Genomic DNA, 41,934 nt, shown 5'->3' on the forward strand with positions numbered 1-41,934 from the left:
CGGCCTGCTGCGGGGGGCGCGCCCCGGGGCCGGTCGCGCGGGGCCGGTGCCGCGCGGCTGGGTCAGGGACGCTCCTCCGGGCGGGCCGGGCGCACGATGTCCTGGTAGCGGGGGTGGCTCGCGCCGTAGATGGCGAAGTTGAGCCGGGCGAGGGTCAGGCTGAGGTCGCCGTTGGGGCCGCCGCGCACCGCGTCGGCGTCGGCATCGTTCTGACCGTCGTCGGTCCAGAAGCAGACCGGGCACGTGCCGCCTCCGGTCAGCGAGGCGCAACAGGGACATGCCGAAGGAACCCACTGAACACCCACCGGGAGAGCATTCCACAACCGACGTTCTGGCATCACTCCGACGGTGGGCCGATTTCACGTTCCGGCCAGCCGTCGGCGCTCACTTTCCGGCCGGCCCCGTCTTCACGCTCCGGCTGCCATCGTCGGCGGTGACGGCCACCAACTCGCCCGGGGCGACCCCCAGCACGTCGGCGGCCCGCCCCCCGTTCACGGCGGCGGCGACCTGGCCGGCCGAGTCGACGTACACCACCAGTGCGCCGGGTGGGGCGTCGCCGAACGTACGCCCGTGCGCCGCCGCCCGCCCGGCCACCCGCAGCCGGGCCGGCAGCGGGGCGAGCCGCTCGCCCGGCGCGGCGAGTTGCACGTTGCCGAAGTGGTCCACGGTCAGCACCTCGGCGGCGAACCCGCCGCCCGGCTCGGCCCGGACCACCGGCTCGGGCAGCCGGGCGAGGCCCGCCGGGTCGACCGCCGGCCCGGCGTCGGCCAGCGGCGCGCCCGACGCCAGCCGGGCGGCCACGGGGGCGAAGACGTCCCGGCCGTGGAAGGTGCGCGACACCTGCGGGGCCAGCCACGCGGGGTTGGTCAGCTCGACGGCCGCCGTGACCCCGCCGAGCGCGGCGGCGGCGTCGGGCAGCAGGCCGTTGTCCGGCCCGACCAGCGCCCCGCCCGGCGTGGCCAGGGCGACCCCGCGCCGGGCGGTGCCGACCCCCGGGTCGACCACCGCGACGTGCACCCCCACCGGCAGGTACGGCACCGTCTGGGCGAGCACGGCCGCGCCCCGCCGCACGTCGGCCGGCGGGACGAGGTGGGTCACGTCGATCACCCGGGCGGCCGGGGCGATCCTGGCGATCACCCCGTGGCAGGCGGCCACGAACCCGTCGGCCAGGCCGTAGTCGGTGGTCAACGAGATCCACGCCATCGGCGTCCTCCTTCTGCTCGCTCTGCTGTTCCGGTAGCCGGACGGCACGGCTGCGGGTTCGACGCTAACCTCCCGGGCATGACGCGCGTGCTGCTGGTGCCCGGTCGCAACGACCCCCTGCCCGAGCACTGGCAGGAGTGGCTGGCCGGCCGCGATCCCGCCCGTAGCATGGTCCGGCACGCCACCGCCGGGCACATGACGACCGCCGACGGCTACGGGCCGTGGCCCCTCGCGGAGGACCTGATCGCCCGCCTGAGCACCCCCTGATTGCCGAAGCATCGGGACCAGGGGGGGTCGAGCGGGAAGCCTCTATCATGCCGCGGGTGAGCAATCCAATGATGCCGAACGATCCACGGCGGCTTGGCAACTATGAGCTGCTCGGTCGTCTTGGCGAGGGCGGCATGGGCACCGTCTTCCTCGGACGCTCGCCGGACGGCCGGCTGGTGGCGGTCAAGATGTTGCGGGCCGAGCACGCCTGGGACACCGAGTTCCGGGGGCGCTTCCGCAGCGAGGTCAACCGGGCCCGCGAGGTGCCCGGCTTCTGTACGGCGGCGGTGCTCGACGCCGACCCGGATCACGAGACGCCGTACCTGGTGGTCGAGTACGTCGACGGGCCGAGTCTCTCCGAGGTGATCCGGGAACGGGGGCCGTTGGACGGCGGCACGCTGCACAGCGTGGCGGTCGGGGTGGCCACGGCGCTGGCGGCGATCCACGGCGTGGGGGTCATCCACCGGGACCTGAAGCCGCAGAACGTGCTGTTCTCGCTGGGTACGCCCAAGGTGATCGACTTCGGGATCGCGCGGGCGCTCGAGGCGACCAGCCGGCACACCAAGACCGACCAGATGGTCGGCACGGTGGCGTACATGGCGCCGGAGCGGTTCGACAACGACTCGGATCGTACGGTGGGGCCGCCGGCTGACGTGTTCGCGTGGGGTGTGGTGGTGGCTTACGCGGCGACCGGACTTACCCCGTTCTGGGCGGATTCCCCGGCCGCCACGGCGGCTCGCATTCTGACCCAGCCGCCCGACCTGACCGGGCTCAGCGGGCCGTTGCGTGACCTGGTGGGCCGCACGCTGGCCAAGGATCCGACCGAGCGGCCGACCGCGCACCAACTGCTCGATCTGCTGCTGGAGGCGGAAACGGGGGGAGCGCTCGCCCAGCGGCCGGAGCTGCTCAAGGCCGCCGAGGCGGCCCAGCACACGGGCCGGGTTCGGCCTTCCGCCGTACCCGGGCCGGCCGCACCCGTCCGTCGGCGGGTGAGCCGCCTGGTGGCCATGGCCGTGGCCGCTGCCGTCGTCGTGGGTGCCGGTGTCGGATTCGCTTTGTGGCGCAACGAGCCGGGTGAGACGCTGGCCTCGTTCGTGCCCAGCACGTCGCCGTCGGCGTTGCCGCGCGGGGCGTCGGCCGCGCCCAGGTCGACGGTGGCCGACTCGGACACGCCACGGATCCAGGGGCCGGGGGTGTCCGACCAGCTCGACCGGCGGGGCCTGTGGAAGGCCGACCGGGTTGCCGACAGCGCCGCCGGGTGGTGCACCTTCGACCAGCGGATGCTGGCGACGACACACCTGTCCACCCTCTATCAGTGCAAGGGGCCGCAGGACTCGTTCGCCGGCGACCAGACGATCGCGGTCGACGTCGGCATCGTCACCAAGGGCGCCTGCGCGGTGATCTGGTTCCGGTTGGTCGACCAGCACGGTTACGTGGCCTCGTTCTGCGAGAAGGAGATCCGGCTGGGGATCGACGAGAGCTCGGGGAACGGGTTCAACTCGGAGCAGCGGGTCGCCTCGAGCGCGTTCCAGGTCGGGCGGACGCACCGGATCGGCATCACCGTGCGCAACGGCACGGCCCAGGTGACGGTCGACGGCACGCCCGCCCTGAGTATGCCGGTCACCGATCCGCAGCTGGTCGCGGGCCGGGTCGTGCTCGGGGCGCTCAACGAAGCGACCGAAGGGGACGCCACGGTGGCCTTCGCGAACGTCGATCTCCGATCGCCGGTGGTGGGTCAGCCGGCGCGCTTCACCGATCCGACGACCGGCTCCAGCCAGTCGATGGTGGAGCTTTACTCGTACGATCCGGTCGCGCGCTCCGCGGTGGCTCAGCCGGTGCTCGTGATGGCCAGTGCGGACTACTGCAAGCAGTTCAAGATCGACCCGCACGACATCAGGTGCAGCGACCCGTTCCAGATCGTCGAGAGCCACACGAAGGTGACGATCCCGGTCCGGTCCGCGCCGAAGCTGACGTCGTGGGAGAACGTCGGCGGCGGGGACGGCATCGTCTCGGTGCAACCCGGCGCCGGTCACTCCGTCTCTGCGTCCAGGTTCACCAAGTGGCTGGCCGGGAAGCAGGGCGGCCTGGTCGCGGTCACCACCACCGACGGCGAGGTCACCACGCTGACCATGATCGACAACCCCTGACCCGGTTGCGTCGCGGCCCCGGTCGCCAGCGTGTCCGGGGCCGCCCGAACTGGCCCAGCGAAGCGTGGTGTCCAGTGTGCAGGGCCGCGATCGTGGTCGCTGCCGCCCGAGCAAGGGTTACGAGCCGCCACGCTCATGAGTACCGTGGGAAGGCGACCCCGGGTGGGTGCTTCTCCCAGCATCGCGCGGCGAGACCGACCATCCCACCCGGAATGCGCAACCCTTCCGCGAAGCGCGCGGCCGGTGCGGTGATCGGACGCCCCATGCGTCGTCTGCGATGTGACGTGGCCTGGGAGGGACGCCCTGCCTGCCTGGCTCATCATCCGGTCGAATGCTCACTGTTACTGCCCGGCAACTGGTTCGGTGTACCGTCCGAAGATGGCGGCCCACCCTGGTTGCGGCCGGCCGCCACCCGGCCCTTCACCTGGGAAGGATCCCCACCCATGGAAACTCTTGGTCGTCGGATCGCCGAGATCCGTGGTCGGCGCGGGATGTCGCAGCGGGAGTTGGCGCAGGCAGCCAGCGTGAGCGTCGATCTGGTGTCCAAGCTGGAGCAGGGGCAGCGTCGGTCGGCGCGTCTGGACACTGTTGCGGCGCTCGCCCATGCTCTCGACGTGACCCTGGCCGAACTGCTTGGCAAGCCTCGTGGCCTGGGTGCCAAGGCCGAGGACGGGGAGGTCGGGGCGATCCGACGATCAGTCCTGGGCCTACGCCCCGACCGGCAGGACCCGCCTGCGCGAGCTGACCTGGCCGTGGTGATCGACGATCTCTGGGCAGCTTACTGGTCCGGCCGCTACGCGCACCTGGCCCGGCAGCTTCCCGACCGCATCGACCAGGCCCGCGCGCTCACCCGCGACGGCCGCCCCGCTGACCATGCACTGCTTGCCAGCGTCTTGCAACTCGCCGGGAGCCTGCTTGCTCACTTGGCGCAGGAGGATCTCGCGCACCTGGCGTTGGCAGATGCGTGCCGGGCGGCCGAGGCCAGCGGCGATCACCTGCTCTTCGCAGCCCAGCAGGCCACCCGGTCCTGGGTGCTGTCTCGTCAGGGACTGTGGTCGGAGGCGGAGCACGTCGCGGTCACGGCAGCGGCCACCGTCGAGCCGACGCTCTCCCGGTCCTCCGTCGATCAGGTGGCGCTCTGGGGCGAGTTGCTGCGATACGGAACTACGGCCGTGGCCCGGTCGGGTCGGCAGACCGAGGCGGCCGAACTACTCGGCCTCGTCGGCGCTGCCGCGTCCCGCATGGGGCACGATCAGTCCACTCGTTACGTCGGCCGCGCCTTCGGGCCGACCGTGGCGAAGATGAAGGCTGTGGACGTGGCAATTGCGGGCGGCCAAGCCCGGCGAGCTATCCGTCTCGCCGAGCAGGTCGAGCACCCGGCGGCGGCTCCTACTGCGATGCACAGCCGGTACCTGCTCAACGTGGCCTGGGCGCAGATGGCCGACTGGCGCAGCCAGGACGCGGTGGACACGCTGCGGCAGGTCGAGGCGCTCACGCCCGAGATGCTGCTCCACCAGACGATCGCCCACACGATCGTCGCCGAACTGCTTCCGCGCCGATCCCGTCAGCGACTCCCCGGCCTGGTGGGACTGGCCGACCGGATGGGCGTCTCCAGGTAGGCCATCCTGTGCCGATCCGCCTGGCCCGGTTACTGCCCGACTAGGACGTCCTGTCCTGCTCGACCGTCACTCATTGCGAATAGCGTCCGTTACATGGCGTGATCGAGTGATCTTCTTATTGTGATCCTTGTTGTGATGGTCGCGCCCGTAGTCGGGTGCGACGGCGGTTGATTCTTCCCAGAAGCGCCGCCGTCGCGTCCCCTTCGGAAGGATGCCGGGTGGGCGACAGTACGCAGGGTGGGTCGGTGCAGAGCCGGGGCGAGCGGATCGAGGAGGCGGAGCGGGAGGCGGCCCGACAGCGCATCCTCGCGCAGGCTGAGGCGGAGCGGATACCGGTGGAGGAGACGACGCGGGCGGTGCCGGATCGGCGGTGGCGTCGTGGGCGGTGAGGGGCTGCCGCCGGGTCGTCGGGTGGCGCAGTGGCGGGTCCGGCGCGGGATGACGCAGCAGATGCTGGCCGACCGGTTGGGCAGGTCGAAGAGCTGGGTGGACAAGGTTGAGCGGGGCGTCCGCGCCCTGGACAAGGTGTCCACCTTCCGGGACATCGCGGTCGTCCTGCGTGTCGACGCTTCGGTGCTGCTGGGCCGTGACGTGCAGCCGGCCGAGGTGACCGAGCGCGCCGAGGGCGTCGAGCGGATCCGGGCGGCCCTGTCGACGTACGACATTGCTCTTGGCACGCCGGCGGCCCGGAGCGTCGTGTTGCCGGCGGACCGGTTGGCCCGGGACGTAGCGCACGCGTGGATCACGTTCCAGCATGCCCGGTATCCGCAGGTGGTCGCGTTGGTGCCGGGTCTGCTGGCGGCGGCGCAACGCGCGCACGCCGACGCCCCGGACTCGGGGCGGGCGGCGTTGGTGGAGGCGTACCGGGTGACCGCGTCGCTGCTGGTGAAGCTCGGGGAGGACGAGTTGGGCTGGCTGGCCGCCGACCGGGCCGTGGCCGCCGCAGCCGGTGATCCGGTGCTGGTGGCCGCCGCCTGCGTGCAGCTCGGCCAGGCGCTGCGAGCGTCGGGGCGGGCGCGGGCGGCGAAGTCGGTGACCCTGGCCGCCGCGTACCGGATCGCCCCGCCCGATCCCGGCGACGGCGTCCCGGCGGAGCTGTCGTTGTGCGGGACGCTGCTCGTGCAGGCCGCCCTCGCGGCGGCCCGCGAGGGAGATCACCGGGCGGCGGCCGACCTGTTCGACGAGGCCGGCGACCTGGCGGCGCGGGTGGGCGACGGCCACGATCACCAGTGGACGGCGTTCGGCCCGACGGCGGTCGACGTGGCCCGCGCCGCCGCAGCCGTCGAGCTGGGCGCGGCCCGCGACGCGGTCGCCTGGCACGAGAAGGCGGTCCGGCGGAACGCCTGGCGGTGGCTGCCGCCCGAGCACCGCGCCGCGCACCTGCTCGACGCCGCGCGGGCGTACCTGCGCACCGCCGACCCGCGCGGAGCCGGCCGGGCGCTGCTCGACGCCGAACGCACCGCCCCGGCCGAACTACGCCACCGCCCCGCCGCCCGGCAGGTGATCGCCCAGGTGACCCGTGCTCCGCACGCCCCGGCCACTCTCGTCCAGCTCGCGCTCAGCCTCGGGGTTTCTTGACCGGGGAGTCCCCTGCGCGCGACGTCGACCTAGCCGGCTCCAAGCCCGACGGGCGGCGTCCACGTGAACAACGGCCCCGTGGCCAGGCTCGCCACCATCGCGACAACCAGGTAGATCAGCACCATGCCCGCGGGTGTCCAGGCGAAGTGGCGCGTCCAGTACGGGTCACGGGCGAGCCGCGCGAGCAGCGCCCCGACCATCGGAAGCGCCAGGTTGAGCACCAGCGCCGTGGTCAGGAGGGTCTCCGTGGTCGCGCCGAACGCCCGCGCCGCCGCATGGGTCGGCACATAGGGCGAGGACACCCGTCGCACCAACCCGACGACGAACAGGAACGGCACGCCGTAGAGCCAGGCGAAGAAGAGCACGCCGAGCCCGACGCGCCTCACCGGGCACCCTGCCAGATTCCAGCAGCCACCACGGCAACCGCGATGGTGATCGACACCGACAGGGTGCCGGCGAGGATGGGGGAGGGGACCCGGCGCGCGAGCGGAAAAGTGATCACCGCCGTGGTGAGCAGCATCGCCGCGAGAACCGGCGCGCCGAGGATCGCCGCCACGGCGAACCCCTCCTGCGGTGTCAGGCAGGCGAAAATGACCGAGCAGTCCCGGTTCGGGTTCGCCGGCACGCCTACGAGTCCGACGAAGACCGCGGCGGCCACGGTGGCGTACCAGCCGAGCGCCACGAGGAGGCTCGACCCGAACGAGCCCCGGCGCGGCGCTTCCGCATCATCCATGCTCGTGACGTTGCCAGGACCCTGGCACCTGGCCCATCCGCATCCGTACTCATTCCCGACCGCCCGATCCGGCGACGGCCGCCCCTCCGTGTCAGCGGTCGGCGGGATCGGCGGTGGACGGCTGCGTCGGCCAGAACGGCCATTCCTCGAACGAGTCGCAGCGCCCGTCCTCGGCGAAGCGCATGATCCACAGGTCGCGAAACTCCTGGTCGGCCGGGTCGCCGTACCGGACCTCCACCCGCGCCACCGCAGTGTCGCCCTCGACCGCGACGACCTCGCTGGTCATGTGGAATACCTCATCGGGGCCCTCCCGCTCGGCTTCCCACATCCGGGATATGGCCGGCAGACCGACGATCGCCTCGTGGTACGGCCCTTGCCGATAGCTGGCCTGTTCGGTGAAGACCGTGTTGAGCGCCTCCGTCCCCGGCGTCCGCCATGCACGCTCGTATGCCGCGAGCCAGCCAGCCACATGTTTCCGGTCCATGCGCCCAGCCTGCCATCCGGTCGCACTCGGCGTGCCGTTGGCGCTGCGCCCGCTTCCGCCGGGAGGCATCTCCCGCACTCCGACACCGGTCCAAAATAGGTCGATCGGGCCGTGCCGAACGGCGATCATTGCGGGTGTCTCGCGGCCGGCGGGGCGCGACCGACTTCACGTGGGGGGACCGGTGCTCGCTCCGCTGCGCCATCGCGCGTTCCGCTGGCTGGCCGCCGGCCGCATGGTCAACATGCTCGGCAACGGCGTCGCGCCCATCGCCCTGGCCTTCGCGGTGCTCGACCTGACCGGCTCGGTGCGTGACCTGGGCCTGGTGGTCGGCGCGAGATCGCTGATGACCGTGCTGTTCGTGCTCTTCGGCGGGGTGGTGGCCGACCGGATTCCGCGCCGGCTGGTGCTGGTCGGCTCCAACGCGCTGGGCGCGGCGACGCAGGCGGCGGTGGCCGCCGTCGTGCTCACCGGCACGGCGACGATCCCGCTGCTGCTGGCGCTCGGCGCGGCCAACGGCGTCGTGAGCGCACTGTCGCAGCCGGCATCGGCCGCCGCGACGCCGCAGACCGTGCCGCCGGAGCTGCTCCAGCAGGCCAACGCGCTCATCCGGCTCGGCATCAACGCGGGCATGATCGGCGGCGCGGCGGCGGGTGGCCTCCTCGTGGCCGCCGTCGGGCCCGGCTGGGGGCTCGCCGTCGACGCGGCCACCTTCGCCGTCGCGGCCGTGGCCTTCGCCGGGGTCCGGGTCGCCGCCCCGAAGACGAGAAGTAGTCGTACGGGTGTCGTCGCCGACCTGCGGGTGGGCTGGACGGAGTTCACCGCGCGCACCTGGGTGTGGGCGGTGGTGCTCGGCTTCATGGTCCTCAACGCGTGCCTCGCCGGCGGCGTGAACGTGCTCGGCCCGGCCGTCGCCGACTCGACGATCGGCCGCAGCGGCTGGGGCGTGGTGTTGGCCGCGGAGACCGCCGGGATGGTGCTCGGCGGGCTGATCGCTCTGCGGATCCGGGTACGCCGGCTGCTGCTGCTCGGGGTGGCCTGCATGTTCGCCGAGTCGTTCCTGTTGCTGGGGCTGGCTCTGGCGCCCACCATCGTCGTGCTGGTGGCCGCCGCGTTGGCGGTCGGCGTCGCCGTCGAGCAGTTCGCGGTGGCCTGGGAGACGTCGATCGCCCAGCACATCCCGGCCGACCGGCTGGCCCGCGTCTACTCGTACGACATGTTGGGGTCCTGGATCGCCATGCCGCTCGGCCAGGTGGCGGTCGGGCCGCTCGCCGCGACGATCGGCACCCGCGACACGCTGCTGGCCCTAGCCGCTCTGGTGGTGCTCGCCGTCGGGGGCATGCTGGCCAGCCGGGACGTGCGCCGGCTGCGGGCGGTGGCACCCGGCCGCGCCGCCGACGGAACGCGGGCCGATCCGGCCAGGGGTGAAGCGGGCGACAGCCCCGCCGATGCGGCGACGGTCGGGTGACCGCTTCGTTGCGCCCCACCCACCTCGGTGATCAAGAAGTTTGCGTCATCGACGAGATCAACGCTGACGTTTTCTTCTTGATCACCGGGGCGAGTTGGTCATCGGGGCGCTCAGGCGGTGGCGGGGCCGAACCAGGTGGGTAGCGCGGCGCGCAGGGCCTGCTGGTCGTCGCCGACCCATGCCACGTGGCCGTCGGGCCGCAGCAGCACGGCGGGCACGTCCAACTCCTCGCTGCCGTCGACGACGTGGTCGACCCGGTCGGCCCAGCCCGCCACCGAGAGCCGGCCGGTCCGGTCGAGCAGCAGCCCCCGGCCGCCGCGCGTCAGCTCGTAGAGGCGTCCGCGCCCCAGCCGGACGTCGCGCAGCGGGACGTCGCGCAGCCGTCGGCCGAGCAGTTCGTGTCCCGTGCCGAAGTCGTAGCGGACCCCGACTGCGATGATCTTCTCGGTCAGGTACCGGCTCACGTCCTCGAAGTCCATCAGGTCCGACAACAGCCGGCGCACCGCCTGGGCCCCCGGCTCGGTGGACATCAGCTCCATCTGCGCACGGGTGTTGTCCAGCACGTCGGCGGCGACGGGACGCCGTTCGGTCTCGTAGCTGTCCAGCAGCCCCGGCGGTGCCCAGCCGTCGATCTGGGCGGCCAGCTTCCAGCCGAGGTTGAACGCGTCCTGGATGCCGAGGTTGAGCCCCTGCCCGCCGGTCGGCGGGTGGACGTGCGCCGCGTCGCCGGCCAGCAGCACCCGGCCGACCCGGTAGCGCTCGGCCAGCCGGGTGGCGTCGCCGAAGCGGGACAGCCAGCGCGGCGAGTGCACCCCGAAGTCGGTGCCGGCGTACGCCCGCAGTTGCTGTTTCACCTCGTCGAGGGTCGGCGGGACCCGGCGGTCCTCGGCCACCCCGTCGGCGGGCACGACGACGCGGTACATGCCGTCGGCGAGGGGCATCGCGCCGAAGCGGAGCTGGGTCTTGCGGACCTCGGCGCCCACGGCGGCGAGGGTCTCGGGTGACGCGGTCAACCGCATCTCGCCCAGCAGCGTGTCGACCCTGCTGGGCTCACCGGGGAAGCCGACGCCGAGCAGCTTACGCACGGTGCTGCGGCCACCGTCGCAGCCGACGAGGTAGCGCGCGCGCAGTCGGTTTCCGTCGGCCAGCTCGGCGGTCACCCCGTGGTCGTCCTGGCTCAGCCCGACCAGCTCGCAGCCGCGCCGGATCTCGACGCCGAGTTCGACGGCGCGCTCGGCCAGCAGGCGGTCGGTGATGGTCTGCGGGATGCCGAGCACGTACGCGTGCGCGGTGTCCAGCCCGGTCGGCGGCGGCTTGGGGATGGCGGCGAAGAAGCCGCCGAGCGGATACCGCGTGCCGAGCGCGAGGAACCGCTCCAGCAGTCCGCGCTGGTCCATGATCTCGATGCTGCGCGCGTGCAGCCCGAGCGCGCGGACGACCTCGGTCGGTTCCGTCTCCTTCTCCAACAGCAGCGTGTGCACGCCGTGCAGCCTCAGCTCGGCGGCCAGCATCAGGCCGGTCGGTCCACTACCGACCACGATGACGTCGATCATGAAGCTCCCCCATGCGTTGACAAACACGCCCGTACTCCGCGAATTCCTGATTTCCGCAGCTTCTGGGCCCGGCGGACGATTCTGCGGTACGACCCGGGTCTTGCCGCAAGGCCCCCCATGCGCTATATGTTGAGAGTGGCAGGGAGTCGGTGACTTCTTGCCTTTGTCTTTGCCGGGCGCCTAATCGGCTGGCGGCACACCATCCTGCCGTCCTGCGGTGCCAACGGTGCCCGTTCATGACGATCCGGATCGGCGAGGAACTCGCCGCCCGGATGCCCAAGATTTTCTGGGCGGTCGGTCGGGCCGACTCCTACGCGCGGTGGCTGCCCCTGCTGGTGCCGCATCTGCCCGCGCGGATTCCGGTCCCGCTGCACGTGGGCGAGCCGGGCGCGGGGTTCCCGTGGCGGTGGACCGTGGTGCCGTGGTTCGCGGGGCATACGCCGCCCAGGCCGGGCTGCGACGACGTTTCCCTGGCCCGCGACGTGGCGGCGTTCGTGCGCGCCCTGCACGCGGTGGATCCGGCCGGCGGCCCGGCCAGGCCACCGGGCGTCACCGCCGAAGCTCACCGTCCTGTTTCCTCCCTGGATCTTGGACAGTCTCCGTTCCGCGCGGACACCAACTGTCCAAGTTCGGAGGCTGGGGGGTGCGCGGGGGTGCTGGCCCGGCTCGCGAGGAAGGGACGGGCCGGGCTTTGTTGACGGCATACGTCATACGTATTACTTTAATGTAAATCGATGGCTAGGTGTCGCCGCCCGGTGCAGCGGGGGCCAACCAGCAGCGGAAACGGGGAGCCGATCCGCTGGCCGGTAGCCCCGCTGGTCCGGATGAAACCGGGGAGCGGGCCTGGCAGGCGCCGAATCGGTCCGGTGGCGGGCAGCCGGCCGCTCGGCAACCTGCCTGTCGGCAAGGGCGCTCGGTGACTGCGTGTCGCCGACGTTGCCCGCGCCGCCGTGGTCGTCGGTGCCGTTCTCACCCGTACCGCGGGGGTCGGCCGCATCCCCAGGGTCTGCCCGCCGCATGCCTGACCCAATGAAGGAGTTGCTCAATGTCGAAACATCGGCTCATTGCCGGCGCTGTCGCGGGAGCCGCGGCGCTCGTCCTCGCGATAGGCGGCGCGGCGGTCGCCGCCGGAGCCGGCCCGCTCGCGTACGCTCAGGACGTCGCTCCGCTCGCGGCGACCGCCGGCTGCGGCCAGGCGCCGGCGCTGACCAGCGGCACGCGCACGATCTCCAGCAGCGGCGAGAACCGTTCGTTCATCCTCCGGATCCCCGACAACTACGACCGCAACCGCCCCTACCGGTTGATCTTCGCGTTCCACTGGAACGGCGGCACCGCCAACGACGTCGACTCGGGCGGGACCAGCGGATATCCCTGGTCCTACTACGGCATCCGGGCGCTGTCGAACAACTCGGCTATCTTCGTCGCGCCCCAGGGCATCGGAAACGGCTGGGCCAACAGTGGCGGCCGGGACCTCACCTTCGTCGACGACATGATGCGGCAGATCGAAGCGGGCCTGTGCGTCGACACCACGCAACGCTTCGCCATGGGCTTCAGCTACGGCGGCGGCATGAGCTACGCCATCGCCTGCGCCCGCGCCACGGTCTTCCGCGCGGTAGCCGTCTATGCCGGCGCGGAACTCAGCGGGTGCAGCGGCGGCACCCAGCCCATCGCGTACATCGGCATCCACGGGCTCCGGGACAGCGTCATCCCCATCTCGACCGGGCGGTCGCTGCGCGACCGGTTCGTCAGGAACAACGGCTGCACCCCGCAGAACCCGCCCGAGCCGGCGCAGGGCAGCCTGACCCACACCCTCACCTACTACTCGGGATGCCAGGCCGGCTACCCGGTCGCCTGGGCCCCGTTCGACGGCCCGCACGCCCCCAACGCCGTGGACGGCTCCGCCGACCCGTTCGCACCCGGTGAGAACTCGTGGACCAGGCCGGTGGTGTGGAGCTTCTTCACCCAGTTCGACGGCACCACCCCGCCGACGCCGACGCCGACCCCCACCAGCAGCCCGGCGCAGGGCGTGCAGGTCGTCGGTGGCCAGTCCGGTCGCTGCGTCGACGTGCCGAACGCCAGCACCACCAACGGCACCCAGACCCAGCTGTGGGACTGCACCGGCGGCACCGCACAACGCTGGACCCACACCGCTGCCAGGCAACTCCAGGCGTACGGCACCAAGTGCCTCGACGCCAGCGGTGCGGGCACCAGCAACGGCACCCAGGTGATCATCTGGGACTGCCACGGCGGCGCCAACCAGCAGTGGAACGTCAACGCCAACGGCACCATCACCAACGCCCAGTCCGGGCTCTGCCTGGACGCCACCAACGCCGCGACGGCCAACGGCACCAAGCTCATCCTCTGGTCCTGCAACGGCGGGCAGAACCAGCAGTGGAGCCTGCGCTGATCCGCGGCTGAATCCGTAGCCGTCGATGAAGGGCCTCCCTTGGGCGCATCGCGGTTGACGGCGGCCGGCCCGGCGTCTCGATCCGCCGGGCCGGCCGTGCCGGGTTCACGGTCAGCCGCGCAGGCGTCGCCGGGTTCACGGTCAGCCGCGCAGGCGCAGGCCGCGCGGGGTGGCCCGGAACCCGGCGGCGGTCAGCGCGTCGCGCAGCGGGGACGCCGAGACGGCCTCCCCGTCGGCCCGCTCCACCGAGATCGCGCCGAGCGCGCCGGTGTGCACCGTGGCGGCGAGCGCCCTGCCGGCCGCCGCGAGGGCGTCGGGATCGTCGGCGAAGGAGAGGATCGTCCGACCGCCCCGCTCGACGTAGAGCACCAGGTCGCCGCCGACGAGCACCACCAGCGCGCCCGCCTTGCGGCCGGCCCGGTGCCCGCTCGCCGGGGCGGCGCCCTCGCCGGAGTCGACCGCCCGCTCGGGCCAGGGCAGCGCTGCGCCGTACGGGTTGGCCGGGTCGGTGGCGGCGAGGACGAGCGCCGCGCGACCGCCACGGCTGCCGGCCGCCCCGCCGCCACCCTCCTGGTTGCTCCCGCCCCCACGGCTGCCGGCCGGGTCGGCGAGGGCTCGGAGCCGGTCGACCGCACCGGGCACCGCGAACTGGGCCGCGCCCAGCCCCTCCACGAAGTAGCCCCGCCGGGCCGCCCCGCGCTCCTCCAGTGCCGACAGCACCGGGTAGACGGCCGCGAAGCCGCCGGTCACCTGCTCGGCGACGACCGCGCCCCGGGTGACCACACCGTGCCGCTCCAGCAGCACGTCGGCGAGGGCGGCGGCCCGCCGGGTCGGGTCGAGGTCGCGTTCCGGCAGCCGGGACCAGCGGCCCGCCACCGTGGGCGGGCCGCTGCGGCTGGGCAGCGCCACCCGGCCGGGGCGGCGCAGCCGGGTGCGCGGCGCGGCCGGCCGGGACCGGTGCGCCCCGCCGCCGCCGAGCGCCGCCCGCAGCGGGGCGAGGGTGTCGTTGGTGAGGTGCCCGGCCCACACCAGGTCCCAGATCGCGGCGGTCAGCGCTACGTCGTCGGCGCAGCCGACCCGGTCGGACAGCGACCGGAAGAACAGCGCCTGCCCGTCGCCGAGCGCGTCGAGCACGGCGTCGTGCAACGGGGTACGGGTCGACGCGTCATCGGGCGGCGGGAGCAGCAGCGGCGCGGCGTCGGCGTACGCGAGGGTGACCCAGCCGTCGCCGCCGGAGATCGCCCCGGACCCCGCCCACAGCACCTCCCCGGAGGCACACAGCTCGTCGAGCTGGGCGGGGGAGTAGTCGGCGACCCGGCCGGGCAGCACGAGGCGTTCCAGCGCGGACGCCGGCACGGCCGCCCCCTGCAACTGCTCGACGGCGGCGACGACGGCCTGCACGCCCCGGGCCGACGAGCCGACCTGCTGCCAGCGGGGCAGGAACGCGGCCAGGGCCCTCGGCGGCACCGGCTCGATCTCCCGGCGAAGCGCCGCGAGGGAGCGGCGGCGCAGCAGCCGCAGCACCTCGGCGTCGCACCACTGGGTGCCCACGGTGTCGGGGGTGAACTCGCCGGAGACGACCCGCCCGGCGGCGGCGAGCCGGCGTAGCTCCTGCTCGACGACGGCCACGCCGAGCCCGAAGCGGGCGGCGCAGGTGGCGGCGGCGAACGGGCCGTGGGTGCGGGCGTACCGGGCGACCAGGTCGCCGAGCGGGTCGGCCACGGGGACGAGGTGTGCCTCGGCGACCCCGACCGGCAGGGCCACGCCGAGGGCGTCGCGCAGCCGGGCGGCGTCCTCGACGACGACCCAGCGCTCCTCGCCGGCGACCCGCACGCGCAGCACCCGGCGGGCCGCCGCCAGGGCGGTGAGCCAGTCGACGGGCACGCCCCGCTCGGCCAGCTCCGCCTCCGACAGGTCGCCGACGGTGCGGAGCAGCTCGACAACGTCTTCCGCGTCGCGGGGCCGGCGCTGCCCGGTCAGCCAGCGCAGCTGCCGATCGGTCTCGGCGAGCACCGCCGGGTCGAGCAGCTCCCGCAGGTCGACCCGGCCGAGCAGCTCGCCGAGCAGCGCCGAGTCCAGCGCCAGGGCGGCGGCCCGCCGCTCGGCGAGGGGGGCGTCGCCCTCGTAGAGGAACGCCCCCACGTAGCCGAACAGCAGCGCGCGGGCGAACGGCGACGGCCGGTCGGTCTCGACCTCCACCAGGCGCACCTTGCGGGCGGTCAGGTCGCGCATCAGCTCGGCCAGGGCCGGCTGGTCGAAGACGTCCTGGAGGCACTCCCGGGCGGCCTCCAGGGTGACCGGGAAGTCGGCGTACTCGCGGGCCACATCGAGCAGCTGGGCGGCCCGCTGGCGCTGCTGCCACAGCGGCTGGCGGCGGCGCGGGTCGCGGCGGGGCAGCAGCAGCGACCGGGCCGCGCACTCCCGGAACCGGGACGCGAACAGCGCGGACGTGCCGACGGACTCCTCGACGAGTTGGGCGATCTCGTCGGGGTCGAAGACCACCACGTCGGCGCCGGGCGGCTCGTCGGCGGTGTCGGGCAGCCGCACCACGATCCCGTCGTCGGACGGCATGACCTGCGCGTCCACGCCGTACCGCTCGGCGAGCCGGCGGCCGATGGCCAGCGCCCACGGGCCGTTGACGCGGGCGCCGAGCACGCTGTGCACGGCGAGCCGCCAGTCGCCCAGCTCGTCGCGGAACCGTTCGACCAGCACCGTGCGGTCGTCGGGCAGGGACCGGGTCGCGGCCTGCTGCTCCCGCAGGTGTGCCATCAGGTTGCCGGCGGCCCAGTCGTCCAGCCCGCCGGCGCGCAGCGCGGCCACCGCAGCCTCGTCGCCGTGGCGCAGCAGGGCCCGCACCCGCGCGCCGATGGCCCGGCCCAGCTCGACCGGGCGGCCGAGCTGGTCGCCCTTCCAGAACGGCATCCGGGCGGCCTGGCCGGGGGCGGGGGAGACCAGCACCCGGTCGGGGGTGATGTCCTCGATCCGCCAGGACGACGAGCCGAGCAGGAAGACGTCGCCGACCCGCGACTCGTAGACCATCTCCTCGTCCAGCTCGCCGACCCGGGCGGCCCGCTCAGCCCCGGCGAGGAAGACGCCGAACAGGCCCCGGTCGGGGATGGTGCCGCCGCTGGTGACGGCGAGCCGCTGCGCGCCGGGCCGGCCGGTGAGCACGTCGGCGGTGCGGTCCCAGACCAGCCGGGGCCGCAGCTCCGCGAACGCGGTCGACGGGTAGCGGCCGGAGAGCATGTCCAGCACGGCGTGCAGCGCGGAGTCGGGCAGCTCGGCGAAGGGCGCGGCCCGGCGGACCACGACGGCCAGGTCGCCGACCCGCCACGGTTCGAGGGCCACCATCGCGACGATCTGCTGGGCCAGCACGTCGAGGGGGTTGCGCGGGTGGTGCAGCTCCTCGATGGCCCCGGCGGCCATCCGCTCGGCGACGACGGTGCAGGCGAGCAGGTCGCCCCGGTGCGTGGGGAAGACCACGCCCCGGGACACCGCGCCGACCTGGTGCCCGGCCCGGCCGACGCGTTGCAGGCCGGCGGCGACGCTGGGCGGGGCGGCGATCTGCACCACCAGGTCGACCGCGCCCATGTCGATGCCCAGCTCCAGGCTGGAGGTGGCCACCACGGCCGGGAGCTGGCCGGACTTGAGGGCCTCCTCGATGTGCTTGCGCTCGGAGCGCGAGACGCTGCCGTGGTGGGCGCGGGCGACCACCGGGGCGGCACCGGCCGCCGCCCCCGCCTGGGCCATCACCTCGGCCGGCAGCCGGGCGGGCGAGCCGCCCGGGGGCACGAGACCCGGCCCCGCGTCGGCCCACCCCGCGTCGGCCCACCCCGCGCCGGCCTGCCCCACGTCGGTCGGCCCCGTGCCGGCCAGCTCCGCTGTGGCCAGCTCGTTGAGCCGGGCGCAGAGCCGCTCGGCGCTGCGCCGGGAGTTGGTGAAGACGATGGTCGACCGGTGTGCCCGGACCAGTGCGAACACCCGCTCCTCGACGGCGGGCCAGATCGAGGCCCGGCGCGGGCCGGGGCGGCCCAGGTCGTCGGGCGGCGGCTCCTGTTCGTCGAGCCGGGTCATGTCCTCCACCGGCACCTCGACGCTGACCTCGATGCTCTTGCCGCTGGGCGGCTGCACCACGTCGACCGGGCGGGCCCCGCCGAGGAACCGGGCGCACGCGTCGATCGGCCGGACGGTGGCGGACAGGCCGATGCGCTGGGCGGGGGCGGGCAGCAGCTCGTCGAGGCGTTCCAGGGAGAGCGCCAGGTGCGCGCCCCGCTTCGTCCCGGCGACCGCGTGCACCTCGTCGACGATGACCGTCTCGACCCCGCGCAGCGAGTCCCGCGCGGCGGAGGTGAGCAGCAGGAACAGCGACTCGGGGGTGGTGATGAGGATGTCCGGCGGGGTGCGGGCGAAGGCCCGCCGCTCGTCGGCGGGGGTGTCGCCGGTGCGCATCCCGACGGTGATCTCCGGCGGGGCGACGCCGAGCCGGGCGGCGGCCTGCCGGATGCCGGCCAGGGGCGCGCGCAGGTTGCGTTCGACGTCGACGGCGAGGGCCTTGAGCGGGCTGACGTAGAGCACCCGGCAGCGCTGCCGGGGCTCGGCCGGCGGCGGCGAGCCGGCCAGCCGGTCCAGCGACCAGAGGAACGCCGCAAGGGTCTTGCCGGAGCCGGTGGGCGCGACGACCAGGGCGTTGCGCCGGGCCGCCACCGACCGCCAGGCGCCGATCTGGGCGGGGGTGGGCGTCGCGAAGGCCGCCGAGAACCACTCCCGGGTCGCCGGGCCGAACCCCGCCAGCACCCAGGCCGCCTCCGCCGCGCCGAAACCGGCCGTCACCTCCGCCACGCCGTCCATCCTGCCTCGGGGGTGGGACATCCGCGCGGGCCGGACCGGTGGCCCCGCGCCCCGGCGCACCCGGAGCGCCTGTCGGCCGGTTTGGGGGTGCAATGGGGCTTTATTCCGTTAAGTCTTACTTAACTGCTTGCTCTTGTGCTGCAACCTAAAGTAACTTCACGGAAGTGAACTGTGGAGGAGGGCGGATGGCCGTCGAGGAGCGGGGTGCCGGTTCGGGCACCGACGTGCTCATCCGTAAGGTCGACAGCCATCTTGCCGCACTCCGTGCCGGCCTGCACGGCCCCGAGCTGGAGCTCGCCGAGCGGCTCGCGGTCTGCCTGCGCGAGCTGGTCCGGCAGACCGCCCAGTCCAGCGCGGCCGACCGGGGACAGGTCCGCGCCGCCGTCCACTTCTTCGTCCTGCGCCGGGAAAGCCGGGGGCGGCTGCTCTCCGTGCGCTCCCTCGCCGCCGCCCAGCGCGTGGTCAACAAGGTCGTCCTCCAGCTCGACCGCCCCGACCTGCTCGTGGAGACCCGCCGCGACCTGCTGGTGTGATCCCGGCCCGGCTGGCGCACCGGGCCGGGCGCATGGGTCACTCCCGCCAGCCGGCCAGCTCCACCCCCTTGGCGAGCTCGACCCGGAAGCCCATGGTGATCTCGCCGCTCCCGCCCGGTTCGAGCCGCAGCCGCCAGGTCAGCTCGCCCAGCTCGGTGCGCTCGGCCGGCGGCGGGGCGATCGTGGCCTCCCGCACGACCACCGCCTCGTCGCGGGACACCGGCAACTGGTCGCGCACCTCCACCGTCGCCGCCCGGGGCGTGTGGTTGGCCACGGCGATCCGATACTCCACGTCCCGTCGCCGGGTCGAGCCGAGCGTGGCGCGGGTGTCGGCCCGCCGGCCCAGCTTCCGCTCCACCCGCACCCGGTCGTCCACGCCGAGCGCCAGCTCCGTCTCCTCGCCGGGCGCCCACGTCGGCAGCCGGGTGGCCGCCACGAAGTCGGCGCCGTGGAAGACCGCCGCCGGGCCGGGGAGCAGCGTGTGCGCCGAGGTGTTGCGCACCGTCGCCCGCAGGTGCGCCTCGGCCGCGCGTACCGGCACGGTCACGTGGTCCAGCCGCGCCGGCAGCTCCAGCACGGCGATCGTGGCCCGGTACGCGGTGCCGTCCGCCGGCACCGCCACCGGGCGGGCCGGCCGGTAGGTGGCCGCGCTGACCCCCTGCTCGACCGTGGCCACGCTCTCCCGCACCCTGGGCTGCGGCGGGCCGCCCCGGGCCGCCCCGCCCACCGCGGCGGCCTCGAACGCCGGCCCGCTGGGCGGCGCGGGCGCCGGCGCCGCGCCGAAGCTCGCCGCCGGCATGGCCGCCCGCGGCATCGGCCGGACCCGGTCCAGATACCAGGGCGACAGCTCCGGCACGCCGGTCGCCGCCGCCGGACGGGCCGTCGAGAGCTGGAGTACGCACTCCGGCCAGTCCTCGCCGGTGTCCTGACTGACCAGGCCGAACCAGGTCACGGTCACCGTGTCGTCGACCAGCCGCAGGTCGTAGGAGGGCTGCCAACGGGCCCCGTCGACCAGGTAGGTCAGCTCCAGGTCCAGCTCGGCGTCGTCGACGTCCACCGACACGGTAACCTCGGCGGCCAGCCGGTCCGGCTCCCGCTTGCCGTGCGCGGCCTCCAGCTGCCGCTGCACCGCCGCCAGGTCCTCGGTCAGCTCCGTACGTCGCCGGGTCAACTCCCGCCGCCGGCCGTGGGAGTCGGCGAGCTGCCCGGCCACCGAGTCGGCGAAGGTGACCACGTCGGCCGGATCGGCGTCACCGGCGGCGAGCGCGCGGGCGTACGTGCCGCCGGCCCGCTCGGCCAGCCCGGCGAGGAACTGCCCCCGCTGCGCCTCGACCGCGTACGCGTCGTCGACCGCGGCCAGCTCGCCGGCCAGCTCCCGGCTGCGTTCCTCCAGCTCGCGCACCTGACCGTCGGCGCTGCGGGCCTGCCGCCACGTGGTCACGTCCACGCCGAGCACGGTCGCCGCGCCCCGGCCGCCGACCCGCAACGAGTCCCGGTGCAGGCCCAGCGGCAACGGGGCGACCCGTACCCGGTGCTCACCGGCGGCCAGCCGAGCTGTGCCCCGGCGGGTGACCCGGGCCCGGTCCGGATAGACGGTGACGCCGACGACGGGTGCTTCGATCTCCACGGGGTTCACGGCGGCGAGGATAGCCGGGCAGCGCTCGCGGGTCCGGTGGGCCGAAGCGGGGCTCGCCCGCCGCCCACCCCGGAGAATTCCGGCAAAACGGCCCATCGGGCCAGAAACTGGCGTCTGATCGCTGATAGGCGTCTCCCTCGGGTGCGCTGCTGCCACCTCGACCGGGAGCGCGGGTGCTCGTACTGCTGATCCTCCACCTGGTGGCGGCGCTCGTCGCGCCGCTGCTGGTCCGGTGGTGGGGTCCGCGCGCCTGCTACCCCCTCGCGCTCGCCCCGGCCGCCGCGTTCGGCTGGGCCGTGGCCCGTACGCCCGCGGTGCGCGACGGCGGCGCGGTCGTCGAGACGTACCCCTGGGTGCCGCACCTGCGCCTGGAGCTGGCGCTACGGCTGACCACCCTGTCCTGGCTGATGACCCTGCTCGTCGGCGGCGTCGGCGCGCTCGTGCTGGTCTACTGCGCGCGCTACTTCGCCGCCGGATCGGTCGGGCTGGCCCGGTTCGCGGCCGTGCTGGTCGCCTTCGCCGGCGCGATGCTCGGCCTCGTCCTCGCCGACGACCTGCTGCTGCTCTACGTCTTCTGGGAGCTGACCACGATCTTCTCCTACCTGCTGATCGGGCACAGCGCCACGCGGCGCGCCAGCCGGTGGGCGGCGGCGCAGGCGCTCACCGTGACCACGTTCGGCGGGCTGGCGATGCTGGTCGGGTTCCTGATGCTCGGCCGGCACGCGGGCGGGTACCGCTGGTCGGAACTCGCCGGGGCCGGGCTGCCGGCCGGTGGCTACCTGGTCACCGCCGTGCTGCTGGTGCTGGCCGGGGCGCTGGCCAAGTCGGCGGTCCTGCCGTTCAGCGGCTGGCTGCCGCAGGCGATGGCCGCGCCGACGCCGGTCAGCGCGTACCTGCACGCGGCGGCGATGGTGAAGGCCGGCGTCTACCTGCTCGGCCTGCTCGCCCCCGTGCTGGCCACCGCCGGCCCGTGGCGGCCCGTGACGATCACCGCCGGGCTGCTCACCATGCTGGCCGCCGGCTGGGCCGCGCTGCGCCAGTGCGACCTGAAGCTGCTGCTGGCGTACGGCACGGTCAGCCAGCTCGGCCTGCTCACCGTGGCGCTCGGCGCGGGCACCCCGAAAGCCGCCCTGGCGGGCACGGCGATGCTGCTCGCGCACGCCCTGTTCAAGGCGGCCCTCTTCCTCGTCGTCGGCGCGATCGACCACACCACCGGCACCCGCGACCTGCGGGAACTGTCGGGGCTCGGGCGGCGGGCCCCGCTGCTGGCCGCCGTCGGGGTGCTGGCTGCCGCCTCGATGGCCGGGCTGCCCCCGCTGGTCGGCTTCGTCGCCAAGGAGGCCGTCCTCGCCGCGTTCACCGACCAGCCGCTGGTCCTCGCGGGGCTCGTCGCCGGCACGGTGCTCACCGTCGCGTACACGGCCCGCTTCGTCTGGGGCGCGTTCGGCTCGCGCCCGCACTCCGAACGGACCGAGCCGGAGCCCGTCCCCGCCGCGATGCTGGGGCCGCCCGCCCTGCTGGCCGCCGCCGGGCTGGCCGTCGGGCTGCTCGCCGGCCCGCTGGGCGCGCTGCTGCGCCCGTACGCCGAACTCTTCGGCCCGGTGCCCGAGCACCTCGCGCTCTGGCACGGGCCGACCCTGCCGCTCGGCCTGTCCGCCCTGGCCCTCACCGGTGGCGCGGCGCTGTTCGCGCTGCGCGGCCCGCTCGCCCCCGTGCTGGCCCGGGTGCGCGCGCCCGTGGGCGGCGCGCAGGGGTACGAGTGGCTGACCCACCGCTTCGACCGGCTCGCCATCGAGGTCACCAGCGCCACCCAGCGCGGCTCCCTGCCGCAGTACCTCGGCACGATCCTGCTGGTCCTCGTCGTCGTGCCCGGCGGGGCGATGCTGGCCGCCGGCCCGTGGCGGCAGCGGGTCGCGCTGTGGGACACCCCGCTGCAACTGGTCGTCGGCGTGGTGACGGCGGTGGCCGCGCTGCTCGCCGTCGGCGCCCGCCGCCGGCTCACCGCGATGCTGCTGGTGGGGGTCACCGGCTACGGCATCGCGATGATGTTCGTCCTGCACGGCGCGCCCGACCTGGCGCTGACCCAGTTCCTGGTGGAGACGGCGACCATCGTGATCTTCGTGCTGGTGCTGCGCCGGCTGCCCGACCGGTTCTCCACCCGCCCGCTGCGCCGCAGCCGGTGGGTGCGCCGGTCCGTCGGGACCGCCGTCGGGGTCGTCCTCGCCGGGCTCTGCCTGGTCGCGGTCGGCGCCCGCACCGCGCCGCCGATCTCGCTGGCCTTCCCCGACCTCGCGGTCAGCCAAGGGTACGGCCGCAACGTGGTCAACGTGACCCTGGTCGACATCCGGGCCTGGGACACCATGGGCGAGATCTCCGTGCTCGTGGTGACCGCGACCGGGGTGGCCAGCCTGATCTTCCAGCGCTCCCGCACCGGCCCACGGCCCCGCCGCCCCCGCCACCCCGAGCGCTCCCCGCAGCGGGGGCCGCAGCGGCCGGTGTGGCTGCGCGGCGGCCCCACCCTCGCCGAGCGCCGCCGGTCCATCGTCTTCGAGGTGGTCACCCGGCTGCTCTTCCACACCATCGTGCTGTTCTCCCTGTTCCTGCTCTTCTCCGGCCACAACGCCCCCGGCGGCGGCTTCTCCGGCGGCCTGGTCGCCAGCCTCGCCGTGGCCGTGCGCTACCTCGCCGGCGGCCGGTACGAGCTGGCCGAGGCGGCCCCCGTCGCCGCCGGCACGGTCCTCGGGGTCGGCCTGGCGGTGTCGGTCGGTACCGGCGCGACCGCCCTCGTCGTCAGCGGATCCGTGCTCCAGAGCGCGAAGCTCGACCTGTGGCTGCCCGGCATCGGCGACTTCTACGTCGTCACGTCGCTCTTCTTCGACATCGGGGTGTACCTGATCGTGATCGGCCTGGTGCTGGACATCCTGCGCAGCCTCGGCGCCGAGGTCGACCGGCACATCGAGGCGGCCGGCAAGACCGAGCGCGGGCTGATCGTCGACCCGCGGGGGCGGCGACCGTGAGCGGGACCGGGCCGACCCTGGTGCTCATCGTCGTCGTCGGGGTGCTCGCCGGCACCGGCGTCACCCTGCTGCTGGAACGCAGCCTGACCCGGATCCTGCTCGGCGTCATCCTGCTCGGCAACGGGGTCAACCTGCTGATCCTGCTCGGCGGCCGGTCCGGGGAGGCGCCAGTGGTCGGCACCGCGCCGGTCGACCGGATGAGCGACCCGCTGCCGCAGGCGATGGTCCTCACCGCCATCGTGATCACCTTCGGGCTCACCGCGTTCCTGCTCGCGGTCGCGTATCGCAACTGGTACCTGACCGGCAACGACGAAGTTCAGGACGACCTGGAGGACCGCCAGGTCGCCGAGTTGGCCACCCGCAACGAGCTGCCCGCGCCCGACCTCGGCGGCGAGGGCCCCGACGGCGACCCGGAACAGGTCGACCCGGAGCCGCACCTGCGCCGGCAGCACCGGGGGGAGACGCCGTGACGGGGTACGCCTGGCTCGTTCCGCTGCCGGTGGTGGTGCCGCTGCTGGGCGCCGCCCTCACCCTGCTGCTGGCCAACCGGCCCCGGCTCCAGCGCACCGTCAGCGTGGTCGTGCTGACCGTCAAGATGGTGGTCGCCGTGGCGCTGCTCGTCGAGGCGTACCGGGACGGGCCGGTGGTGGTGCGCATCGGTGGCTGGCCCCCGCCGGTGGGGATCGTGCTGGTCGCCGACCAGCTCGCCGCGCTGATGCTGGTGGTCTCCGCGGCCGTGACGCTGTGCGTGCTGCTCTACTCGATCGGGCAGGGCCGGGGCGACATCGGCGAGTCCGCCCCCGTCACCATCTACCACCCCACCTACCTGGTGCTCACCGCCGGCGTCACCAACGCCTTCCTCGCCGGCGACCTGTTCAACCTCTTCGTCGGCTTCGAGATCCTGCTGGCCGCGAGCTTCGTGCTGATCACGCTCGGCGGCACCGAGAGCCGGATCCGGACCGGGTCGACGTACGTGGTGGTCAGCATCCTGTCGTCGATGATCTTCCTGGCCGGGGTGGGCCTCGTGTACGCCGCCACCGGCACCCTCAACATGGCCCAGCTCGCCGGGCGGCTCGACGCGCTACCCGACGACGTACGGCTGGCCCTCCAGCTCACCCTGCTGCTCGCGTTCGGGATCAAGGCGGCGGTGTTCCCGCTCTCGGCCTGGCTGCCGGACAGCTACCCGACCGCGCCCGCGCCCGTCACCGCGGTCTTCGCGGGCCTGCTCACCAAGGTCGGCGTGTACGCGATCATCCGCACCGAGACGCTGCTCTTCCCCGGCGGCGGCGTCAACGGGCTGCTGATGGTGGTGGCCGGGCTGACCATGGTGGTCGGCATCCTCGGCGCGGTCGCCCAGTCCGACATGAAGCGGCTCTTCTCGTTCACCCTGGTCAGTCACATCGGCTACATGATCTTCGGGGTGGCGTTGAGCAGCATCGCCGGCCTGTCCGGGGCGATCTTCTACGTGGTCCACCACATCACCATCCAGACCACCCTGTTCCTGGTCGCCGGGCTGGTCGAGGCGCGGGCCGGCAGCACCGACCTGCGCCGGCTCGGCGGGCTGGCCCGGGTGGCCCCGACACTCGGGGTGCTCTTCTTCGTGCCGGCGATGAACCTCGCCGGGATCCCGCCGCTGTCCGGGTTCCTCGGCAAGCTGGGCCTGCTCCAGGCCGGAGTCGGCGCCGGCGGCGCACTGCCCTGGGCGCTGGTCGCCGCCGGCACCGCCACCAGCCTGCTCACCCTCTACGCCGCGTCCCGGGTGTGGAACATCGCGTTCTGGCGGGAGCCCCGGCTGGTCGCCGCCGACCCGCCGGGCCGGCTGCCCACCCTGATGGTCGGCGCCACCACGGCCCTCGTCGCGCTGGGCCTGCTGCTCACCGTGGCCGCCGGCCCGCTGTTCGGGGTGACCACCGATGCGGCGACCGACCTGCGCGCCCGCACCCCGTACGTGCGCGCCGTCCTCCCCGGCGGTGCGCCGTGACCGGGCCGGCAGCCGGGGGCCGGCGCCGTGAACGGGTGGTCGACCCCGACGCCCCGGTCACCCGGGTACGCGCCCGGCTCGGCCGCTGGCGGGACCGGCTGCTGGCGCTGGCCTGGATGGTGCTGATCTGGTGCCTGCTCTGGGGGCGGTTCTCCTGGGGCAACCTGTTCGGCGGGCTGCTCGTCAGCGGGGCGGTGCTGCTGTTCTTCCCGTTGCCGCCGGTCACCTTCGGCGGCCGGCTGCGCCTGCGGGCGCTGCCGGAACTGGCCGGCCGGTTCGTCACCGAGCTGGTCGGCGCCAGCATCCACGTGGCCCGGATCGCGGTGCAGCCGGGCTGCCGGCCCCGGGGCGCGATCATCGCGGTACGGCTGCGCGTGCGCACCGACCTGAACCTGGCGCTCACGGCCGAGGCGATCTCGCTGGTGCCCGGCACCCTGATCATCGAGGTGGACCGGGAACAGGGCCTGCTCTACGTGCACGTGCTCGACGTACGCGGACCGGAGGACCTGACCGGCAGCCGCGACCGCGTCCTCGCCACCGAGGCCCGGATCGTCCGCGCGATCGGCTCCGCCGCCGAACTCCGCCTCCTCACCGCCCCCGAACGTCCCGATGAAAGGGGGGCCGACCAGTGACCGTCGTCCTCGCCACCGTGCTCACCGTGCTCCTGTCGGTCACCGCGCTGCTGGCGCTGGCCCGGATGTACCGAGGACCGTCGCTGCTGGACCGCGTGATCGCAGCCGACGTCCTGCTCAACACGATGACCGGCGCGGTCGGGGCCGAGGCGGCGGTCAACCGGCACGCCACCACCCTGCCCGTGCTCGTGGTGCTCTCCCTGCTCGGCTTCGTCGGCGCGGTGGCCCTGGTTCGCTTCGCCGTCCGGGAGGAGCCGTGAGCGTGGGTGTCGTGGCCGACTGGCTGGGTGCCGGTTGCCTGGTCGCCGGGGGACTGCTCAGCCTCGCCGCCGGGATCGGCGTGCTGCGCTTCCCGGACGTGCTCGACCGGATGCACGCGGCCACCAAGCCGCAGGTGCTCGGCATACTGCTGCTGCTCGCCGGGGTGGCGCTGCGGCTGCGTACCCCCGACGACGTCGGCATGATCGTGCTGGTGGCGGTCGTCCAACTGGCCACCGCGCCGGTGGCGGCCCAGATGGTGGGCCGTGCCGCATACCGCTCGGGCCGGGTCGACCGCTCCCTCCTCGACGCCGACGACCTCGCCGACGGGGGGTAAGGAAGGGCCCCTTGTTGACACGTGCGCACCGCCTTCCGTGCTCCTTCAGCGGACGTTCAGCCGACGCCGATAAAATGGGCAGCATGATCGACTCTTCTGCCCAGGAGGGCAGCAGTAGCCAGCCGGGTCGTGCCCGGCATCTTCCCGTTCCGACGACCCCGGGAGCCCTGAGCGACCCGTGTTGATCGTCGTCGGACTCGTCCTCATCATCCTTCTCACCGCCGCCACCGGCTACTTCGTGGCTCAGGAGTTCGGCTACGTCGCCGTGGACCGGGGCCGGCTCCGGCAGCTCGCCGACGACGGCGACCAGGCCGCCGCCCGGGCCCTGGAGGTCACCGGCCGGCTCTCGTTCATGCTCTCCGGAGCGCAGCTCGGCATCACCGTGACCGCGCTGCTGGTCGGTTACGTGGCCGAGCCGTACCTGGGCGCGGGGCTGGCCGAGCTGCTCGGCGTGGCCGGGGTCTCCACGACGGTCGCCCTGCCGCTGTCGGTCGCGCTGGCGCTGGTCATCGCGACCATCGTGCAGATGGTCCTCGGCGAGCTGGCCCCGAAGAACTTCGCCATCGCCCGCGCCGAGCCGCTGGCCCGGGCGCTGAGCCGGTCCACCCTGATCTACCTGAAGGTCGCCGGGCCCGTGATCACCCTGTTCGACAGGGCCGCCGTACGGCTGCTGCGTCGGTTCGGCATCGAGCCGATCGAGGAGCTGCCCAGCGGGGCCACCCCGGAGGACCTGGGGCAGATCATCGCCGAGTCCCGCGAGGAGGGGCACCTCGACGCCGAGATGTCCGACCTGCTCGATCGGGGGCTCGACTTCCGGGAGCTGACCGCCGGGGAAGCCATGGTGCCCCGGGTCGACGTGCACACCGTCCGGGCCTACGAGCCGCTGAGCCGGGTGGTGGAGCTGCTCGACACCGGGCATTCCCGTTTCCCCGTACGCGGTGCCGAGGGCGTCGACGACCTGGCCGGCGTCGTCGGCATCGCCGACGTGCTGTCGGTGCCCCCGGCCGAGCGCGCGACGACCCCGGTCAGCGCGGTGGCCGTACCCCCGTTGTTGGTGCCCGAGACGCTGCCGCTGCCGACGGTGCTGGACCGGCTCCGGTCCGGCTACCGGCAGCTCGCCTGCGTGGTCGACGAGTACGGCGGGTTCGCCGGCGTGATCACGCTGGAGGACCTGGCCGAGGAGCTGGTGGGCCCGATCCGCGACGAGGACGACCCGCCGGATCGGGCACCGGCCCGGCAGGACGACGGGTCCTGGGTGGTGCCGGCGCGCTGGCGGATCGACGAGGTCGCCGACAGCACCGGCATCGAGCTGCCCGAGGCACCCGAGTACGACACCGTGTCCGGGCTGGTCATGCGGGAGCTGGGCCGGGTGCCCGAGGTGGGTGACCGGCTGGAGATCGCGCTCCCCGTCGACGGCGACGCCGCGACCGGGGCGCGCGCCCTGGTCGAGGTGCTCGCGGTGGACCGGCACGTCGCCGACTCGGTCCGGCTCCGGCTCGCGGGCGGCACCGCCGACATCGCCGCGGGTCGCGCGTCAGGCGGTGCCGCGGGTCGCGCGCAGGGTGGTGCCGCGGGCCGGGGGCCGGGCGGTGCCCCGGGTCGCGCCCAGGGCGGGGAGGAAGCGGCATGAGTCCGGGTGTCGCCCTCGTCGTCTCCGTCGTGCTGCTGGCGTTGAACGGGTTCTTCGTGGCCGCCGAGTTCGCGCTGGTGGCCAGCAAGCGGTACCGGCTGGAGCAGGCCGTCGCGACCGGCGGCGGCCGGGGGGCCCGCGCGGCGCTGGACGGTGTGCGCGAGTTGTCCCTGATGCTGGCCGGCGCGCAGCTCGGCATCACGCTGTGCACCCTGGGGCTCGGCGCGCTGGCCGAGCCGGCGATCGAGCATCTGCTCAGCCCGCTGCTGCACGCCGTGGGCCTGCCGGCTGCGGCGAGCCACGTCGTGGCGCTGGTCTTCGCCCTGGGCCTGGTCACCTTCCTGCACCTGGTGGTCGGCGAGATGGCTCCGAAGTCGTGGGCGATCACCGACGCGGAGCGGTCGGCGACCCTGCTGGCGCTGCCGTTCCGGGCGTTCGCCCGGGTGGCCCGGCCGGTCCTGTCGGCGTTGAACGCGCTGGCCAACGCGATGCTGCGGCTGGTGCGGGTGCGCCCGCAGGACCAGCTCGCCCAGGTGCACGGCCCCGCCGAGCTGCGGATCCTGCTGGAGCAGTCCCGCGAGCACGGGCTGCTCGGCGCGGAGCAGCACCGGATGCTCACCAGCATGCTGGAGCTCCAGGGCACCACGGTCGCCCAGGTGATGGAGCCCTTCGACCGGATCGTCACGGTCGGCCGCGACGACCCGGCCGAGCGGGTCGAGGAGGTGTCCCGCGGCAGCGGCCGGTCCCGGCTGGCCGTGCTGGACGCCGGCGGCGAGGTGTGCGGCCTGGTGCACGTCCGGGAGGCCGTGCGGGTCACCACGACCGGCCGGGCGGCCACCGCCGGGGAGCTGATGAGCGACGCGTTCACGCTGCCGGCGTCCGCGTCGGTGACGGAGGCCGTGGCCGCGATGAAGGGCCGGCAGGTCCAGCTCGCCCTGGTCCGCAACGGCGGCGGCCCGACCCGCCCGATCGGGTTCGTGGCGCTGGAGGACCTGCTGGAGGAAATCATCGGCGAGTTCGACGACGAGACCGACCCGGTGCCCCGGGGCCGCCGGATGCGCTGACGTCCCGGCCCGGCGCGTCGGATGCGCTGACGCCCGCGCGGCCGGCCCGGCGCCACCGGGCCGGTCCCGGCGTCCGCGCCGGTCGGGCAGGACTGTCCGGCCGCCGGCTGGGAAAGCCGTGCCACCACCGAGGGGGTACGGAGGAAGCGCCGTGCGGCTGACCGGGGTGTCGCCGGAGTCCGGCTGGACCGGGCTGTCGGTGCGGACCACGCTGCCCAACCCGAGCACCCGTCCCGGGCTGCGGCTGCCCGGCCGGGTCACCCTGCGCGCCGGGCCGGACGACGTGCCGGTCCGGCAGCTCCGGCTCGGCCTGGTCAGCCAGGTCGAGCCGGACGACCCGGGCGCGCCCCGGCGGCTCGTCCAGTTTCACCGGGTGACGATCGCGGGCGGGTTCGTGGTGCCGGCCGGGCGGCGGCGGGCGGTCGACTTCGCCGTGCCGCTGCCCTGGGAGACCCCGGTGACGATCTTCGGCGGGGTGCCGCTGATGAGCCTACGGATGGGGCTGCGCACGGAGGCGTCCCTCGATGTGGACCTGGACCAGGGCGCGCTGGTGCCGATCTTCGTGCATCCCCTGCCTGCCCAGCAGCACGTCCTCGCCGCGCTGGACGCGCTCGGCTTCAGCATGCGCCAGGCCGGCCTGGTCGACGGCCGGCTGCCCGGGGTGGAGCAGGCGCTTCCGCTGCACCAGCGGCTCGGCTGGTGGGTGGCCCCGCTGTACGCCGGGCCGATCACCGAGTTGGAGGTGATCTTCGTGGCGAACGCGGCCGGCCTGGAGGTGCTCCTGTGGGCCGACCGCCGGCTCTCCCTCGCCGGTGTCACCCACCAGAGCATCAGCCGGTTCCGGGTCTGGCACGTCGACGCGGACCGGGTCGACTGGGTCACGGTGGTGAACGGCTGGCTGCGACACGCGATCAACCGGCACGCCGCAGCGGCGGCGCACGCCGACTGGTCTGCCGGGATCACCGAGTCGGCGCACGTCAGCCGCCCCCCGGACCAGCCGGTCCACCCCGGTTACGGCCTCGGCGGCACCGCCGGTGGCGCGGGCATCGGCGGGGGCGGTGGAGGCGGCGACGGCACCTGATGCCCGCCAGCTACACCGAGGCGGTGGCGAGCTTGACGCTGAAGCCGAGGAAGATCGCCGCGACCCCCGTGGTCGCCCCGGCGGCCAGCCGCCGCCGCTGCCGGAACTGCGCCGCCAGGAACGTGCCCGCGAAGATCAGCGCGGTCAGGTACAGCGCGCTGGTGACCTGGGCGATCAGCCCGAGCAGCAGGAACGACAGCGCCGGCCAGGCGTACCCGGGGTCGACGAACTGGATGAAGAACGAGACGAAGAACAGGATCGCCTTCGGGTTGAGCAGGCTGATCACCAGCGCCCGCCGGAACGGGCTGCGCAGCTCCGCCGGCTCGGCGGCGTCGATCAGGCGCGGCGTGGCGGGGTCGTTGCGGTCCCGCCAGCGCCGCCAGGCGCCGCGCAGCATGGTCAGCCCGACCCAACCGAGGTACGCCGCGCCCGCGTACTTCACCACCACGAACAGCGGCGGGTACGCCTTGAGCAGCGACGCCACCCCGGCGGCGGAGAGCGTCATCAGCGCCGCGTCGCCGAGGAAGACCCCGCCGGCGGCGCGGTAGCCGGCGCGTACCCCGCGCTTGGCGGCGGTGGAGAGCACGAAGAGGGAGTTGGGCCCGGGGAGCAGGATGATCGCCACGGTTCCCAGCACGTACGTCCAGATGTCGGTGATGCCCAGCACGCCCGCCATCATCGCGCCGGCACCGGCCCGGGGAGAAGCCGTTCCCGCAGCCTGACCTGTGCGTTCGGCCACTGCTCGTCGGTCATCGAGTACTGCACGGTGTCCCGCCAGGAGCCGTCGGGGCGGAGGCGGTGCCGGCGCAGCACCCCCTCGCGGGTGGCGCCGAGCCGCTCGATGGCCCGCTGGGAGCGTTCGTTGCGGATGTCGGTGTGCCAGACCACCCGCACCGCGCCCAGCTCCTCGAAGGCGCGGGTGAGCAGCAGCAGCTTCGCCTCGGTGTTGATGCCGGTACGCCACCAGGGCCGGCCCAGGTGGGTGTAGCCGATGGCGACCGCCCGGCGTTCGGGGTCGACCTCGTAGTACGACGTGGTGCCGACGACCGCCCCGGTAGCGGCGCACCGCTGCACCCACGGCACCCGATCGCCGCGGTGGTGGGCGTCGAGGGCGGCGCGGATCGTCTCGGCCGTGCCGGCCGGGTCGGCGGGCTGATGGCTGCCCAGGTGCTGCCACACCTGCGGGTCGGCGGTGGCGGCGTGCAGATCGTCGGCGTGCGCAAGGTCCAGTGGTTCGAGGACGACGTGCGCGCCCCGCAGCACGGCCGGCTCCAGCCAGGGCGAGCGGTCCGGCCGCAGGTACGCCGGCAGCGGCGCGGTCACCCCCGCGTCCGGGTCGGGCCGCCCGGCGGCCAGCCGCAGCGGCACCACCCCGGCCCAGTACGGCAGGTCGTGGTCGCCGGGTTCGTCGCGGACGCCGCCGGTGCGGGCGCGGACGGACACCTCCCGCAGGGGCAGCGCCAGCACGGCGGTCTCGGCGAGTTCGCGGCGGCTCGGCGGGCGGCTGTCGGCGCTGCGTCCGGCGGCGGCCTTCTCCACCAGGGCGGTCAGCGCGGCGGCCTTCTCGCCGTCGTCGGTGACCAGGTGCGCGGTGCCGTGCGCGACCACCGACCGGTAGTTGGCGCTGTGGTGGAACTGGGAGCGGCCGAAGATCAGCCCGTCGAGCAGGGTGACCGCCACGCAGACCGGCAGGCCGTCGCCCCGGGCGGCGAGCAGCGGCCGGCTGCCGGTGGAGCCGTGCAGGTAGAGCGTGTCGCCGACGCGGACGTGCAGGGTGGGCAGCACCCGGGGCTCGCCGTCGGCGGTGAACGCGAGCGCGCAGTGGTACGCCTCGTCGAGCACGGCGTGCGCGGCGGCCCGGTCGTAGCTCATCCGGTCGCGTCCACGGTTGGCGGTGGTCCGGGGGGTGGGTGGGTACATGCGAGGACCCGCTTTCGTACTAGTACAATCCTCGAATTGTGTCAGCACGTTATCAGGTCACCGGCGGGACGGCCGCCGAGATTTCGGCCAGCATCGAGTCGGGGGTCCGTGTCGGCGACCTGCCGGCCGGGGCTGCGCTGCCCCCGGTGCGGGCCCTCGCCGCCGAACTGGGCGTCAGCCCGGCCACGGTGGCCCGCGCCTACCAGGACCTGCGCCAGCGCGGCCTGCTCGCCACCGCCGGCCGGCACGGCACCCGGGTCCGCCCCCGCCCGCCGGTGGCCACCCGCCGGGCGCTGCGCCCGACCACCGCGCCCGGCGTCCGCGACCTGTCCCTCGGCGAGCCCGACACCCGGCTGCTCCCGCCGCTCGGCCCGCACCTGGCCGCCCTCGCCGCCGAGTTCGGCACCCCCATCGGGTACGCGTCGGCCGGCGTCCTGCCCGAGTTGGCCGACGCGGCCCGGGAACGGCTCGCCGCCGACGGGGTGCCCGCCGACGACGTCACGGTCACCGGCGGCGCGCTCGACGGCATCGAACGGCTGCTCGCCGCCCACCTGCGCCCCGGCGACGCGGTCGCCGTCGAGGACCCGGGCTGGGCCAACCTCCTCGACCTGGTCGCCGCGCTGGGGCTGCGCGCGATCGGGGTGCCGGTGGACGACGAGGGCCCGGTCGAGGCCGGGGTACGCGCCGCGCTGGCCGCCGGGGCCCGCGCCCTGGTGGTGACCAGCCGGGCGCAGAACCCGACCGGGGCGGCCGTCTCCGCCGACCGGGCCGCCGCGCTGCGCGCCCTCCTCGCCGGCCGCGAGGACCTGCTGCTGATCGAGGACGACCACGCCGCCGAACTGGCCCGCGTACCGCTGCACCCGCTCGCCGGGGCGACCGGAGCGTGGGCCTTCGTCCGGTCGGTGAGCAAGCCCTACGGTCCCGACCTACGGCTGGCCGTGCTGGCCGGCGACGAGGCCACCGTCGCCCGGGTCGCCGGCCGGGCCCGCGTCGGCGCCGGCTGGGTCTCCACCGTGCTGCAACGCCTCGTGCTCGCCCTCTGGCGCGACCCGGCCACGGCCGCCCTGGTCGACCGGGCCGGCACCGGCTACGAACGCCGCCGGGGCGACCTGCTCGCCGCGCTGGCCGCGCGCGGGCTGGCCGGGCACGGCCGCACCGGCATCAACGTCTGGCTCCCGGTGCCCGACGAGACCAGCGCCCTCACCGCCCTGCGCGACGCCGGCTGGGCGGTGGCCCCGGGCGCGCTGTTCCGGATCGCCGCAGCCCCCGGCCTGCGCCTCACGGTCAGCCAGCTGGACCCCGCCGACCTCCCGGCCCTGGCCGACGCGGCGGCCGCCGCCCTCCATCCCCACCCCCACCCCCACCCCCACTTCTCCGCCTGACGGCCCCCGCGTCCCCTCCCGACGTGTTGATCAAGAGGTTTGCGTCAGGATCCGGCCGAATCGTGACGCAAACCTCTTGATCAACCTCAGCGGCGGGGCGGCGGGGCGGGGTGCGGGGGCGGGGTGCGGCGCGGCGGGGTGGGCCGGGCGTGGGAGTGGTGGGGCGACGGCGGGTAGAAAGATCGGCATGACCGACAAGACCGACACCGCCCCCGGTGCGCAGCAGTTCATCCCGCCGCAGGCCGACACCATCGACGAGCTGCGCGCCGCCGCAGGCGGCTGCCAGGGCTGCGAGCTGTACCGGGACGCCACCCAGACGGTCTTCGGCCGCGGCGGCGCCGACGCCCGGGTGGTGCTGGTCGGCGAGCAGCCCGGCGACCTGGAGGACCAGAAGGGGCTGCCGTTCGTCGGCCCGGCCGGCCGGCTGCTGCGCCGCGCGGTCGACGACGCCGGGCTCGACCCGACCCAGCTGTACCTGACCAACACCGTGAAGCACTTCCGGTTCGAGCTGCGTGGCAGGCGGCGCATCCACCAGACCCCGGACCGGGTGCACGTCACCGCGTGCCGCCCCTGGCTGGTGGCCGAGTTCGCCCGGCTGCGTCCGGAGGTCGTCGTGGTGCTCGGCGCGACCGCAGCCAAGGCGCTGCTCGGCCCGTCGTTCCGGGTCACCCGGCAGCGCGGCGCGCTGATGCCCTGGCCCGCCTCGGCCGAGCGGCCGGCGGACTTCGCCCGGGTGCCGGTCGACTCGGCCGGCGGGGTCGCCGACGCCCCGGCGGCCCGGCTCCTGGCCACCATCCACCCGTCGGCGGTGCTGCGCGCCGACGACCAGGACACTGCGTACGCCGGGCTGGTCGCCGACCTGACGGTCGCCGCCGGCGCCCTCTCGGCCTGACCGCCTCCGATCTTGGACAGTTGTCGTTCCGGGACCGCAACCGTCCAAGATTCACCCGTGCCGGCCGGTGAGGTCGGGGGAGCCGGGGTGTCGCGCCGGGTCGGGCTGCGCAAGGATGGGTCAGCCCGCCGCCCCTTACCCGGGAACCGTGCCCATCACCGAGGAGTCCCGATGGCCACCGACCTCACCGCGCCGGCCACGAGCCGCGCCGACGTCGCCCCGATCCAGCGCCGCACGCTGCGGCTGCTCTTCGTGACCCAGATCATCGGCGGGATCGGGGTCACCATCGGCATCTCGGTCGGCGCGCTGCTCGCCGCCCGGATCGCCGGCACGGCGGTCGCCGGCCTGGCACAGAGCGCCGGGGTGGTGGGCGCCGCGTTGCTCGCCGTCCCGGTCACCCGGATCATGACGGGGTACGGCCGCCGGCCGGGACTGGTCACCGCGTACCTGGTCGGGGCGGCCGGGGGCGTGCTGGTGGTGCTCGCCGCGGCGACCCGCCAGGTGCCGCTGCTCTTCCTCGGCATGCTGCTCTTCGGCGGGGGCTCGGCGGCCAACCTCCAGGCCCGCTACACGGCCGTGGACCTCGCCGAGCCGGCCCGCCGTGGCCGCCAGCTCTCCCTGGTCGTCTGGGCCACCACGATCGGGGCGGTGGCCGCGCCGAACTTCGCCGCACTGGCCGACCGCACCACCCGGGGGTGGGGGCTGCCGTCGCTGGCCGGCCCGTTCGCGTTCAGCGCGGTGGCGTTCACCCTCACCGCCGGCGTACTGCTGGTGCTGTTGCGGCCCGACCCGCTGCTGACCGCGCGCCGGCTGGCGGCGGCCGAGGCCCCCGAAGCCCCTGGGCCGGCCGCCGGCCCGGCGGCGACCGGGCGGCGCGGCGCGGGCATGCGGGCCGCCTGGCGGGTGGTCCGCGAGCGGCCGGCGGCCCGGCTGGGCATCGCCGCCGTCGCGGTCGGCCACCTCGTGATGGTCGCGGTGATGTCGATGACCCCGGTACGCCTCGGCGAATACCACGACGACTCCGCCGTGCTCGGGGTGGTCGGGGTGGTGCTCAGCCTGCACATCGCCGGCATGTACGCGCTCTCCCCGGTGGTCGGCTGGCTCACCGACCGGCTCGGCCGGCGGCCGGTGATCCTCGGCGGCCTGGCCGTGCTGCTGGTCGCCTGCGCGGTGGCGGGCGCCTCCGGGCACCACACGCCCGGCCTCTCGGTCGGCCTGGTCCTGCTCGGGCTGGGTTGGTCGGGGACCATGGTGGCCGGTTCCACCCTGCTGTCGGAGTCGGTGCCCGCCGACGTGCGGCCCAGCGTGCAGGGGCTCTCCGACCTGACGATGGGCCTGGCGGGGGCCGCCGCCGGGGCGCTGAGCGGGTTCGTCATGCAGGTCGCCGGGTATCCGACGCTGACCCTGCTGGCGGCGATCGCGACGGTGCCCCTGCTGGCGCTAGCGTTGCGTGCGGTGCCCGCGCGGGTGCCGGACGAGGAGGACTGACACGTGCGGCTGACCGACTTCTGGACCCGGCTGGAGGAGGCGTTCGGCCCGGGGTACGCGACCAGCATCGCCTCCGACCAGGTGCTGTCCCAGCTCGGCGGGCGGACCATCGAGCAGGCGCTCGGATCGGGTGAGCAGACCCACGTCGTGTGGCGGGCTGTGGTCGCCGCGTACCCTGACCGGGTGCCCGCGCAACTACGCTGAGCAGCCTTTTCTTTCCCCCCGCGTGTCGCTTGTCGAGTCGTACACCTGTTCGGCTATTGTCCACAGCGGGGTGCTCGTCCACAGCTCGCGGCCCGTCGGCTGGTTTTCTGTCGGACCCAGCGCCTAGCGTGTCCGCGTGACGCGAAGCTCAGGAAAGACGCCGGCGAAGGCAGGGGTGGCAACGATGGCAGCAGGTCCTGACCGGGAGAAGGCGCTCGACCTTGCTCTCGCTCAGATCGACAAGCAGTTCGGCAAGGGCTCGGTGATGCGCCTGGGGGAACGCCCTGTCGTGCAGACCTCGGTCATCCCGACCGGGTCCATCGCTCTCGACGTGGCGCTCGGCGTGGGGGGTCTGCCCCGGGGCCGGGTGGTCGAGATCTATGGTCCCGAATCCAGCGGTAAGACGACGGTGGCCCTGCACGCGGTGGCCAACGCCCAGCGGGCCGGCGGCATCGCCGCGTTCGTCGACGCCGAGCACGCGCTCGACCCGGACTACGCGAAGGCCCTCGGCGTCGACACCGACGCCCTGCTGGTCTCCCAGCCCGACACCGGCGAGCAGGCGCTGGAGATCGTGGACATGCTGGTCCGCTCCGGCGCGATCGACATCATCGTGATCGACTCGGTGGCGGCCCTGGTGCCGCGCGCCGAGATCGAGGGCGAGATGGGCGACAGCCACGTGGGCCTCCAGGCCCGGCTGATGAGCCAGGCGCTGCGGAAGATCACCGGGGTGCTCAACAACACCGGCACCACGGCGATCTTCATCAACCAGCTCCGCGAGAAGATCGGGGTCATGTTCGGATGCATGTCGTACTCGACCAGGGTCACCCTGGCCGACGGCACGCAGGAGAAGATCGGCAAGATCGTCAACCAGCGGATGGACGTCGAGGTTCTCTCCTACGATCCGGAGACCGACCGGGTGGAGCCGAAGCGGATCACCAACTGGTTCAACAACGGCCCGGCGGAGGAGTTCCTCCAGTTCACCGTGGCGAAGTCGGGCGGTAACGGGCGAGCGCAGTTCGCGGCCACGGCCAACCACCTGATTCGTACGCCGGGCGGCTGGCGGGAAGCCGGCGAGCTGATCGCTGACGACCGCGTGATGCTGGCCGAGTCACGTCGCCTCAGCGAGCAGCAGTGGCAGGTCGTCCTGGGCTCGCTGATGGGTGATGGCAACCTTTCGCCGAACCGCCACGACCGCAACGGAGTCCGGTTCCGTCTCGGCCACGGTGCCGCACAGGCAGACTACCTGGACTGGAAGGTTTCCCTGCTCGGCAACATCACGCACTCCCGGCGTACCGACGCACGGGGTGCCGCGTTCGCCGACTTCACCCCCCTGCCGGAGCTCGACGAGCTGCGCCGGGCGGTCTACCTGGGCGACGGCAAGAAGCACCTCAGCTGGGATTACCTCAAGGCGTTGACCCCCCTCGCCCTCGCGGTTTGGTACATGGACGACGGCTGCTTCACCCTGCGATCCAAGGGCGTGCAGGAGCGCACGGCGGGTGGTTCCGGCCGGATCGAAATCTGTGTCGAGGCCATGGCGGAGGGCAGCCGGGTTCGGCTGGTCGAGCACCTGCGCGACGCGTATGGGCTGGACGTGAAGCTCGCCTCCCGTGGTGCCCGGGGCATCGCCTCGGTGATCTTCACAACTGAGGCGTCTGCCCGCTTCCAGGAGCTGGTCGCGCCCTTCGTGCCGGCGGCGATGGAGTCCAAGCTGCTGCCTCGGTTCCGTGGCCAGTGCGCCGTCGAGCCGCAGTTCGTCGCGGCGGAGCTGACGCCGGTGCCGGCTCGGATCATCGACGTGCACGTCAAGCCTAAGGGCCGGTCGATGAACCGGTTCGACATCGAGGTCGAAGGCAACCACAACTACTTCGTCGACGGCGTGATGGTGCACAACAGCCCCGAGACCACCACCGGTGGCCGGGCGCTGAAGTTCTACGCCTCGGTCCGGCTCGACGTGCGCCGCATCGAGAGCCTGAAGGACGGCACCGACGTGGTCGGCAACCGCACCCGGGTCAAGGTCGTGAAGAACAAGGTGGCCGCGCCGTTCAAGCAGGCCGAGTTCGACATCATGTACGGCAAGGGCATCTCCCGCGAGGGCTCGCTCATCGACGTGGGCGTGGAGCAGGCGATCATCCGCAAGGCCGGCGCCTGGTACACGTACGACGGCGACCAGCTCGGCCAGGGCAAGGAGAAGGCCCGCGAGTTCCTCCGCGAGAACCCGGACGTGGCGGCCGAGATCGAGAAGAAGATCCTGGAGAAGCTTGGCGTCGGGGTCGGCGCGGGCGACGCCGCCGGTGGCCCCGAGCTGCCGCCGGTCGACTTCTGACCGGCCGCTGACCAGTGGCAGGACGACGCGCCCGGACGGGGCGGGGCTGGGATGCCAGCCCGCCCCGCGCGGGTGACGCCGACACCCCGCCCCGTCCCCGGCGCGGCCGGCGGGGCCCGTCCGACGGGGCGAGCCCCCCGGAAACGGGCGCGGACGCCCCGCACGGCACCGAGGCTCCGCCCCGTGACGAGGCGGAGCTGGCCCGGGAGATCTGCCTGCGGCAGCTCGCCGTGCGTCCGCGTACCCGGGCCGAGCTGGCCGCCGCGCTGGCCAGGCGGGGGATCTCCGAGGAGGTCTCCGCCGGGGTGCTCGACCGTTACGACGAGGTCGGCATCATCGACGATGCCGCGTTCGCCCGCGCCTGGGTGTCCAGCCGGCACGCCGGCCGGGGGCTCGCCCGCCGGGCCCTCGCCACCGAGCTGCGCCGGCGCGGCGTGGACGGCGAGGTGGCCAGCGAGGCCCTCGGCGAGCTGGACGAGGAGACCGAGGCCGAGACGGCCCGGGCGCTGGTCGAGCGGAAGCTGCGTACGGCCCGGGGGGAGCCGGACGCCGTCTTCCGCCGCCTCGTCGGCATGCTCGCCCGCAAGGGCTACCCGCCGGGGGTGGCGATCCGGGCGGTGAAGGACGCGCTCGCCGCGCAGAGCGCCGAGGCGGCCGAGTTCGCCGACGGCATCGACGCGGACGCGCTCGCCGACGCGGAGGGCGGGCTCGACCGGGACACCCGCCCGTCCGACTGAGCGGGCACGCCGAGGCGGCCAGGCCGACAGGCGAGTCGCCGCTCGGCCCGGCTGGCTGAGCAACCCGAGGCGGCCTGGCTGGGCAGCGCCGACGGTTCCCGCAGTGTGGACCGGATCCGGTCTCCTTTGTCCGGCCGTGTCCGGCGTGACATCAGCGGTGGGTGACCCGTCGACTTCTCTCCGTTCGGGGGGTTTGATCATGAGTCCTTGACCAGACGGCACCCGGAGACCTAGCCTCGCCATACAGGCTCACATTGCCCGACCAAGCGCAAGCAAAGCGCACAACATAGAACGCGTAACAGAACAGCATCACTTTGGCCGGCCCGCCGGCTGCGGTGCCAGCTCCGGACAGGCCGGTCCGGGGCCGGCGCGACAACTGCACCCGGCCGTCGGCGATGCCCCGTGGGCACCGCCGGCGGAAAGCTACCCACGGCCAGTCGCTCAGGTCGGGCGTCTCAGAGCCGCAGCGCACGTGCCCATCCGGCACGCTCACTGCGGCGCCGACGTTCAGGGGAGGCGGCCATGGCGGGGCGGCAGAGGTTCACCGGTGGTCCCGGCAGGACGGCGGTCGGCGACGACACACGTCGCGGTGCGTGGGCGGCGATCGGCAACGGCGCATGCTGCGGTACGCGGGCGGTGGCCGACAGCAGCGCCCGGGCGGTGGCCGGCGACGGCGCACAGTCGGCGGAGTCCCGGTCCGGCGCGCGGACCCGGCCGTGAACGCCTTCGATGCCGTCCTCCTCGGGGTGGTGCTGCTCCTCGTCCTGGTCGTGGTCGGCGCGGTGCTGGTGGGGGTGCGGACGATGCGCCGGCTCAGCTCGGCGCCCCGCCCGGAGGACCCGGCCTTCATCGCCGAGAAGGACCGCCAGGAGCAGTCGCTGGCCGCCCTGCGCACCGCCGCCGACGAGGTGAACAGCACCATCGACGTGGCCAAGTCCGCCGCGTCGGCGGCGCGCGCCGAGGCCGCCGCCGCGAAGGCCGAGGCGAAGGCGGCCCGGGCCGAGGCCCACCGGGTGCTCGACGACGCCCGCGCGGAGGCGGACACCGTCCTGGAACGGGCGCACAATCAGGCCGAGGCCGACGCCGAGCAGCTGCGCACGGCGGCCCGGCGCAGCGGGGAACGCGAGGTGGCGGTGCTCGCCGCGACCACCCGGGAGCAGGCCGCCGAGGTGGAGCGGCGGGCCGCCCGGATGGACGAACGGGAGCGGCTGCACACCGAGGAGGTGGAGCGGCTGGCCGACCGGGAACGGCAGCTCACCGCCGCCAGCGCCGCCCTGTCCGCCCGCGAGACCGTGCTGGCCGAGCGCGAGCAGGCGGTCGCCGAGGCGGAGGCGCAGCGCCGCCGGGAGCTGGAGCGCGTCGCCGGGCTCACCGCCGACGCCGCCCGCGCCGAGCTGATCGAGGTGATCGAGACCCAGGCGAAGCGGGAGGCCGCCCTGCTGGTGCGGGACATCGAGTCCGACGCCCGCAACACCGCCGAACAGCGCGCCCGGCACATCGTGGTGGACGCCATCCAGCGGGTGGCCAGCGAGCAGACCGCGGAGAGCGTGGTCAGTGTCCTGCACCTGCCCGGGGACGAGATGAAGGGGCGGATCATCGGCCGGGAGGGGCGCAACATCCGTGCCTTCGAGTCGGTCACCGGGGTCAACCTGATCATCGACGACACCCCCGAGGCCGTGCTGCTCTCCTGCTTCGACCCGGTGCGCCGCGAGGTCGGCCGGCTGACGCTGGAGAAGCTGGTGCTCGACGGCCGGATCCACCCGCACCGGATCGAGGAGGTCCACGACCTGGCCCGGCAGGAGGTGGAGCAGCTCTGCCGCCGGGCCGCCGAGGACGCCCTCGTAGAGGTGGGCATCACCGAGATCCACGACGAGCTGGTCGGTGTGCTCGGGCGGCTGCGCTACCGCACCTCTTACGGGCAGAACGTGCTCAAGCACCTGGTGGAGACCGCGCACATCGCCGGGATCATGGCCGCCGAGCTGCGGCTGGACGTGCCGACCATCAAGCGGTCGGCGTTCCTGCACGACATCGGCAAGGCGCTCACCCACGAGGTGGAGGGCAGCCACGCCATCATCGGCGCCGACCTGGCCCGCAAGTACGGCGAGAGCGAGGACGTCGTCCACGCGATCGAGGCGCACCACAACGAGGTGCCCCCGCAGACCATCGAGGCCGTGCTCACCCAGGCGTCCGACGCCTGCTCCGGCGGGCGGCCGGGGGCGCGGCGGGAGAGCCTTGAGGCGTACGTCAAGCGGCTGGAGCGGATCGAGGAGATCGCGGCCGGGAAGCTCGGCGTGGAGAAGGTCTTCGCCATGCAGGCGGGCCGGGAGATCCGGGTGATGGTCAAGCCCGACGACGTCGACGACATCGGCGCGGCGGTGCTGGCCCGGGACGTGGCCAAGCAGATCGAGGAGGAGCTGACCTACCCGGGGCAGATCCGGGTGACCGTGGTCCGCGAGTCCCGGGTCACCGAGATCGCCCGCTGAGCGGAAGGGCCGACCCGAATCCGGGTCGGCCC

At 74.1% G+C, this 41,934-nt stretch carries 34 protein-coding genes and 4 pseudogenes; 28 read left to right on the forward strand and 10 right to left on the reverse strand.

The features are described from left to right. Nucleotides 1-62: 62 nt before the first annotated feature. Both ACFT41_RS24250 and ACFT41_RS24255 read right to left on the reverse strand, forming a co-directional pair. On the reverse strand, nt 63-305 hold the full coding sequence (locus ACFT41_RS24250; RefSeq protein ID WP_377587383.1) for a CPCC family cysteine-rich protein: 243 nt from the start codon (nt 303-305) through the stop codon (nt 63-65). Nucleotides 306-384: 79 nt separating this feature from the next. After that, a complete protein-coding gene (locus tag ACFT41_RS24255) occupies nt 385-1,203 on the reverse strand; it encodes an S-adenosyl-l-methionine hydroxide adenosyltransferase family protein (RefSeq protein WP_377587384.1) in 819 nt (272 codons plus the stop codon). A gap of 78 nt (nt 1,204-1,281) precedes the next feature. Between ACFT41_RS24255 and ACFT41_RS24260 the strand changes: the two genes are divergently transcribed. The 5 genes from ACFT41_RS24260 (at nt 1,282) to ACFT41_RS24280 (ending at nt 6,814) form a co-directional block, all read left to right on the forward strand. Further along, a complete protein-coding gene (locus ACFT41_RS24260) occupies nt 1,282-1,470 on the forward strand; it encodes a hypothetical protein (RefSeq protein WP_377587385.1) in 189 nt (62 codons plus the stop codon). A 56-nt stretch (nt 1,471-1,526) separates the two neighbouring features. Next, the gene (locus ACFT41_RS24265) at nt 1,527-3,617 is read left to right on the forward strand and encodes a serine/threonine protein kinase (protein WP_377587386.1); all 2,091 of its coding nucleotides are present in this window, start codon (nt 1,527-1,529) and stop codon (nt 3,615-3,617) included. A 443-nt stretch (nt 3,618-4,060) separates the two neighbouring features. Then, nucleotides 4,061-5,236 carry a helix-turn-helix domain-containing protein gene (locus ACFT41_RS24270; RefSeq protein WP_377587387.1) on the forward strand — a complete coding sequence of 392 codons (1,176 nt, stop codon included), beginning with the start codon at nt 4,061-4,063 and terminating at the stop codon, nt 5,234-5,236. Between the two features lie 218 nt (nt 5,237-5,454). Continuing rightward, nucleotides 5,455-5,625 carry a hypothetical protein gene (locus ACFT41_RS24275; protein WP_377587388.1) on the forward strand — a complete coding sequence of 57 codons (171 nt, stop codon included), beginning with the start codon at nt 5,455-5,457 and terminating at the stop codon, nt 5,623-5,625. Further along, on the forward strand, nt 5,615-6,814 hold the full coding sequence (locus ACFT41_RS24280) for a helix-turn-helix domain-containing protein (protein WP_377587389.1): 1,200 nt from the start codon (nt 5,615-5,617) through the stop codon (nt 6,812-6,814). Before ACFT41_RS24275 ends, ACFT41_RS24280 begins: the two co-directional genes overlap by 11 nt. Nucleotides 6,815-6,843: 29 nt before the next feature. Here the strand turns inward: ACFT41_RS24280 and ACFT41_RS24285 are convergent, their stop codons facing one another. The 3 genes from ACFT41_RS24285 to ACFT41_RS24295 all read right to left on the reverse strand — a co-directional run bounded on the left by ACFT41_RS24285 (nt 6,844) and on the right by ACFT41_RS24295 (nt 8,031). After that, the gene (locus ACFT41_RS24285) at nt 6,844-7,200 is read right to left on the reverse strand and encodes a hypothetical protein (RefSeq protein WP_377587390.1); all 357 of its coding nucleotides are present in this window, start codon (nt 7,198-7,200) and stop codon (nt 6,844-6,846) included. Continuing rightward, a complete protein-coding gene (locus ACFT41_RS24290) occupies nt 7,197-7,547 on the reverse strand; it encodes a hypothetical protein (protein ID WP_377587391.1) in 351 nt (116 codons plus the stop codon). The genes ACFT41_RS24285 and ACFT41_RS24290 overlap by 4 nt, the downstream gene beginning before the upstream one ends. Nucleotides 7,548-7,638: 91 nt before the next feature. Beyond that, on the reverse strand, nt 7,639-8,031 hold the full coding sequence (locus tag ACFT41_RS24295) for a nuclear transport factor 2 family protein (RefSeq protein ID WP_377587392.1): 393 nt from the start codon (nt 8,029-8,031) through the stop codon (nt 7,639-7,641). A gap of 169 nt (nt 8,032-8,200) precedes the next feature. Between ACFT41_RS24295 and ACFT41_RS24300 the strand changes: the two genes are divergently transcribed. Then, nucleotides 8,201-9,496, forward strand: coding sequence for an MFS transporter (locus ACFT41_RS24300; protein ID WP_377587393.1), 1,296 nt, complete (start codon nt 8,201-8,203; stop codon nt 9,494-9,496). A 110-nt stretch (nt 9,497-9,606) separates the two neighbouring features. Here the strand turns inward: ACFT41_RS24300 and rox are convergent, their stop codons facing one another. Continuing rightward, on the reverse strand, nt 9,607-11,049 hold the full coding sequence (gene rox / locus ACFT41_RS24305; protein ID WP_377587394.1) for a rifampin monooxygenase: 1,443 nt from the start codon (nt 11,047-11,049) through the stop codon (nt 9,607-9,609). A gap of 236 nt (nt 11,050-11,285) precedes the next feature. Here rox and ACFT41_RS24310 point away from each other — a divergent pair, with 236 nt between their 5' ends. Both ACFT41_RS24310 and ACFT41_RS24315 read left to right on the forward strand, forming a co-directional pair. Further along, nucleotides 11,286-11,747, forward strand: coding sequence for a phosphotransferase (locus ACFT41_RS24310; protein ID WP_377587395.1), 462 nt, complete (start codon nt 11,286-11,288; stop codon nt 11,745-11,747). 347 nt (nt 11,748-12,094) lie between these two features. After that, nucleotides 12,095-13,456, forward strand: a complete 1,362-nt coding sequence (locus tag ACFT41_RS24315; protein WP_377587396.1) for an RICIN domain-containing protein — start codon at nt 12,095-12,097, stop codon at nt 13,454-13,456. A 141-nt stretch (nt 13,457-13,597) separates the two neighbouring features. Here the strand turns inward: ACFT41_RS24315 and ACFT41_RS24320 are convergent, their stop codons facing one another. Continuing rightward, on the reverse strand, nt 13,598-18,304 hold the full coding sequence (locus ACFT41_RS24320) for an ATP-dependent helicase (RefSeq protein WP_377614001.1): 4,707 nt from the start codon (nt 18,302-18,304) through the stop codon (nt 13,598-13,600). A gap of 185 nt (nt 18,305-18,489) precedes the next feature. Between ACFT41_RS24320 and ACFT41_RS24325 the strand changes: the two genes are divergently transcribed. Further along, entirely contained in the window at nt 18,490-18,837 is a 348-nt protein-coding gene (locus tag ACFT41_RS24325) for a hypothetical protein (RefSeq protein ID WP_377587398.1), read from the forward strand. A 37-nt stretch (nt 18,838-18,874) separates the two neighbouring features. Here ACFT41_RS24325 and ACFT41_RS24330 read toward each other — a convergent pair whose 3' ends face one another. Beyond that, nucleotides 18,875-20,473, reverse strand: coding sequence for a DUF4139 domain-containing protein (locus ACFT41_RS24330; RefSeq protein WP_377587399.1), 1,599 nt, complete (start codon nt 20,471-20,473; stop codon nt 18,875-18,877). 173 nt (nt 20,474-20,646) lie between these two features. Between ACFT41_RS24330 and ACFT41_RS24335 the strand changes: the two genes are divergently transcribed. The 9 genes and pseudogenes from ACFT41_RS24335 to ACFT41_RS24375 all read left to right on the forward strand — a co-directional run bounded on the left by ACFT41_RS24335 (nt 20,647) and on the right by ACFT41_RS24375 (nt 30,473). Then, a complete protein-coding gene (locus ACFT41_RS24335; protein WP_377587400.1) occupies nt 20,647-23,490 on the forward strand; it encodes a Na+/H+ antiporter subunit A in 2,844 nt (947 codons plus the stop codon). Further along, on the forward strand, nt 23,487-23,960 hold the full coding sequence (locus ACFT41_RS24340; RefSeq protein WP_377587401.1) for a Na(+)/H(+) antiporter subunit C: 474 nt from the start codon (nt 23,487-23,489) through the stop codon (nt 23,958-23,960). The genes ACFT41_RS24335 and ACFT41_RS24340 overlap by 4 nt, the downstream gene beginning before the upstream one ends. Beyond that, the gene (locus ACFT41_RS24345; protein WP_377587402.1) at nt 23,957-25,471 is read left to right on the forward strand and encodes a Na+/H+ antiporter subunit D; all 1,515 of its coding nucleotides are present in this window, start codon (nt 23,957-23,959) and stop codon (nt 25,469-25,471) included. Before ACFT41_RS24340 ends, ACFT41_RS24345 begins: the two co-directional genes overlap by 4 nt. Beyond that, nucleotides 25,468-26,103 carry a Na+/H+ antiporter subunit E gene (locus tag ACFT41_RS24350; protein ID WP_377587403.1) on the forward strand — a complete coding sequence of 212 codons (636 nt, stop codon included), beginning with the start codon at nt 25,468-25,470 and terminating at the stop codon, nt 26,101-26,103. Before ACFT41_RS24345 ends, ACFT41_RS24350 begins: the two co-directional genes overlap by 4 nt. Further along, nucleotides 26,100-26,363 carry a monovalent cation/H+ antiporter complex subunit F gene (locus ACFT41_RS24355; RefSeq protein ID WP_377587404.1) on the forward strand — a complete coding sequence of 88 codons (264 nt, stop codon included), beginning with the start codon at nt 26,100-26,102 and terminating at the stop codon, nt 26,361-26,363. The genes ACFT41_RS24350 and ACFT41_RS24355 overlap by 4 nt, the downstream gene beginning before the upstream one ends. A 2-nt stretch (nt 26,364-26,365) precedes the next feature. Beyond that, nucleotides 26,366-26,698, forward strand: coding sequence for a monovalent cation/H(+) antiporter subunit G (mnhG, locus tag ACFT41_RS24360; protein ID WP_377587415.1), 333 nt, complete (start codon nt 26,366-26,368; stop codon nt 26,696-26,698). Between the two features lie 178 nt (nt 26,699-26,876). Next, nucleotides 26,877-28,199 (forward strand): annotated as a pseudogene (locus ACFT41_RS24365) (hemolysin family protein); the annotation flags it as partial. 125 nt (nt 28,200-28,324) lie between these two features. Then, a complete protein-coding gene (locus ACFT41_RS24370) occupies nt 28,325-29,392 on the forward strand; it encodes a hemolysin family protein (protein ID WP_377587405.1) in 1,068 nt (355 codons plus the stop codon). 151 nt (nt 29,393-29,543) lie between these two features. Further along, nucleotides 29,544-30,473, forward strand: a complete 930-nt coding sequence (locus ACFT41_RS24375; RefSeq protein ID WP_377587406.1) for a sporulation protein — start codon at nt 29,544-29,546, stop codon at nt 30,471-30,473. A gap of 10 nt (nt 30,474-30,483) precedes the next feature. On the opposite strand, the gene leuE is transcribed toward ACFT41_RS24375, so the two are convergent. Both leuE and ACFT41_RS24385 read right to left on the reverse strand, forming a co-directional pair. Next, entirely contained in the window at nt 30,484-31,152 is a 669-nt protein-coding gene (leuE, locus tag ACFT41_RS24380; RefSeq protein ID WP_377587407.1) for a leucine efflux protein LeuE, read from the reverse strand. After that, complete coding sequence (locus ACFT41_RS24385; RefSeq protein ID WP_377587408.1) at nt 31,149-32,393, reverse strand: bifunctional pyridoxamine 5'-phosphate oxidase family protein/GNAT family N-acetyltransferase; 1,245 nt, start codon at nt 32,391-32,393, stop codon at nt 31,149-31,151. The genes leuE and ACFT41_RS24385 overlap by 4 nt, the downstream gene beginning before the upstream one ends. A gap of 38 nt (nt 32,394-32,431) precedes the next feature. Between ACFT41_RS24385 and ACFT41_RS24390 the strand changes: the two genes are divergently transcribed. From ACFT41_RS24390 to rny, 10 genes and pseudogenes are all read left to right on the forward strand, one after another. Beyond that, nucleotides 32,432-33,775 carry an aminotransferase class I/II-fold pyridoxal phosphate-dependent enzyme gene (locus ACFT41_RS24390; protein WP_377587409.1) on the forward strand — a complete coding sequence of 448 codons (1,344 nt, stop codon included), beginning with the start codon at nt 32,432-32,434 and terminating at the stop codon, nt 33,773-33,775. A gap of 187 nt (nt 33,776-33,962) precedes the next feature. Next, complete coding sequence (locus ACFT41_RS24395) at nt 33,963-34,667, forward strand: UdgX family uracil-DNA binding protein (RefSeq protein ID WP_377587410.1); 705 nt, start codon at nt 33,963-33,965, stop codon at nt 34,665-34,667. Between the two features lie 171 nt (nt 34,668-34,838). Further along, a pseudogene (locus tag ACFT41_RS24400) lies at nt 34,839-36,168 on the forward strand (MFS transporter). Next, a complete protein-coding gene (locus ACFT41_RS24405; protein ID WP_377587411.1) occupies nt 36,159-36,359 on the forward strand; it encodes a DUF3046 domain-containing protein in 201 nt (66 codons plus the stop codon). Before ACFT41_RS24400 ends, ACFT41_RS24405 begins: the two are co-directional and overlap by 10 nt. 184 nt (nt 36,360-36,543) lie before the next feature. After that, nucleotides 36,544-37,395: pseudogene (gene recA, locus ACFT41_RS24410) on the forward strand (recombinase RecA); the annotation flags it as partial. A gap of 42 nt (nt 37,396-37,437) precedes the next feature. Continuing rightward, nucleotides 37,438-38,010, forward strand: a pseudogene (locus ACFT41_RS24415) (LAGLIDADG endonuclease); the annotation flags it as partial. 171 nt (nt 38,011-38,181) lie between these two features. Next, a complete protein-coding gene (locus ACFT41_RS24420) occupies nt 38,182-38,682 on the forward strand; it encodes a hypothetical protein (protein ID WP_377587416.1) in 501 nt (166 codons plus the stop codon). Between the two features lie 14 nt (nt 38,683-38,696). Next, nucleotides 38,697-39,419: a regulatory protein RecX gene (locus ACFT41_RS24425; protein ID WP_377587412.1), complete on the forward strand. Its 723-nt coding sequence runs from the start codon at nt 38,697-38,699 to the stop codon at nt 39,417-39,419. Between the two features lie 522 nt (nt 39,420-39,941). Beyond that, nucleotides 39,942-40,139, forward strand: coding sequence for a hypothetical protein (locus tag ACFT41_RS24430; protein ID WP_377587413.1), 198 nt, complete (start codon nt 39,942-39,944; stop codon nt 40,137-40,139). Further along, nucleotides 40,136-41,902 (forward strand): ribonuclease Y, encoded by a 1,767-nt coding sequence (rny, locus tag ACFT41_RS24435; RefSeq protein WP_377587414.1) that lies wholly within the window; start codon nt 40,136-40,138, stop codon nt 41,900-41,902. The genes ACFT41_RS24430 and rny overlap by 4 nt, the downstream gene beginning before the upstream one ends. Nucleotides 41,903-41,934 lie beyond the last annotated feature (32 nt).

Source organism: Micromonospora sp. NPDC057141 (assembly GCF_042670805.1).
In the GTDB taxonomy this organism is placed as follows: domain Bacteria; phylum Actinomycetota; class Actinomycetes; order Mycobacteriales; family Micromonosporaceae; genus Micromonospora.

Coding starts and splice junctions, on each gene's coding strand:
- ACFT41_RS24255 (WP_377587384.1), bottom strand. CDS start 1,203: ATGGCGTGGATCTCGTTGACCACCGACTACGGCCTGGCCGACGGGTTC.
- ACFT41_RS24260 (WP_377587385.1), top strand. CDS start 1,282: ATGACGCGCGTGCTGCTGGTGCCCGGTCGCAACGACCCCCTGCCCGAG.
- ACFT41_RS24270 (WP_377587387.1), top strand. CDS start 4,061: ATGGAAACTCTTGGTCGTCGGATCGCCGAGATCCGTGGTCGGCGCGGG.
- ACFT41_RS24290 (WP_377587391.1), bottom strand. CDS start 7,547: ATGGATGATGCGGAAGCGCCGCGCCGGGGCTCGTTCGGGTCGAGCCTC.
- ACFT41_RS24295 (WP_377587392.1), bottom strand. CDS start 8,031: ATGGACCGGAAACATGTGGCTGGCTGGCTCGCGGCATACGAGCGTGCA.
- rox (WP_377587394.1), bottom strand. CDS start 11,049: ATGATCGACGTCATCGTGGTCGGTAGTGGACCGACCGGCCTGATGCTG.
- ACFT41_RS24310 (WP_377587395.1), top strand. CDS start 11,286: ATGACGATCCGGATCGGCGAGGAACTCGCCGCCCGGATGCCCAAGATT.
- ACFT41_RS24315 (WP_377587396.1), top strand. CDS start 12,095: ATGTCGAAACATCGGCTCATTGCCGGCGCTGTCGCGGGAGCCGCGGCG.
- ACFT41_RS24320 (WP_377614001.1), bottom strand. CDS start 18,304: ATGGACGGCGTGGCGGAGGTGACGGCCGGTTTCGGCGCGGCGGAGGCG.
- ACFT41_RS24325 (WP_377587398.1), top strand. CDS start 18,490: ATGGCCGTCGAGGAGCGGGGTGCCGGTTCGGGCACCGACGTGCTCATC.
- ACFT41_RS24370 (WP_377587405.1), top strand. CDS start 28,325: ATGAGTCCGGGTGTCGCCCTCGTCGTCTCCGTCGTGCTGCTGGCGTTG.
- leuE (WP_377587407.1), bottom strand. CDS start 31,152: ATGATGGCGGGCGTGCTGGGCATCACCGACATCTGGACGTACGTGCTG.
- ACFT41_RS24385 (WP_377587408.1), bottom strand. CDS start 32,393: ATGTACCCACCCACCCCCCGGACCACCGCCAACCGTGGACGCGACCGG.
- ACFT41_RS24395 (WP_377587410.1), top strand. CDS start 33,963: ATGACCGACAAGACCGACACCGCCCCCGGTGCGCAGCAGTTCATCCCG.
- ACFT41_RS24420 (WP_377587416.1), top strand. CDS start 38,182: ATGAACCGGTTCGACATCGAGGTCGAAGGCAACCACAACTACTTCGTC.
- ACFT41_RS24430 (WP_377587413.1), top strand. CDS start 39,942: ATGGCGGGGCGGCAGAGGTTCACCGGTGGTCCCGGCAGGACGGCGGTC.